The organism is Pseudomonas sp. o96-267, assembly GCF_003935465.1.
GTDB lineage: Bacteria > Pseudomonadota > Gammaproteobacteria > Pseudomonadales > Pseudomonadaceae > Aquipseudomonas > Aquipseudomonas sediminis.
Genome location: NZ_RHQP01000004.1, coordinates 1 through 57,671 on the forward strand (window position 1 = coordinate 1; position 57,671 = coordinate 57,671).

Below are 57,671 nucleotides of genomic sequence, written 5' to 3' on the forward strand. Positions count from 1 at the left end.
CGCTGAGTTCGGTATAAGACATAGGGGCAGCACCGTACCGGAAAGGTCAGGTGTTGCACTCAGTTTTTGCCGCCGCCCTGTATCTCTAGGGCCGAAAAACAGTTCAATGGTGCGGCTCTTGAATTGAATATTTCATCCATCAAAGTTGTGGCTGCGCGGTTCGAAGAAATACAATTCAGCGAAAATTTCGACTCAATCATCTTGGCTTGAAATCAGTGAATGGTCTAAAGCGTTTCCAATCGTTTGTTGAAGAGCGACGTCTCTTGGGAGACTGGGCTGATTTCGTTTCAGCAGATATGACTAGGCTTTCAAGAGTAAAGCTGGTTGAAGCGTGTGGGATTCAGCGAAGCATAATTTATCAAAACTCACAGGTAGTAACTCTGCTTCGTGATCTTGAGTCCGAATTAAGAGCACATGGTGTTCTTTATGGGCGCAGTGCGGATACCAATTGTGCTCACCAAAATTGTTTAACTCATGATGAAGAATTAGAGCAGCGGTTAGGCGATTTGTCTGCTTCGCTTTGTAAGTTTAATGACTATTTAAATGAAGTATCTAATTCGCTTGTGGTGTACCCCTTATCGAGGCCAAAATAGTTATGTGTATCCTTCATTTTGGAAACGGTTTGGCCAGCCACTCTGGCTATATGCGAGAGCGCGTAGGGATTTATTTTGATGATAATCATAACGTTCTTGAAGCACCGACCATGTGGGCGATGGCTGTCTCGAAGATACGTTCAAGGAGTGATGAAACGACAAGAAACTATGCGAATATCCTGAGAAGGTTTTTGCAGTGGTTGGACGATAGCCCAATCGAAGGGGCTGAAGTTGTATTTGGCGCGCAGAACTGGCAGTTGGTGGATGAGGATGTTTTTGATGCCTTCCTTGTTCATATAGCATCTCCAACGGATGCGCTTCCTGATGGTCCGTCTCACAAAACCATGTATCACATTGCGGCAAGGGTCTGGAGCTTCTATCAGTGGGCCGAAAGGCAGGGCTATAAACACTATTTGGATATCAGTAGGACTGATATCCGATACATGCTGAAAGACCAGAAACTCCTGGCCCATATCAACCCAGGGGTTAAAGTTACTACCCTGGGATTTAATCTGCCCAGTGGTAGACCAGCAATGCATCAACGAGAAATGCAGAAATTTGTAAGGCAAACTGATTATGAAATAGCTCTCAGTGTGATGAATGATCCTGTTTATCAAATTATCGCAGCGATCATACGTATTACCGGGCTTAGACCGATTGATCTTTTTCAATTGCCTTACCGAGGGAGAAATGAAAATCATGGATTCATTCCTTATGATGAGGGTGAGTACCCAGAAGGGTTAGATAATGGCGCTATCTATTATTATTTTAGGTCCAAGGGAAAATGGCGCTCCATAGACTTTCCAGGGAAGCTGTGGAGAGTTATTTGCGAGTATTATTTACCCTTAAGGCGGCAACGAGCGAAGCTATATGAGGCTAAGCATGGCATTCCACCAAGGAATAGCGACTTGTTTCTTTCCGCTCGTGGTGATGTTGTTACTCATGGAATGCTTGGTTATAACTTTAGCAAGGTGGTTTCTGCAGCGAAGAACTCCGAGAGCGCTACTGATTTTAAAGCCATACGATTCAATGCACGAATGCTCAGGCACACCTGTGCGACATATTTTGTTTATGAGGCGTTGAAAGCCCAGAATAGACTTGGAAGGAGTTTTGTTTACGATGCAGCGCTCGACGAAGATCTCAGGAAAATGCTGGGCCACACTGATGTTAGAACTACACTTGAATACTATGTTCATTTAGTCAACCGATATGTGCACGACAATCTTCTGACTGATCTTCATCGTTCGCGCGTTGATGCTGGTTTGTCCGCTATTTTAGACCGACATAATTACTCTGAGATTGTCGTATAGAACAGGCACTAGAGATGCTGCCTTCTTGGTGAGCAGCTCTGGACACGTCGATATGGGAGTGCATACGGTCAGGACAAATCGGGAAGGTGCCGCCGGCTGACTTGCCTCTGTAGATAGGTCTGGACGCATCAGCGCTTTAAACGCCAACGGCTTTGGGTTCGAAGTGATTTCGCCTGCCCCTCTTCAGTTACACTCGGCGCTTTGCACGCCTTTCAAGGAGCAGTTGCGTGAACACGGAAAACCACTCCCAGACTGCCGCCTTTCTCTGGTCGATTGCCGACCTGCTGCGCGGTGACTTCAAGCAGTCGCAGTACGGCCGCATCATCCTGCCGTTCACCCTGCTGCGGCGGATGGAGTGTGTACTGGAGCCGACCAAGGAGGCAGTGATCCGTGAGTCCTACGCGCAGGAAGGTCGGCCGGATCTGGTGCGTGAGCGGTTGTTGCTGCGCGCGGCCGGGCAGCAGTTCTTCAATGCCTCCAAGCTGACCCTCGGCACGCTGTCCGATACCCAGACCGCTGCCGACCTGATGAGCTATGTGCAGTCCTTCAGCAAGGACGCCCGCGAGATCTTCGAGCACTTCCACTTTGAAGACTTCGTGCAGCAGCTCTCTGCCGCCAATCTGCTGTATCAGGTGGTGCAGCGCTTTGCCGCCACCGACCTGAGCCCCGAGCGCATCAGTAACTTCGGCATGGGCATCATCTTCGAAGAGCTGATCCGCAAGTTCGCGGAAAGCTCCAACGAAACCGCCGGGGAGCACTTCACCCCGCGCGATATCGTGCACCTGACCACATCCTTGGTGATCACCGGGCAGGACGACAAGCTCAAGCCCAACAGCATTGTCACCATTTACGACCCGACTGCCGGCACCGGCGGCTTCCTCTCCGAAGGCGACGAGTACATCCAGTCCATCAGCCAGCAGGTCACCGTGTCGCTGCACGGCCAGGAGCTGAACCCCGAGTCCTACGCCATCTGCAAGGCGGACATGCTGATCAAGGGCCAGGACGTCACCAGCATCAAGCTGGGCAACACCCTGTCCGACGACCAACTGGCCGAAAGCCGCTTCGACTTCATGCTCAGTAACCCGCCGTTCGGCGTGGAATGGAAGAAGGTGCAGAAGCAGATCACCGACGAGCACACCGACAAGGGCTTCAACGGCCGCTTCGGCCCGGGCCTGCCGCGTGTGTCCGATGGCTCGCTGCTGTTCCTGCTGCACCTGGTCAGCAAGATGCGTGACCCGCGTGAAGGTGGCTCGCGTATCGGCATCATCCTCAACGGCTCGCCGCTGTTTACCGGCGGCGCCGGTTCGGGCGAGTCGGAGATTCGCCGCTACCTGCTGCAGAACGATCTGGTCGAAGCCATCGTCGCCCTGCCCACCGACATGTTCTACAACACCGGCATCGCCACCTATGTGTGGGTGCTGAGCAACCACAAGGCCGCCGCGCGCCAGGGCAAGGTGCAGTTGATCGATGGCAGCCAGCACTTTGCCAAGATGCGCAAATCGCTGGGCAGCAAGCGCCAGTACCTCACCGAGGAGCAGATCGACGAGCTGGTGCGCCTGTATGGTCGCTTCGAGGAAACCGCGCAGAGCAAGATCTTCCCCGTCGAAGCCTTCGGCTACCGGCGCATCACCGTCGAGCGTCCGCTGCGTCTGAACTTCCAGGTAAGCCCGGAGCGCATCGACAAAGTGCTGGAAGAAAAAGCCATCGAGAAGATGGATGCCCCAGCCCGCCAGCGCCTGATCGAAGCCCTGCAGGCGATGGACGAAAGCCAGCTGCACCGCAACCGCGAGCAGTTCAGCAAGCTGCTGAAGAAGGCACTCAGTGCCCACGATGTATCCCCCAGTACGCCTGAGCTGAAGGCCATCCTCAATGCCCTGAGCGAGCGTGACCCCGAGGCGGATATCTGCATGGTCAAAGGCCAGCCGGAAGCCGATGCCGGCCTGCGCGACAACGAGAACGTACCGTTGGGTGAGTCGGTGTATGACTACTTCGAGCGCGAAGTAAAACCCCATGTGCCGGATGCCTGGATCGACGAGAGCAAGACGGATGCGCAGGATGGTGAAGTCGGCGTGGTTGGCTTCGAGATTCCCTTCAACCGCAACTTCTACGTGTTCCAACCGCCGCGTCCGCTGGAAGAAATCGACCGCGACCTGAAAGCCTGCACCGACCGTATCAAGCAGATGATCGAGGGGCTGTCGGCATGACAAATATGTCGGGAGCAAATTTGCACAACGGCACAGCCGTTGGCCCGCAGGGCGAGGGCAGTGACAGCCCGAGTAGGTTTTCGACGTATCCGGCGTACAAGGATTCTGGGGTGGAGTGGTTGGGGAGTGTGCCGGCGCATTGGGTTCTTACTCCCATAAAGCACCTCGCATTACTCAATCCAAGGAAGTCAGGCTTCGCTGGTGATGTGGAGCAGCTATGTAGCTTCGTACCTATGGAAAAGCTAAAAACTGGCGTCGTGCAGTTGGATGAAGAGCGCCCAATCGATGAGGTTATTGGTGGATACACCTACTTCGAAGACGGTGATGTGCTGCAAGCTAAGGTCACGCCCTGCTTCGAAAATAAGAACGTTGCGATTGCCAAGGGGCTGACCAATAGAATTGGCTTCGGCTCCAGCGAAATAAACGTGCTCAGAGCCTATCAAGGCGTTAATGCTGATTACCTTTATTACCGCGTGCAGGAAGACAGTTATATGAGCGTCTGCACGTCCAGCATGATCGGTGCTGGCGGACTGAAGCGGGTGCCCACTGATGTGATCAATAACTTCAAGATCGCAGCGCCAACACTATGCGAGCAAACCCAAATCGCCCGCTTCCTCGACCAAGAAACCGCCCGCATCGACGCGCTGATCGAAGAGCAGCAGCGCCTGATCGATCTGCTCAAGGAAAAGCGCCAGGCCGTAATCTCCCAAGCCGTCACCAAAGGCCTCGACCCGACGGTGCCGATGAAAGACTCCGGTGTGGAGTGGCTGGGCGAGGTGCCGGCACACTGGGGTATTACCAACATCAAACGGGTTGGGTCTATACGCTATGGAATTGGTGAGCCTCCGCAATATTATCCGGAGGGGATGCCTCTCATTAGAGCTACAAATGTCCATGCCGGAAAGCTGTTTTCTGAAGGCTTGGTTTTTGTTGATCCAGCTGAGATACCTGCAAGGCGAATTGTCTGGTTAGAGCCCGGTGACATAGTTGTCGTACGAAGCGGGGCGTACACGGGCGACTCGGCGATTATTCCATATGACTATGGGCAGTGCATTGCAGGTTTCGATATGGTTTTGAGATGCCATTCAGCTCAGCCTGAATTCGTTCAATTTGCGTTGCTCAGTAAATATTTAAAGGAAGGCCAACTTGATCTTGAAAAAATGAGAGCTGCTCAACCTCATTTGAATGCTGAGGAACTTGGGGCTTGTATTTTGGTGCTCCCACCCAAGGAAGAGCAAATTAAGATCGTTGAGCTCTTACAGATACGTTGCAGCGAATTCGACATTCTTACGACGGAGGCGGAGCGAGCTAGAAGCCTCCTTCAAGAACGCCGCTCCGCCCTGATCTCCGCCGCTGTCACCGGCAAGATCGATGTACGTGGCTGGCAGCCACCGGCCAGCACTCCAGCCCCCGAATTAGCCGTAGCAGAGGCCCACTAAATGGCGGACAGCAAGGAAGCCCAGTTCCAGCAGGACATCATCACTGCCATGGTCGCCCATGGCTGGCTCACCGGCCCCGCCAGCGGCTATGACCGGCGCACGGCGCTGTATACCGAGGACTTTCTCGGTTACTTCAAGGACGCCTGGCCGGAGCGCTGGGACAAGTTCGCCAAGGCCAACCCGAACAACCCGGAAGCGGTGCTGGTGCAGAAGCTGGTGCGCGAGCTGGAGCAGGACTGCACCCTGGATGTGCTGCGTCATGGCTTCAAGCTGCCGGGCGTGAAGATCGAGACGTGCAGCTTCAAGCCCGACCACGGCATGAACCCTGATACCCTCAAGCGTTACCAGTGCAATCGCCTGCGCGTGGTGCCGGAGGTGTCTTATTCCCCTCATTTCCGAGAAGGGGAATACAACCCGCGTCTGGATCTGGTGCTGTTCGTCAACGGCATCCCGGTCGCTACGCTGGAGCTTAAAAGCGAGTTCAAGCAGAGCGTGGAAAACGCCAAGCGGCAGTACCGCTACGACCGCCCGGTAAAAGACCCGCTGACGAGAAAGCCCGAGCCGCTGCTGACCTTCAAGCGTGGCGCACTGGTGCATTTTGCCGTGAGTCAGGATGAGGTGGCGATGACCACCAAGCTCGCCGGCAAGGACACCTTCTTCCTGCCGTTCAACCTCGGCAGCCTTGACGGCGGCGCCGGTAACCCGCCCGCGCCGGATGACAGCCAGTACGCCACTGGCTACCTGTGGCAGCGCCTGTTCCAGCCCGATGCCTGGCTCAAGGTGCTGGGCCGCTTCCTGCACCTGCAGAAGAGCGTGAAGGAAGATGCAGATGGCAAGCGCGTCACCAAGGAAACCCTGATCTTCCCCCGCTACCACCAGTGGGAAGTGGTCAATACTCTGATCGAGACCACCCGTGCTGAAGGGCCGGGCAAGCGTTACCTGATCCAGCACAGTGCAGGGTCCGGCAAGTCCAACTCGATTGCCTGGTCGGCGCATCAACTGGCCTCGCTCTACGATGCCGAGGGCGAGCGCCTGTTCAATTCGGTGATCGTGATTACCGACCGCACCGTGCTGGACAAGCAGCTGCAGGACACCATCTACCAGTTCGAGCACGCCCAGGGTGTGGTCAAGTGCATCACCCGCGATATCGGCAGCCAGAGCAAGTCCGAGCAGCTGGCCGAGGCGCTGGCCGAGCAGACGCGCATCATCATCGTCACCATCCAGACCTTCCCGGCGCTGTTCGATGCCCTGGACAAGTACCCCAAGCTAGCCAGCGGGCGCTATGCGGTGATCGCCGACGAGGCGCATTCCTCGCAGACAGGCTCATCGGCCAGCAAGCTGAAGCAGATTTTGGGCAGCGATATCCCTGATGGGGAAGAGGCCAGTTCCGAAGACTTACAGAATGCCGCTGTTGCCGCCCGTCCGCCCAACGAGCGCATCAGCTACTACGCCTTTACCGCCACGCCCAAGGCAAAGACCCTGGAGCTGTTCGGTCGCCCGGCCAATCCGGCGTTGCCGGCAAGCGGCGACAACAAGCCCGAAGCGTTCCACCTGTATTCCATGCGCCAGGCCATCGAGGAAGGTTTCATTCTCGATGTGCTGCAGAACTACACCACCTACAGCACCGCCTGGAAGATCGCCCACCCGGACGGCGACGACGAGGAGGTGGACTCGAAGAAGGCGCGCATGAAGCTGGCGCGCTGGGTGCGCCTGCATCCTTACAACATCAGCCAGAAGGTGGAGGTGATCGTCGAGCACTTCCGCGCCAACATCCGCCACCTGCTGGGCGGCCAGGCCAAGGCCATGGTGGTCACCAGCAGCCGGCAGGAGGCGGTGCGCTACCAGTTGGCGGTGCAGGCTTATGTGAAGCAGATGGGCTACAGCGATGTGCATCCGCTGGTGGCCTTCTCCGGCAGTGTGCTGCCGGATGGGGTGATCCCCGAAGAGGTGACGGAAAGCAGCAGCCTGCTCAACCCCGGCCTGAACGGGCGCGACCTGGCGGAAGCCTTCGACACCCAGGACTTCAACGTGATGATCGCCGCCAACAAGTACCAGACCGGCTTCGATCAGCCCAAGCTGTGCGCGATGTACGTGGACAAGAAGCTGCAGGGGGTGGACTGCGTGCAAACCCTGTCGCGCCTCAACCGCACCTTCGGCGACAGCAAGCCGACCTTCATCCTCGACTTCTTCAATGATCCTCAGGACATCCTCGACGCCTTCCTGCCGTACTACACCAAGGCCGAGCTGACCGACGTGACCGACCCGCAGCTCATCTATGACCTGCAGAAGAAGCTGGACGCCGAGGGTATTTACCACTGGGAGGAAGTGGCGGCGTTCGCGCTGGCTTTCTTCGACCCCAAGGCCGCCGCCAGCAAGCTCAGCTACTACTGCGCACCGGCCAAGGAACGCTTTGCCAAGCGCTACAAACTGGCCCAGGAGTCACGCCAGCACGCGCTGGAGTTCAGGCGTACCGCCGAGCAGAACGGCGACAGCGCCGGCCTGAAAAAGGCCGAGGCGGCACTCAAGGAAGCCGGCGAGCAGGTGGATCAGCTCGACCTGTTCAAGAAGAACCTGCAGAGCTTTGTGCGCCTGTACGAGTTCCTCTCGCAGATCATTCCCTATGAGGATCGCGAGCTGGAGCAGCTGTGCGTGTACGCCAAGCACCTGCACCCGCTGCTGCGTGTGGATCGCCTCGATCAGGAAGACGTGGACGTGGGCGAACTGCAACTGACCCACTACCGCCTGACCAAGCGCGCCGAGCACCAGCTGCGCTTGAGCGAGGAACAAGGCGACTACGGCCTCAAACCGCCTACAGGACTGGGCAGCGGCAAGCCCCACGACCCGGAGAAGAAGCGGCTATCGGAAATCATCGAAGCGCTGAACGATATCTTCGGCGCCGAGGTGAGCGATGAGGATCAGCTGCAGTTCCTCACCGGCATCGCCAATCGCATCAGCCGGCAGGAGGATGTGATGGCCCAGGTCAACAACCATTCGGTCGAACAGGTGATGCACGGGCTATTCCCGAAACGCGTGGTGGATACCGTGCTGGATGCCATGACCGATAACGAAAAAATGTCGCTGGAAGTGCTGGATAACGAGACCAAGAGCCGGGCGTTTGCGTTGGTGATTTTGAAGATGCTGACGGCAGCTGGCGGCTTGGGACAAAGTAACAACGGCGCTCCTGTCTGACCTTTTTGCGCGCTGGTATTACGTGCTCGGGTTAGATTTCAGACGGCTGTGGCAGAAGGCTTGAAGGGTCGCAGGCGAGTTCGCCTGCGATGCGGTAGAGCTTCTCGACGGTGATGTTGACCTCGCCACGCTCGATCCGGCCTACATAGCTGCGGTCGAGACTGCACGCCAGCGCCAGTGCGTCCTGGGAAATCCGGCAGGCCTTCCTCTGCATTCGGATGCGTTCCCCTAACGCCTTCGCCAGCTTATCCATGACCGTCTCAATTCAACTTGAGGCGGCAATATCGTGCGTTTGCGGACGTATAGGCCACGGATTATAATCCGCATTTTCGCGCTATTTCTTCTGGTGCCCTCAATGAAATCGGCCTCGTTTATCTTCGACAGGCGTCTGTATGAGCTGCTTCAGGAGCCAGGGCGTACTTCGTTTACGACCCGCGAACTGCGCGATGCCTATGCCGCTCGCTTGAGTGGCACACAATTCCGTATCGCCGATGTACGCCGCTATGTGTATGAGCAGATTCGCCGATTAGTGCGAACGGGTTGGGTTTTACCGGACGAGGATCGTCGTGTTCGAGGACAGGTCTACCACCTGCAGCCGATTCCGGTACATCTGCAACTGGAACTTATCGACAACGGTTTTGAGAACAGCCTTATGGCTGCCGGAGTGCCCGAACCAGACACGGCAGTGCGCGACGTGGAAGCTTTGCCGCTTAAGTCATCAGCCAATACGGATTTGCAGTTGGAGGCGCTCCACAAGGAAATCCGCTTGGACTTTCTCACTTCAATGGGCGAGGCGGAGCGATTCAAGCTGCTTCTGGACGAGATGCCACATTTGCGGGACAAGGTTGAAGGCGATTACCTGGAGGCTAGGGATCGCAGTTCTCGCCTTCTGGGCCATCTACGCGCCATCGAAAAGACCCTCAAAACGCTCGCCTCCGCACGATGACCATATCGCTGCGAGACTGGCAACGCCGCTGCATCGACACGGCGCTGGAGCACTTTTCTTCCACGCCGCACTTCTTCTGTCAGGCAACGCCGGGTGCCGGCAAGACGCGCATGGCGGCAGAGCTGGCCAGCAAACTGCTCGAGCAGGACAGGATCGATCTGGTGCTGTGCTTCGCGCCATCCTGCCAGGTTGTCGAGGGCTTTCGCTCGACCTTTGCTATGGTGCTTGGCAGGCGTCTGGACGGCCAAATCGGTGCAGTGGGGGCGGCGTTCACCTACCAGGCCATGGAATACCGTGATGAGGGTTTCTGGCAGCTTCTTGATGACTACCGCGTACTCGTGGTCTTCGATGAAATTCACCACTGCGCCGGCCATGATCCACTTCTAAGCAACGCCTGGGGGCAGCAGATACTGCATCGGATACAAGATCGCGCCGCCTACACCTTGGCTCTCTCCGGCACACCATGGCGTTCGGACGACAGGGCCATTGCCCTGGCCCGCTACTCGACACCCGAGGGACGCCTGATCTGCGACTACCGCTACGGCCTGAAAGAGGCCATTGCCGACGGCGTGTGCCGCTCCCCTCGTATTGTCCTGCTCGACAACCAGAAGGTAAAACTTACCGAGGAGCTAGACACTGAGAGCACTGTCAGGCTGTTTCCCAGCATCGCCAAACTATTGGGGGAATCCCCTGTCACCTACGAAGAGCTGCTGCGCCATGACGAGGTGATCGATCAACTGCTCGGTCTTGGGTGCGCTAAGCTGGATGAGCTTCGCCTGATCAAGCCTGATGCGGCTGGCTTGGTGGTTGCCACCGACATCGAGCACGCCCAGCAAGTTGCCCTGGCCCTGGAAGCCAGGGGTGAAGGTTGCCGCATCGTGACTAACAAAACCCCGGATGCGCAGCAGGTGATCAACGCGTTCAGGCACAGCGCCTGCCGTTGGATTATCGCGGTTGGAATGATTAGCGAAGGCACGGACATCCCCCGCCTCCAGGTGTGCTGCTACCTCAGCCGCATCCGCACCGAGCTGCATTACCGGCAAGTGCTGGGGCGAGTGCTTCGGCGCACAGGCGGGCCCGATGATCAGGCTTGGCTGTTCATGATGGCAGAGTCGACGTTGCAGCGCTTGGCAGAGCGAATTGCAGATGATCTGCCAGATGACCTGGCTGTGCTGAACGAGGTAGAGATGCCAGCCTCAACCTCAGGTTCAGTATCTGGCTGGATTGGGGCTGCCGGCAATATAGATAGCGTGGATGACAGTATTGGGAGTGGCATCGAGCAGGTTATTGGGGCAGGCGCAACATCCACCATATCCTTGGGGGGCTCTGCCGCCGAGCCAAGCCATCAGGTCAGCTTTTCCAAGCACTACCGGCAACAGTTGCTAGCTTGCTTTTGATGCTTGTATGGAGGTCAAAATTCAAGCGTCGGCAGACGTGGTTGACTGAATCAGGAGATAACCGCATTGACCCTTCCCTGCGAAAGAACCCGCAGCGTCATCAAGGCCGAAGAATTCCTGCGAGAGCTCTCTCGCGACACTGAACTGCCCCAGGATATCCGCAGCTATGCGAAAAGCCTGCTTAGGCACTATCCGTCGGCCGACCAAATCCTTTCGTTGGGGCGCCTTGAAGAGTGCCTGGTGAGCGATGCACCAGATGATGAATATCGACGGCGGGTGATCGCTTTCCATCAGCCGCTGTTCAGCTCGTCATTGGACTTCACGCGATAGAAATGAGAGCCGCAATGTCCAGCACTGATTTTGCTCTGCCGGTATCCACCCGCATTGCGCAACGGGTCAAACGCTTACCCAAAGGGCAACCCTTCTGCATCAGCCGCTTTGCGGAGCTTGGAGCGCGTGGCGCCATATCCAAGGCAGTAGCTCGGCTGGTCAGCCAAGGCGAACTTGAACGGGTGCATCGAGGAATTTACATGCGCCCGAAATCCAGTCGATACGTTGCACGGGTTCGCCCAAATGTATGGGAAGTAGTGAGCTTGATCGCTAGGCAGAACCGCCATGTTCTACAGATTCATGGCGCTCATGCGGTCAGGTTGTTTGGACTGAGCACCCAGATGCCGCTCATTCCGATCTATTACACCAGCGGACCCAGCCGATCATTTTTTATGGGGAAGGCTGAGGTCCGGTTGGTACATGCGGCACCAATGGTCATGCAGCGTGCCGGGACCGAGGTAGGGACGGCTATCAGCGCACTATTTTATCTCGGTAAAGACGGCTCGACCCCGGAGTGCATTGCCGCGATCAAAAAAGCGCTCAGAGCTGAAGATCTAAATATATTGATGGCCTGCAAAATGCCGAAATGGATGCGTAAAGCGTTGGAGCTGACATGACCTGTTGCCGCCGGTGCATTTCCACCCACATGCCGGAATTTCATTGACCCAGTTTCTAGCACCAAACGAGTTGTAGAATTTCGCTTTCAGACTGCTGGGTTGGGTCAGAATAGCGTCGGCATCTGGGTCAAAAATGCATTGGCGGTAACATTTGATGTTTGCGGCAGTACTGCCTCCCGTTCCGGATTGGCACAGCAAAAGACTTGATTCGAATTCGGAGGAAACATGGGTATTTCGTATTACCTTGCATGTTTGGAGACCCGGCAATATGTCTGGGTTGGCAGGCTTGACCCACAGGGGGAGGTGCCGGTGGCGGATGTCGAAGGCTCCATCGCCATGTTCGCGCTGGTGAATCGGAACAAACCGTTGATCGTCGTGAGCGAAAGCCATCCGATCCTCGAAGAGGGAATGGAGTGGTCGCCGCCGGCAACGCAAGAAACGTGCAGCGGACAACCATGACGAACCAACGCCAACCGCATCTCCGGACACTCGTCGCGTTACGAGTCATGGCACAGGTCGTCGTTGGACAGCTTTAAGTGTTGGCGCTGATGGAAAATTGTCCCAGTCGGATTGCGGATTTCTGCATCAGCAGCTGTTGATAAGCATATCAGCGCAGCTGCTTTTGAATCCTCCTTTGGATAGCCCAGTTCAGTTGTCGAAGACCTGCCATATCCACCGCTGGCATGGCGCACCAGACCATGCTTGAGCTAACGCAGCGGGGCTGGAGAATTGGCAAAAGGCGCTCCGTTGCGCAGTGCCCTCGGTTACCCTCTTTAATACGAACACGAGGACTGCCCGGTGACAGAGACCGATAAAGACACCATTTGCGATGTATGCGCTACCAGTACGAGGGTGCCGGGATACGGCGAGCAGTTCGGGACGCTCCAGGCGCTCTGGGGCTATGGCGCAGGGCATGATGGCGAACGCTATCGAGTCAATCTATGCGAGAGGTGTTTTTTCGCGGCACTAGCGTTTTTGAAGCAGGAGCGCCGCACGCAGAATCTGTTCAGCGATGAGCAGCCCTGCGAGGAATGCCCATTCGGACTAGTCGCCCGTGATGACTACTTTGGCGATTCGTAGCCATATCGCAGAGATGAGGTTGTTGGCTCGCCAGCATCGAACTCAGGCCATGTCAGCACGACTCCTCGCTACAATGGCGTCACCCGCAATCGTCTAGGGAACTAGCTTGACTGACACAAAACTCACTGAAGTTGAGATGCGGCGCGCACTCGGTCTTGACCCCGCTCCTTCGAAATCGAAGCAGCCAATACCCAAACAGCACTCCACCTTCACACTCGTTGAATTGAGCGTGCGCAAGAACGGTGGCTCGCCGTTCCGCTTCGAGCACCGCTCCCGCTCCATCAGTACACTCACTGCCCAACTTGAGGCCGAGAAAGCGGCTCGGGAGAAAGGGTATGAGGTCTGGGTCGTGTTGGATATCAGGCAGGTTTCATCATAGAGCCGCAACCGCCTCCATTCAGTCCAGCCTCGCTGATTGCTCTGGGGCAACGAACGCCTGAACCAACTAGAGCGAATCAGTTCGCACTCAGGCTGCCTTTGGAGGGCAAGTGTCTCTTCCAGGGTAGGCCGCCTCAGCGTCTTAGGTTACCCGCCATAACTGATCAAGCCGCGTCGTATAGCTCGGGCTCATCATCTCCCGACGCATGTCCCAGTCCGGATTCGCCGGCACTCCTGCAGGCCGCATGGTTCCACGCCCCCATCGTGCATTGATCGCATCCATCGCCCCCATCACCCGCTCGGCAGCCACCGGCGGTGTCGCGACGAACAAGTCATCGGTGAACTCGCCACGCTGGCGCGGATCGAGCAACAGGATCTCCGCCTTACTGAATGCAAAACCGGCCCGGAAGATCAGTTCCAGCCCCGCGGAGGCGGTCTTGGTAACAGGAGCTGTTCAATGTGCCTCAACACACCCTGAATCTACTGCACCAGCTACGCCTGGACGGCATGGCTAGCGCCCTGGAGGAGCAATGGACGCTGCCGGCCAGCCACAGCCTGAGCTTCGATGAGCGCCTCGGCCTGTTGCTCGACCGTGAACTGGCCTGGCGTGACAACCAGCGCCTGGTGCGGCTGCGCAAGAAAGCCAAGCTCAAGTACAGCAACGCCTGCCTCGAAGATCTCGACCGCAGCCCCGACCGCGCCCTGGACGAGCGCCTGATCGCCGGCCTGGCCAGCGGCGACTGGATCCGCCAGCAGCACAACCTGCTGCTGACCGGCCCGACCGGTGCCGGCAAAACCTGGCAGGCCTGCGCCCTGGGCAACCAGGCCTGCCGCCAGGGCTAAAGCACCCTGTATCTGCGCACCCCGCGCCTGCTGGCGCAACTGCGCATCGCCCACGGCGACGGCAGCTTCGGTCGCACCCTGCAACAGCTGGCCAAAGTCGATGTCCTGCTGCTGGACGACAGGGCGCTGGCCCCGCTGGAGGAAGGGGCTCGGCATGACCTGCAGGAGGTGATCGACGACCGCGCCGGCAACCGCTCCACCATCCTGACCAGCCAACTGCCCCTCGAACACTGGCATAGCTGGATCAACGACCCGACCCTGGCCGACGCCATCCTCGACCGCCTGGTGCACAACGCTTACCGACTGACGATGAAGGGCGAGCCACTGCGCCGGGAAAAAGCCGAGGAACAAACTGCATCGTGACCGATGCGATTACAATCCAGAACCCGCGCAACCGGGGTGGAAGCACCGGTCACGTATTAGTGAAACGCTCGGTCACGTTCACCGAAATTCGCAGGTGGGCGGTCATCTGCCGACCGATGCCCCAGACCTCGCTGACATCAATTACCTGCAGTAGCCTGTCGCGCTTTTCGGGCTGACGGATGCCCACGACCCCACCGGTCTGCCGCTGCCATAGCTTCGCCGCACGATTGGCCAGCTTGGCCAAGGTCTTTGTCTGGGCAATGCCCACCCCCACCGGGATGCCAGTGCAGCGCAGCACCCGTGCACGCATCTCCCGCCCCAGCCTCTCCAAGCTGCCATGCATACCGGTCAGGTCGGCGAACGCTTCATCAATGTAAAGGAAAGAAGAAAAGGTATGGACATGGCCCAACGCCTTATAGGCTGGTTAGGTTATCAACTTCACCCATGTCCATAGGGAAACCCTATTTCAAGCAATATGGGCCACAGCATGTCCATAGCACACCGATGTTGGTTCTAATTACAAGAATCATAAGCCGCCTTGAGCCTAAGCAGGCCACTCCAGTTCCTGTATCTTGTTAAACAGATCGACAAGATGCTCAATTGACATATCAATCAATGGCTCATACATAAATGAGTTTAAATGAATGTTTTCTGGCGTCATTAACGTAACTTGACCAAGTGTTTTGCGTAATGGATCAAACTCAGCCCGCCCCAACTGCTCCCGCACAACCCTATCGTACAGCTTTCCTGTTTGGCATCCATTAATACGAGTTTTATCTGCCACATGCGCCCACATAAATTCCTCAGCCTTCAGGCGTATAGCAATGGATAATGCAACTTTCCTTTCGAGAGAAATGGAATCTTCTAATCCATCACCTCCATCACCTCCAGCGAGGTCAGTTGCAGTTCTGTAAATTAGATCTATGACCAACTCTTTCTTATTAAAACTTTCACTTAAGTCTTTACGGGGCACAACGCTAGAGATGATATTCTCTAAGTCCTCCAGCGTCTGATTTCGAGTTTTATAATCCGACTCAATATGATCTTCCTTAATATGAAGCATTGAGGTCAGCTTTTTATAACTTTCTGATGCTGTGCCGTCTCGATACTCTATTAAGTTTCTAACGAAAGGTATCATTGAGATTAGAATTTCTGGACTTTTATTGTATTGGCCTTTCCAAAGTTCAAACGGACTGGAGACATCCTTATTTCCACCCTTCATAAGCCTTATCTGTCCATCGCTCTTCTGAGCAATAAAAGAATTCTCCCACTTGGCCTTATCCAAAATACGACTCTGAACCGTCCTGTAGAAATCAAAGTTATGCGTAAGGATTATCAGACGAAATAGATCTTCGTCTGCCAGCTCCTTTAGATACTCGACAATAGCGTATTTGTTTCTATAGTCAAAGGAGTCTGCAATGTCATCAATTATTATCACAGAGCGCTGCCCGGAATTCAGCCGAGCCTTGAACTCAAATATGACATAAAGAAGATACATTGCCCGTCTTTCACCGACTGACAGACAGTCAAGAGAGTCCAACTGCCCTCGATTCAATGAAATGAGCTTCCCGTCCTCATTTGGAAATGTAAATACCATGTTTGGGGCAACTGTGCCTAGAATAGCGTTTCTATGATCTTCAATATTTACGCTAAATGGGACGTAAAATCGCCTTTTAAAAACATCCTGTGCATCGTGCCACAAAGTGTTTTCTATATTCGCCTGCTGTTCTATAGAGGTCAGCTCATCTCTTTTGCTGTGAAATAATTCTAGCAAGTGGTCTAGGGCGCCTTGATCAGTAAGATAATAAGAATGCCAAAGCATCTTCTTGAGGTTAGCTATATCACTCAAGTAGGCTGAAACAATCGGGGAGGCCTCGAGCACCTCTTGAAATGTCTTAATGGGCGCAACCCCGGAAATTATCTTTTTTGAGATTTCCTGCAGCTGACCATCGCCAAGAATGGACTCGCTTTCCTTCTGAAGGAGCTCGTCAAGCGAGTCATCATCGCAAATCGGGGCGTCCTGACCTTTCATCAATAATCTATGCTCTGCCTCAAAGAACTTTTCTTTCTTTAAGGTTTTGGATACCGATGCCGCGTTAACAGGATTAAATTTGCCTTTTGAGAAGAGCGGCGACTGACTGATTAAGTCGTTATATCGATTGCTGTAGTCGTGAATATTATCCTTTATTGCCGGATCTGCTAGCAGCTCAATAACTTTTGGATCTAGTACTTTTGCATAGGGGACCTTATAGAGCTCTGGGTCACCACCGTCAAAAGTTTTAATTTTTTCGATCGCCTCAAAAATATTGTCGACCTCAAAATCCTCTACTATCTGGCCTTCTACCTTCTCGGCAAGAATTTTGGATAGCTTGTTTAGCTTTTTCGAGATCTGGGTTCTGGTCTCAAGTATTTCCTTATATATCGAATCATAAATATTTTTTTGACTGCTATTAACCAGCAGGGCAGAGAGATTTTTGGATTCGAAATCCGCATCAAACGGTTTGACAACAAGTATTTCTTCCGGCTTTATGTCCTGCCCGTCAATCTTTATGCTGTATTCTGCTGGACGATTGTAGAGAACATCTCTTGGCTCTTCTCTACTCTGCTGAATACATTGGAAGGTTTTTGCAAGGGAGGTTTTCATCACTCCGTTGGGGGCATAGATAAGCTGCACCTTTGATTTTTCAAATGAGAATTCTTCGGAGAAGGCTTGGATTCCAAAGCAGTTTTTTAGATTGAGCGATAACTTTTCCATGTATTCCTCAACTGGCCTATCTGGCTTGCTACGCAGTTGGACGTTGCTCGAACGATAAGCTCGCCGAGCAAATTAAATTCTAAGCTTTTTGTGACCTCGCGGATCAATTGTTAGAGCATTTTTTGCTGGCAGTTGCCGCTCCAATTCGGCAACGCGATCATATAGTTCAAGAATGGTGGCGTCGGCTTCACTTAGCAGGTTAGCAAGGTGATCCCGCTGTTGGGTGATTTCATCGATCCGCTCACGAAGGCCACGATTTTCTCGGCGGGCTAATAGGCTGACTTGGCGCACAGACGGTGGACGTTGCTCATCATGGCTTCCACATATTCTTGGATGTCGGCGATGAGGAGGGGAAAGCGCGCTTTTTCAACGCAGAGGGATCGCTGCCGGCCTCTTTGGCAACATTATTCTGGCTCACCGGCGTGCCTTTCGGCAGTCGTTCTGGTTTGTTGTTCTTCAGGCGCTCGAACGCTGCGCGGTACAAATCGCCTGCGCTCATACGCTTGGCTGGATCAGCGGATTGGCCAAAAGCAGTCAGTCATAAGAACGTTCGCGACAGAAAATTTTCTGGCTAACAAACAGGTACCCAGCACTCAAGCCACCCTGAGACTGGCGCACGGCCTAGTGGGCTGCTATAACCTTGAACCAACATCTAGGCGGGTTGCGACTCAACGGCGTCCAGGTATTTGGCGACTCTGCGACAGCCCCATTTTAGGCACAGACCGTGCGGGTATTCCTGGAGCGATGATCAGGATGATGGGGACAGGTTCATGTGTGAGCCGCTGCACGGTAGGCCATGTGTTTTCCCCAGCCGAAGGGGTATCATCACGCCACCATTGCTTTTACACCATGGACGAATCGGACAGAATGGCGTTGAAATTGGCGTTTGAGACGGAGGAACTCCGGGACCTTTGCACCAGCGAAGTGATTGCCCTCCGGGAATTGCCGCCAGTACTAGCACAAAACCTCTTCAGAAGGCTCGCGGACATTCGTGCAGCGTCGAACATCCTATACCTACCCGTCGGAAAACCTGCCGAACTTGATGCCGCCCCCCCAGGACTGGTGGTAGTGAAGCTCTATCAAAATCATCACCTTCTGTTCAGTGCCGCTCATCAACAAGTCCCTATCTTATCCTCGGGCAATGTAAACTGGGGCTCTGTAACGTCTGTAAAATTGTTAAAGATTGGACAGGATAATGATGAGTAACCCTCTGTTTCAACCAACCTGGGTCTCACCACCGGGCGAAACAATCTTGGATATTCTTTCTGATCGTGAGATCAGTCCGGAATGTTTGGCAAGGGACATAGGTTACGATTTGAATGGAATCAACGCCCTCTTCAACGGCAGCCAGGAAATAAGCGAGCATTTAGCTCATAAACTAGCTGACGCCATTGGCCCCGATGCCGATTTTTGGCTGACCCGAGAACAGCAATACCGCGAAGACGTGTCTCGTGTATACAGACACACTAGCAAAAAGGAAGATAGCTGGCTTGCTGAACTGCCGATCAAAAGCATGCAAGCGTTTGGATGGATTTCAAACTCGGACAGCAAATCGAAAAAAGTTATTGATTGCCTTGATTATTTCGGAATACCTGACATTAGTGCATGGAAAGACGTCAGCGCGGAGTTTACCAAGGAGGCACGTTTCAGAACGAGCCAGACGTTTGATCAGGAAGTAGGTGCCACGGCGGCATGGGTGAGATTTGGAGAAACAAAAGTTTCAAAATTTTCATGCAAACCTTGGGATAAAAACAAACTTCTAAGCAATCTTGATACAATCAGGGCCCTCACGCACATTTCCGATCCAGCACTATTCATCCCTGAGCTTCAGGCCATCTTAAACGATTGCGGCGTTGTATTAGTTATCTCTAAAACTCCAGAGGGTTGCCCAGCGAGTGGAATGGCGAAATTTGTTTCAGAAGACAGAGCACTCATAATGTTGAGTTTTCGCTACCTGTCTGATGATCATTTTTGGTTTTCATTATTTCACGAAATTGGGCACCTAGTCCTTCACGGACGAAAGGCTACCTTTGTGGAGGGTGAAGGATTTGAGTGTACGGAAGAAGAGAAAGAAGCCAATGAGTTTTCAGCTCTCGTGCTAATCCCAGCGGTTTTTCGGAAAAACATGAGAGCTCATGCCGCCGACTACAAAAGCATAATAAAATTTGCCAAATCTATTGGTATTGCGCCCGGTATTGTGGTGGGGCAAATGCAGTATGAAAAGATACTAAAGCCAGCGCATATGAATAAGTTAAAAGTTCGATATTCATGGCCCTCCATCTGATCAGCCTCTAAATCGCACGAAGCGGCCCGGCGATTTTTGCCAGTTGCATAGGGCGTCTTCGAGGACCTGCATTCCGACACCTAGGACACTTTCCAGCTCCTGAATCTTTTGCTCCAGCACTACGGCAGACAGATTAGCTAAGGTTGTACCGCCAAAGAGTAAGCGCGCCCCTTTGATCGGGCCAGTTGCCTCCGCCATGTACGTCGAATCTGCCACGATGGGGGAAATTCCCACCTTCGCAACCATGGTGAGGTAGTCAAATTTTCCGGTTCGACCAAACCGCTTTACCGCTCCCATGGATCGATAGAGCATGCCGAACGCAGCTCTGGGGTCACCTCCAGATTGCATCAGCGCGTGAGAGAACAGACCCGTGTGGGAACCATGTTGCATCACCCAATTCACATAGCTCTCAATAATCTCCCCTGTTGAGTTGGACTTTGCCGGGTCGAGAGACTCGTATTTACGATGATTCCCAAATTTTCGGCCACCGCTCCTCAGTACTGCCTGATTACTGGCAATCCATTGGCTCATGGCCACGGGATTGGTACTGACCAAAGGCCATGTCCAGTTGTACCCCGCGCCAAGAGCACCATACACGTCTTTTGTTAAGAGCCAACCTGTCCGGCTGGCCTTGCCAAAATGTGTTGCCAAGAAGACCAGCCAACTGGACTCCTCTACGTCTCCGGCTTGCGCCTTCAAGACCGCAGCACGGATCGGATCGAAGTAGTCACTGCCTGGATCAGAACGATTAACACTGATGGGCCGGGAAGCAACCGCAGCCACATAGTCGACTCGCCGAATGCTTTCTACCAACTGATCCAGAAGTGTAGCCTTGTTCTCTACCGCAACGATCCCCGGGAGCTGCAAGCCATCGTTAACGACCCGGTCGAGCTTAGCGCTCAATGACTGCTTGAGGGCTTGTCTATGCTGTATCAAGTTAAGATCTCCTTGGCCTTTTGCGAGATCCACTCTTGAATGGACGTACGCACTGAAGAGGTCACTCCGTAACTACTCTGAATGTTATGATTATATCCTAATATGTAAACATCCCTCCCGATATCTATATCTGCCATCCGCGAAATTTTTCCTTCATAGCTAAACCCTTTAATATTTATTCCATTCTTTCTCGGCAAGCACCAAGCCTCCATGAGCGCTTTGCGGAAAGATACGTCAGTTGCTCGTTCGAAATTCTCCACCACGGCTTTTCCATTCAACACTAGCATCTTTATGGGTGAATGCTTTAAAATTTGGCCTAAGAAGCTGGCGGATATGCTCAGTAGGAACTCACGTTGGCAGGGCTTCAAAAAAGCCCATTTTATGCCTGTCGCATAAGGTATAAGATCCAAATGGCAGGCATGAAACATAGAGCTATAGAATGATTCATTGGTTCCGCTTAATAGAAGATCCAAGGGCTTGAACCACGCATCATAAGGGTTTCTGGAAAAATACTCCGTGCAGGAAGTGTGTATGGACTCCAGTTGTGCGGGCGTCAGCTCATGCCAGCTAGTTAACTCAAGGGATGTCAGTGTGTGGAACCGCCTCACTGAGCCTGTGAGCTCTGCTCCCGCTGCCGATACGAACTCCCTATCACTGGGATTCAAACCGACGGTGGCGATAGTTGCTTTGCAGGGGTCTCCAAAATACGGAATTGGAGCGGCCCAGTTAATGACATCCAATGTATGCAGCAATTGATCAGAAATGAGATTGATCATTTTCTGTAATATGATCAATTGAGCATCGGAAGTCGAGTCAATATGGCTGGACGTTCGCAACTTACACTCCATTGCCTTGAGATAATTTTAATTTTCTCGCGGCTAAATTTCTTAGCTCGATGTCATTTATCGACTGTTCGATTTGGTTCAGTCGTGCGAAATCCTTGGATTTCACAATATTAAACACCTCAAGAAGAATGGATAAATCTCTCCAGTAGACATCGACATGCACATTAGACACTCTTTTATTCAGTAGTCTCAGCTCTCTTTCATGCTTAAGTAGCCGGAGAACATTGTTAGTCTGATCACCATCAGGCATTGAGGGCATGTATACCTTTTCCTGCCAACCCTCATTCTGAAAACCCCCAATTTTATCTAGGTCATCCATGTAGATATGCAAGCTAGTGACATAATGCCCATATTCTCCCATCGGAATTCCTAGTTTGCGGGCAGTCAATTCTTGGAGCATTGTGAACGCAAAAATGTCGTGGGGGAGCCCCTTGAAAGCATCGTTGGAGCGCATGGCCGTGTAGAGACTGAGCTTGCCTTCTCTGACTAAAAACTGAAGCGTACAGGTGCAAGGGATGTCTTTATGAGGTGCTTTGATGTCCGAACTGGAAAACAGCTGGACGACTGCTTTCCTGGTTGAGCCTCGCTCCTGTAAAGCCCGGATGACTGATGGAATTTGACCATCGGCACCGAATAGCTTTGGTCCGTACGCACCGAAGATCGTTTTGCCATCATCCGAATATTGATGGTAATGCTGAATGTAATATTGGATTTGATCCAGCTGATTCGAGCCAGACAGGTACCAGAGGAGTTCGCCTAAGCAACTGAAGATTGTCCCTTTACCTTCGGTGCGGCTTAATCTTCCCAGTGGATTAGTTAACTTAAGCAGCACACCTGATAGCTCTTTGGTTTTCCCTTTGGTGGGTTCAACCTCTGTGCCATTGTCAAGGATCTCTTTAAAAACCTTCTTTAAAAGATCATCAACAGTATCGCCCTTGATAAACACTGGCCGCTCCGGATGGAAGTTCGTGCTTAAAACAGAAGGTTCAGCTGCGGCGCTGCGTCAGTCGTGAGCATCTGATATTCCAGCTTTAATTTTTTGGCGCACTCTATTATCTGCCTTCTTGTGCCTGGCACCGCTCCGAGCTGAATCGCTCTCGTACGAACTGCTAATTTAATATCGTAGTGCGGATAGGACGCGGAGCTTTGGAACCACTGGCGCCGAAGACCTATTTGTGAAGCGAAGCTATGCAATTCGTCCAATGTATCTGCGACCAAATGGCACCACTCGCTGCCCGCCCATTTCACTTTTACGTTATCAACATAGATAGTCATGAACCGGGCATCCAGAAAGAGAGCACGACAGAGTTTTGTGGCAGTGAGTGGCGCATATTGCTGTCCGTGGTGAGAGGCTCTGGCATGACTGTAGCATGGACGAGTAGTGGGCGGAACAGTCGAAAGGGTTTATGCCGAGATGGTCAACCGAGCTCCATACCAACGACAAAAAGAGCGGGAACAAAAGGCGGCGCTCAGATACAAAACTACTCTAGGCACGCGCGCTATAGGGAAGGTATATCAGCGCCAACAAATTTGGCCTTATCTCCGAGGTGGCTACCCGATATGGTATGGACATAGATGAACCATACCGGATGAAAATGACTTCTTTCTATGGACAACTAGACGCGGGATTGAATAACGATGTGGCAAAGCTGAGGTCTTGGGGAGCCACGAAACCGATACAGCATGGCTCCCATGCCCCAGCGGTGCTCTTGTTTGGCGCTAGGCCGATTGATGGGTGAATCGCTAAGTAAAGTGTATCCCTAGGTCACGCCGCGAATGCGATTCCGTTAGAGCCGGTATTTCTACCTCCCCCCCTGGTGATACCTTCACACATCGGTGTCTAGGGGTTGACTTAATGGATAAGCACGGGCTGCATTTATTGTTTCGCCCGCCCAACCCATGCCTACTGGGACATGTCGCCGGGCATCGACTTCGAAACCCGCCTGATCGCCAAGACCAACCTGGCCGAGCGCCTCGAAGAGCAGCTGCAGAAGCCCGGCTACGTGCCGCAGCCCATCGCCCTTGGCATCAACACCGACGCCTACCAACCCATCGAACGCGAACAGCGCCTGACCCGCCAGGCCCTGGAAATCCTGCTGCGCTACAAGCACCCGCTGCACATCATCACCAAGGGCTCGCTGATCCTGCGTGACCTCGACCTGCTCAGCGAGTTGGCCAGGCACAACCTGGTCAGCGTGGCCTTCAGCCTGACCACCCTGGATGACGAACTCAAACGCATCATGGAGCCGCGTACCGCCGCCCCAGCGGCGCGCCTGCGCGCCATGCGAACCTTGCACGAAGCGGGTGTCCCGGTCAGCGCCATCTGCGCGCCGATGATTCCGCAGATCAACGACATGGAGCTGGAAGCACTGCTCGAAGCCGCCCGTGATGCCGGCGCTCGCTCGGCCGGCTACGTGCTGCTGCGCCTGCCGCTGGAGATCGCCGGGTTGTTCGAGGAATGGCTGCAGGTGCACTTTCCGGATCGCGCCACCCACGTGATGAGCCTGATTCGCCAGAGCCGTGGCGGCAAGAATTACGACAGCCGCTTCGGTAGCCGCATGCGTGGTGAGGGCCAGTTTGCCGATCTGCTGGAGCAGCGTTTTCGCCTGGCACGGCGCAAGCTCGGCCTGGATCGGCGCGGCAGCGTGGTGCTGGACTGTTCGCAGTTCTGCCCGCCGGGTGCGCAATTGAGCCTGCTCTGACTTGGCAGCCCGCCTCGATATGTTAAAACGTGGCGACTCGAGGTATTGACCGACGACGACCATGACCCGCACATCCCGCGTAGCCGACCCGTCCTACGAACTGATGGACGACCATGAAGGCCATTCGCTGATCTACCGCCAGCACGGCTTTCCCTCGCCACTGGTGCGCTGGCACTTCCACAAGGAATACGAGCTACACCTGATCATCGCCAGCTCTGGCAAGGTGTTCATCGGCGACTACATCGGCAATTTCTCCCCCTATACCCTGTTCCTCACCGGCCCCGGCCTGCCGCACAACTGGATCAGCCAGGTCGAGGAAGGCGAGGTGGTGGAAACCCGCGACATGCTGGTCAACTTCACCGATGAAGTGCTGGAGAGCGGTACTGCGGTGTTCGCCGAGTTGAAGACCCTGCAACCCTTGCTGGCCCGTGCGCAGTTCGGTATCGAGTTCCGCGACCCGCAGTTGATACGCGAAGCCGGCGTACTGATGGGCAAGATCGCCAACAGCCGCGGCATTACCCGCCTGGGGTACTTCTTCATCCTCATGGAGCTGCTCGCCGGCAGCGAGGATTACCAGTTGCTCTCGGCCGTGACCTCTTCGGAGCTGGGCGACGAGCAGCATGTCGAGCGCATCAACCGGGCGGTGGATTACATCTTCCAGCACTACGCCCAGGGCATCAGCCAGGAGGAAGTCGCCGAGCACCTGGGCATGACCACCACCTACTTTTCGCGCTTCTTCAAGCAGGCCACCGGGCGTGGCTTCGTCGAATTCGTCAATCGCCTGCGAGTGAGCAAATCCTGCGAACTGCTGAGCAAGAGCGACAAACCAGTGACCGACGTGTGCTTCGAGTCCGGCTTCAGCAACATTTCCAACTTCAACCGCCGTTTCCAGCAACTCAAGGGCATGACCCCCTCCGGTTATCGCAAGCTGGCGGTGCAGCGCCTGACCGAGCAAAACCTGTACTGAATCGGTAGTCCTCTCCTGCTACGACCTCCTCTACACCCCTCATGCCAGGCAGTTACACCCCTTACCGTGGCGGTTTCTCACTGCCCCAGCAGTGCAAAAAAGTATCGATCACTGTGCACTCAAGGATTTGTTCGTGCAGGCCTGCGGGGGTGTAATCCGGGCCGAGCCAAACAAAAACAATAACGTTCTTCCGTAGCCGCACCGGCGCGGGAGAGGAGTTCACAAGCATGAACAACTCGATCAAAGCCCTCCTTGCAGCCTCTTGCCTGTCCCTCACTCTGGTCGCCCAGGGCGCCGAGACCCTGACCATCGCCACGGTCAACAACAGCGACATGATCCGCATGCAGCGGCTGGCCAAGACCTTCGAAGAACAGAACCCCGACATCCGCCTGAAGTGGGTGGTGCTCGAGGAGAACGTGCTGCGCCAGCGCCTGACCACCGACATCGCCACCCAGGGTGGCCAGTTCGACGTGCTCACCATCGGCATGTACGAAGCGGCGTTGTGGGGCGAGAAAGGCTGGCTGGAGCCGATGACCGAGCTACCGGCCGACTACGACCTCGACGACGTCTTCCCCTCGGTGCGCGAAGGCCTGTCCGTCAAGGGCGAGCTGTACGCCCTGCCGTTCTATGCCGAAGCCTCGATCACCTATTACCGCAAGGATCTGTTCGAGCAGGCCGGCCTGGAAATGCCCGAGCAACCGACCTGGGAGCAGATGGCCGAATTCGCCGGCAAGCTGCATCAGCCAGACAAGGGCGTCTACGGTCTGTGCCTGCGCGGCAAGGCCGGCTGGGGCGAGAACATGGCGCTGATCACCACCCTGGCCAACGCCTATGGTGCGCGCTGGTTCGACGAGCAGTGGCAACCGGAATTCACCGGCAGCGAGTGGAAGAACGCGCTGAACTTCTACGTCGACAACATGAAGAAGTACGGCCCGCCCGGCGCGTCCAGCAATGGCTTCAACGAGAACCTGGCGCTGTTCAACAGCGGCAAGTGCGCACAGTGGGTCGATGCCAGCGTCGCCGGTTCCTTCGTCACCGACACCTCGCAGAGCAAGGTTGCCGACTCGGTCGGTTTCACCTTCGCGCCGACCCAGGTCACCGACAAGGGCGCCTCCTGGCTTTATTCCTGGGCGCTGGCGATTCCTACCAGTTCCAAGTCCAAGGACGCCGCCAAGACCTTCAGCGCCTGGGCCACTTCCAAGGCCTATGCCGAGCTGGTCGCCGAGAAGGATGGCGTGGCCAACGTGCCGCCAGGCACCCGCGCCTCGACCTACAGCGCTGCCTACATGCAGGCTGCGCCGTTCGCCAAGGTCACTCTGGACTCGCTGAAGAAGGCCGACCCGGCCAACCCCAGCGCCAAGCCGGTGCCTTACGTGGGCATCCAGCTGGTGACCATTCCCGAGTTCCAGGCCATCGGCACCAGTGTCGGCAAGCTGTTCGCCGCCGCGCTGACCGGGCAGATGCAGCCTGAGCAGGCGCTGCAGGCCGCCCAGCAGAGCACTGCCCGGGAAATGAAACGCGCCGGGTATCCGAAGTAAGCAACCCGCAGTCCCGCGGTTCCGTAGGGTGGGCCGGGCGGCGTTCCGCTTTAGCCCACCACGAACTCAAGATGAAACGGTGGGCTGAAGCCCACCCTACGGGTGGAACGCCGCCCGGCCACCGCGAGTCCGCTCTAGATACGCCACCTCCCCCATTCCGCCTTCGGAGGCATGATGAATTCTCCGGCCATCGATACCCCCGCCGCGCAGGCCAGCACGCCGGTGGCGCAAAAGCCTCGGCGCCTGGCGCCCGGCTGGTTTCTGGTCAGCCCTTCGGTCGCTTTGCTGCTGATCTGGATGATCGTGCCACTGGGCATGACCGTCTATTTCTCGCTGATCCGCTACAACCTGCTCTACCCCGGCGAGAACGATTTCGTCGGCCTGGAGAACTTCGAATACTTCGTCACCGACGCCGCCTTCCTGTCCGGCGCCGGCAATACCCTGCTGCTGGTCGGCAGCGTGCTGTTGATCAGCGTGGTGCTCGGCGTGCTGATCTCCGCGCTGCTGGAGGCCAGCGAGTTCTTCGGCCGCGGCATCGTGCGGGTGCTGCTGATTTCGCCCTTCTTCATCATGCCCACGGTCAGCGCGCTGCTGTGGAAGAACCTGATCTTTCATCCGGTATCGGGGATTCTAGCCGCCATCTGGCAGTTCTTCGGCGCCCAGCCGGTGGACTGGCTGGCACACCATCCGCTGTTCTCGATCATCATGATCGTGTCCTGGCAGTGGCTGCCGTTCGCCATCCTGATCCTGATGACCGCCATGCAGTCACTGGATCAGGAACAGAAGGAAGCCGCGCGCCTCGACGGCGCCGGGCCCATCGCCATCTTCTGGCACCTGACCCTGCCGCACCTGGCGCGGCCGATTGCCGTGGTGGTGATGATCGAGACCATCTTCCTGCTCTCGGTATTCGCCGAGATCTACACCACCACCAGCGGTGGCCCCGGCTACGAGTCGACCAACCTCGCCTACCTGATCTACACCCAGGCGCTGCTGCAGTTCGACGTCGGCATGGCTTCGGCCGGCGGGCTGATCGCGGTGGTGATCGCCAACATCGCTGCCATCGTGCTGATCCGCATGATCGGCAAAAACCTGACCGACAAGCAGTGAGGGCACTGAGATGCTGACGCTGAAACAATCCCGTCGCCTGCAGAGCCTGATCATCGGAGCCCTGGCCTGGGCGATCGCCGCGGTGATCTTCTTCCCGATCTTCTGGATGGTGCTGACCAGCCTGAAGACCGAGATCGACGCCTTCGCCACGCCACCGCAGTTCATCTTCACCCCGACGCTGGAGAACTACCTGCACATCAACGAGCGCAGCGACTACTTCGCCTTCGCCTGGAACTCGGTATTGATCTCAGTCTCGGCGACGCTGCTGTGCATGTGCCTGGCCGTACCGGCGGCCTATTCCATGGCCTTCTTCGAAACCCGCCACACCAAGCGCACGCTGCTGTGGATGCTGTCGACCAAGATGCTGCCGCCGGTGGGCGTGCTGGTGCCGATCTACCTGCTGGCCAAGCAGTTCGGCCTGCTCGATTCGCGCCTGGCGCTGATCATCATCTACACCCTGATCAACCTGCCGATCGTGGTGTGGATGGTTTACACCTACTTCAAGGACATCCCCGTGGACATCCTCGAAGCGGCGCGTCTGGATGGCGCCACCACCTGGCAGGAGATCGTCCGCGTGCTGCTGCCGATCGCTCGCGGCGGCCTGGCATCGACCATGTTGCTGTCGCTGATCCTGTGCTGGAACGAGGCGTTCTGGTCGCTCAACCTGACCAGCTCCGCCGCTGCCCCGCTGACCGCCCTGGTGGCCTCCTACTCCAGCCCCGAGGGCCTGTTCTGGGCCAAGCTTTCCGCCGTTTCGACCCTGGCCTGTGCGCCCATCCTGATCTTCGGCTGGATCAGCCAAAAACAACTTGTACGCGGCCTGTCCTTCGGCGCGGTGAAATAACGGGAGATTTTCCACATGGCTGATCTGAAGATCCGCAATCTGCAAAAAGGCTTCGACGGCACGGCGATCATCAAGGGCGTCGACCTGGACATCCGCGACCGTGAGTTCGTGGTTTTCGTCGGCCCCTCGGGCTGCGGCAAATCCACCCTGCTGCGCCTGATCGCCGGACTCGAAGAAGTCAGCAGCGGCCACATCGAACTCGATGGCCAGGACATCACCGACATGGCCCCGGCGCGCCGCGACCTGGCCATGGTGTTCCAGACCTACGCGCTGTATCCGCACATGACCGTGCGCAAGAACCTGTCCTTCGCCCTCGACCTGGCCCGCGTGGGCAAGCAGGAGATCGAGGCCAAGGTCGCCAACGCCGCGCGCATCCTGCAGCTCGACGCCCTGCTCGAACGCAAGCCCAAACAGCTCTCCGGTGGCCAGCGCCAGCGCGTGGCCATAGGCCGCGCCATCGTGCGCAACCCGAAGATCTTCCTGTTCGACGAGCCGCTGTCCAACCTCGACGCCGCCCTGCGCGTGCAGACCCGCCTGGAACTGGCACGGCTGCACAAGGACCTGCAGGCGACCATGATCTACGTGACCCACGATCAGGTCGAAGCCATGACCCTGGCCGACAAGGTGGTGGTGCTCAATGGCGGGCGTGTCGAGCAGGTCGGCTCGCCGCTGGAGCTGTATCACCACCCGGCCAACCTGTTCGTCGCCGGCTTTCTCGGCACACCGAAGATGGGCTTTCTGCGCGGCACCCTGAACAGGGTCGAGGCCGACAACTGCGACGTGCAACTGGAGTGCGGCACGCACCTGACGCTGCCGCTGTCCACCGCCGGCCTCAGCGTCGGCAGCACGGTGACCCTAGGCGTACGTCCGGAGCACCTCAACGTGGTCAGCACCGGCAACGGCCGCATGCAGGTGACGGCCGACGTCAGCGAGCGCCTGGGCAGCGATACCTTCTGCCACGTGTCGTGCGCCTCCGGCGAGATGCTCACGGTGCGCGTGCGTGGCGACTTCGCGCCGCGCTACGGCGACACCCTGACACTGGATTTCGATACGGCGCACTGCCACCTCTTCGACGCCGATGGCCAAGCCGTCACCAAACCACTGCAGCAGGCCGCCTGACGCCGCTCCATCACGGGATTTTTCAGATGAAACTCAATCGCCAGCAGCTTTCCCGGCTTGGCGGCGCCGTCGCGCTGCCCAGCTACACCGCCGACATGATCCGCACCGGCATCGCCCATTTTGGCGTCGGTGGTTTTCACCGCGCCCACCAGGCGGTCTACACCGACGCCCTGATGAACCAGGGCCTGGCGCTCGACTGGGGTATCTGCGGGGTCGGCGTGCGCAGTGAAGACCGCGCCATGCGCGATGCCCTGGCCAGCCAGGATTACCTCTACACCCTGGTCGAACTGGGCGACGAGCCGAACCTGCCGGTGCGGGTGATCGGCGCGATCAACGACATGCTGCTGGCCGAAGAGTCGCCGCAGGCGCTGATCGAAAAACTGGCCGACCCGGCGATTCGCATCGTCTCGCTGACCATTACCGAAGGTGGTTACTGCATCGACGACAGCACCGGCGAATTTCTCGCCGAGCTGCCAGCCATTCAGCACGACCTGCAACATCCCGAATCACCAAAGAGCGTGTTCGGCTTTCTCTGCGCCGCCCTGGCCAAACGCCGCGCCGCCGGCATCCCGGCCTTCACCCTGATGTCCTGCGATAACCTGCCGCACAACGGCGATGTCACGCGCAAGGCGCTGCTGGCCTTCGCCCACCTGGCCGACCATGAGCTGGCCACCTGGATCGACCACCACGTGAGCTTTCCCAACGCCATGGTCGACCGCATCACGCCAATGACCAGCGCCGCCCATCGCCAGCAACTGGCCGAGCAACACGGCGTCGACGACGCCTGGCCGGTGGTCTGCGAGCCCTTCGTGCAATGGGTGCTGGAGGACAAGTTCGTCAGCGGCCGTCCGGCCTGGGAGACGGTCGGCGTGCAGTTCACCGACGACGTCACGCCCTACGAGGAAATGAAGATCAAGCTGCTCAACGGCAGCCACCTGGCGCTGACCTACCTGGGCTTTCTCAAGGGCTATCGCTTCGTCCACGAAACCATGAACGACCCGCTGATGCGCCAGTACGTCCGCACCTTCATGGACCTCGACGTGACACCGCAGCTGGCGCCGGTGCCGGGCATCGACCTGAGCACCTACAAGGACACGCTGATCGAGCGCTTTTCCAACCAGGCCATCGCCGACCAGCTGGAGCGGGTCTGCTCCGATGGCTCATCGAAGTTTCCCAAGTTCATCGTGCCCACCCTGCATCGCCTGATTGAGGACGGCAAACCGCTGGACCGCGTAGCCCTGGTGGTGGCAGCCTGGGCGTTGTACCTCAAGGGCGTGGACGAAACCGGCGCCAGCTACCGCATACCCGACCCGCGCGCCGAACACTGCCAGGCACTGGTGGCCGACGATGCGCAACTCACCGCACGGGTGCTCGGCGAGGAAGCGATCTTCGGCAGCGCACCAGGGCGTTCGGCCGAGTTCGTCGCCGCCTTCGAACGCAGCCTGGCCAGCCTGCGCGAGCAGGGCGTGAGCCAGACCCTGCACAACCTGTTGCACGCCTGAGGCCCTGGAGACGCATATGCCTAGCCTGCTCGCGCAACTCAAGCAGCACAGCGTGGTGGTCGCCGATACCGGCGACCTGGCCGCCATCGATCGTTTCCAGCCCGAGGACGCCACGACCAACCCATCGATCATCCTCAAGGCGTTGCAAGCCGGGCAGTACCAGCAGCAAGTGGACCACGCGCTGCGCCAGGCAATGGCCAGCGGCATCTCGGTCCCGGCGATCATTGCCGATGCCTGCGACCGGCTGGTGGTGAGCATGGGTGTGGAAATCCTCGCGGCGATCAGCGGCAAGGTCTCCACCGAAGTGCCGGCGGCGCTGTCCTTCGACACCGCTGCCACGCTGGCGCGAGCACGCTCGCTGCATCAGCGCTACCTGCAGTTGGGCATTCCCGGCGAGCGCGTGCTGGTGAAGATCGCTGCCACCTGGGAAGGCATTCAGGCGGCGCGGCAACTGGAGCACGAAGGTATTCACTGCAACCTCACGCTGATCTTCAACCTGGCCCAGGCACGCGCCTGCGCCGAGGCCGGCATCTATCTGGTGTCGCCTTTCGTCGGGCGCATTCTCGACTGGCACAAGCGGCAGAATCCGGGCACCAGCTTCGATGCCGAGAACGATCCCGGCGTGCTGTCGGTGCGCCAGGTCTATCGCTTCTTCAAGCAGCATGACTACGCCACGGTGGTGATGGCAGCGAGCTTTCGCAACATCGGCGAGGTGCTCGCCCTGGCCGGTTGTGACCGCCTGACCATCAGCCCTGCCCTGCTCGCCGAACTGGAGCAAGGCAGCGGCGAGCTGCAACCGGCATTGGCAGATGACGGCCGCCGAGTACTCGCGCCGACCTGCCTCGACGAAGCGCAATTTCGCTGGCAGATGAACGAAGACCCCATGGCCACGGAGAAACTCGCCGAAGGTATTCGCCAGTTCCATGCCGATCAGCTCGCCCTGGAAGCGCTGCTGCTCGAACGCATGCGGGAGCTCTGAGCATGTACCTCGGTATCGACTGCGGTACTCAAGGCACCAAGGCCCTGGTGCTGGATGCCGACAGCGGTCAGGTGCTCGGCGCCGGCAGCGCCAGCCATACGCTGCAGAGCGGCGCCAATGGCCGCCGCGAGCAGCAGCCGCAGCAGTGGCTGGAGGCTTTCGAGCAGGCCACTCGACAGACGCTGGCGGCCGCCGGCATCAGCGGCGAACGGATTCTCGGTATCAGTGTTTCCGGCCAGCAGCACGGCCTGGTGCTGCTCGATGAACAGGGTGCGGTGCTGCGCCCGGCCAAGCTCTGGTGCGACACCGAATCGACCCCGGAGAACCAGCGCCTGCTCGATCACCTGGGTGGCGAGGACGGTTCGCTGCAACGCCTGGGCGTGGCCATCGCGCCCGGTTACACGGTGTCCAAACTGCTCTGGACGAAAGAACAGCACCCTGACCTGTTCGCCCGCATCGCGCATATCCTGCTGCCGCACGACTACCTCAATTACTGGCTCACCGGCCGGGCCTGCAGCGACTACGGCGACGCCTCCGGTACGGGCTATTTCGACGTGCGCACGCGCAGTTGGGACCGCGAGCTGCTGAACGTCATCGACCCCAGCGGGCGCCTTTGCAACGCGCTGCCAGAGCTGATCGAGCCGGATCAGCCAGTGGGCCAGATCCTCCCGCAGATCGCCCGGCAACTGGGCCTGAACCCGGATGCCGTGGTAGCCAGCGGCGGCGGCGACAACATGATGGGCGCCATCGGCACCGGCAACATCCGCCCGGGTGCAATCACCATGAGCCTGGGCACCTCCGGCACCCTCTACGCCTACAGCGACCACGCGATGATCAGCCCGCACGCACAGGTGGCGACCTTCTGCTCGTCATCCGGCGGCTGGCTACCATTGATCTGCACCATGAACCTGACCAGCGCCACCGGGCTGATCCAGCAACTGCTGGAGCTGGACATCCAGGCCTTCGGCGAGCTGGTCGAGCAATCGCCCATCGGCGCCGAAGGCCTGCTCATGCTGCCGTTCTTCAACGGCGAACGAGTGCCGGCATTGCCCAGCTCGCGCGCCAGCCTGCTGGGTATGGACAGTGACAACCTGACCCGCGCCAATCTGTGCCGGGCGGTGGTCGAGGGCACCAGTTTCGGTCTGCGCTACGGCCTCGACCTGCTGCGCGCCAGCGGCCTGCAGAGCCAGACCATCCGCCTGATCGGCGGCGCGGCGAAGAGCCCGGTGTGGCGCCAGGTGATCGCCGACATCATGGGCACGCCACTGGTCTGCCCGCAGCACACCGAAGCCGCCGCGCTGGGCGCCGCCATCCAGGCCGCCTGGTGCCTGACGCCCAGCGCGGATCGTCAGGCGCAACTGGACGCGCTGTGCGAGCGTTGCGTGCATCTGGATACCAGCACCCAGACGCAGCCAGACCCAGCACGCACGGCGCAGTACGAAATGGTCTATCAACGCTACCGCGAGCAAGTCAGCCTGCTTGCCGATAACAAACCGGCGTGAGAGCGCCACGACTCTAGACGGAGACGCACATGTACCTGGTCTGTGGCGAAGCGCTGTTCGATGTGTTCATCCAGAGTGACGGCGCACGTGGCAATGAGCTGGCCTTCAAGGCCATCGCCGGTGGCTCACCGTTCAACGTGGCGCTGGGCTTGCGCCGGATGGGCGCCGACTCGGCGCTGTTCACCGGGATTTCCTCGGACAGCCTCGGCCAACGTCTGCGCCAGGTACTGCGCGACGAGGGCGTGAGCGATACCTATCTGATCGCCAGCGATGCGCCGACCACCCTGGCGATGGTCGGCCTGGACGCCGCCGGCTCGCCGCACTATTCCTTCCGCGGCGAGGGCTGTGCCGATCGCCTGCTGCTCACCGAGCACCTGCCAACACTGGATGCCCAAGTGCGCGGCCTGCATGTCGGGTCTTTCTCACTGGTGGTGGAGCCGGTGGCCAGCACCCTGCTGCAGTTGGTACAGCGCGAACTTCAGCAACGCTTGATCAGCCTCGACCCCAACGTGCGTCTCGGCCCGGCGCCGGATATCGCCCACTGGCGCGAGCGCGTCGAGACCTTCGCCCGCTACGCGCATCTGATCAAGGTCAGCGAAGAGGATCTGCAACTGCTGTACCCCGAGCGCGACCCGCAGCAGGTCGCGGCAAGCTGGCTCAATGAACGCTGCCAGCTGGTGTTTCTCACCCACGGCAGCAAAGGTGCCAGCGTCCACAGCCGCCATGGGCACTGGTCGGCACCGGCGGTGGAGGTAAACACCCGCGACACCGTCGGCGCTGGCGATACCTTCCAGGCCGCGCTGCTCAGTTACCTCGCCCGCCACGCGCTGGACACTCCCGAGGCGCTGGCGACGCTGAGCCGCGAGCAGATCAACGACATGCTGCGCCTGGCTATCGAGGCGGCCGCGCTGACCTGCTCGCGAGTCGGCCCTGACCTGCCCTATCTGCACGAGCTGGACCGCCATCACCTGGCAGCGCGCTGAAGAGGATTGCCAATGCCTTACGCCCCCTCTTCCCAGGATGTCACCCGACTGCCCAGCTGGCAGGCACTGAACGAACATCGCCAGGCGCTGGACGGCTTCAACCTCCGCCTGGCGTTCGCTGACGACCCACAACGCTTCGAGCGCTTCTCCCTGGATGACTGCGGCCTGTTCCTCGATTACTCGAAGAACCTGATCGACGAGCGCACGCGCAGCCTGCTGGTCGACCTGGCCAGGGACGCCGGCCTGACGCAGGCCATCGCGGCGCTGTTCGAGGGCGCGCAGGTCAATGCCTCGGAGCGCCGGCCGGCCTTGCATACGGCGTTGCGCCGGCCGTTGGGCGACCGCGTGCTGGTCGATGGCGAGGACGTGATGCCCCAGGTACACCGCGCCCTGTTACGCATGAGCGAGCTGGTCGGGCGCGTGCATCACGGCCTGTGGCGCGGCTATAGCGACAAGCCCATCACCGATGTGGTCAATATCGGTATCGGCGGCTCCTTTCTCGGCCCGCAACTGGTCTCCGAGGCGCTGCTGCCCTTCGCCCAGCGCGGCGTACGCTGCCACTATCTGGCCAATATCGACGGCAGCTCGTTTCAGGAGCTGGCCGCCAAGCTGAGCGCCGAGACCACCCTGTTCATCGTCTCGTCGAAAACCTTCAGCACCCTGGAAACCCTGAAGAACGCCCAGGCCGCACGCGGCTGGTACCTGGCCCAAGGTGGCTCGGAAGAGGAGCTGCATCGACACTTCATGGCGGTGTCGAGCAACGTCGAGGCTGCCAAAGCCTTCGGTATTCGCGAAGAAAACATCCTGCCGATGTGGGACTGGGTCGGCGGGCGCTACTCGCTGTGGTCGGCCATCGGGCTGCCGATCGCCATGTCCATCGGCATCTCCAATTTCAAGGAGCTGCTCACCGGCGCCTATCGCATGGACCTGCACTTCCAGCAGGCGCCGTTCGAACGCAACATGCCGGTGCTGCTGGCCCTGCTCGGCGTCTGGTACGGCAACTTCTGGGGCGCGCAGAGCCACGCCATCCTGCCGTACGACCATTACCTGCGCAACATCACCAAGCACCTGCAGCAGCTGGACATGGAGTCCAACGGTAAACGCGTGCGCCAGGATGGCAGCGCCCTGCAGATCGCCAGCGGTCCGGTGATTTGGGGCGGCGTCGGCTGCAACGGCCAACACGCCTACCACCAGTTGCTGCACCAGGGCACGCAGCTGATCCCCGCGGACTTCATCGTTCCGGTGAGCAGCTACAACCCGGTGGCCGACCATCACCAGTGGCTGTTCGCCAACTGCCTGTCGCAAAGCCAGGCGTTGATGCTCGGCAAGAGCCACGCGGAGGCCGAAGCCGAGCTGCGCGCCCAGGGCCTGAGCGAAGACGAGGTGCAGCGCCTGGCGCCGCACAAGGTGGTACCAGGCAACCGCCCCAGCAATACCCTGGTGCTGGAGCGGGTCAGCCCCGGTCGCCTGGGCGCGCTGATCGCCCTCTACGAGCACAAGGTCTTCGTGCAGAGCGTGATATGGGGGATCAACGCCTTCGACCAGTGGGGCGTGGAGCTGGGCAAGGAATTGGGCAAGGGCGTCTACTCGCGCATGGTCGGCAGCGACCCGAGCGGTGCCGAAGACGCCTCCACCCAAGGTCTGATCGACTTCTTCCGCAGTCACCATCGCGGCTGACCACAGCAGCGGCTGGCCCGGCCGCTGGCGCCATGCATCAATTGCAAAGATCTGCCAGTTGTCGCTCGGCTTGCCGAAGGCGACACTTGCGTGTGACTCGCACCCAGCTGCCGCTGTCGTTTTAGCAGCGTATTTTCGATAACAAAGAGGTTCAGGGCATGCCTTACAAACACCAGGTGATTCCGCTTCAGACCCACGAGGGCAACGAAACCGCCGATCAGGCGCTGCACAGCATCGTTGATGGCTTCAAGCGCTTTCGCAACGAGGTCTTCCCGCAGCAGGAAGAGCTGTTCAAGAAGCTCGCCACCGCCCAGAACCCCCGCGCCATGTTCATCACCTGTGCCGACTCGCGTGTGGTGCCGGAACTGATCACGCAGAGCTCGCCCGGCGACCTGTTCGTCAACCGCAACGTCGGGAACGTGGTGCCGGCCTACGGGCAGATGATGGGCGGCGTTTCCACCGCCATCGAATACGCGGTGATGGCCCTGGGCGTGCAGCACATCGTCGTTTGCGGCCACTCCGACTGCGGCGCAATGAAGGCCGTGCTCAACCCGGCATCGCTGGAAACCATGCCCACGGTAAAAGCCTGGTTGCGCCATGCCGAGGTCGCCCGCAGCGTGGTGGCAGAGAACTGCAACTGCAGCGACGACAAGGAAACCCTGGCAGTGCTCACCGAGGAAAACGTGGTGGCGCAGCTCAACCACCTGTGCACGCACCCATCGGTGGCAGCCAAGCTGGCGCGCGGCCAACTGTTCATCCACGGCTGGGTGTACGACATCGAAACCAGCCAGATCAAGGCCTACGATGCCGAGCTGGGTAGCTTCCTGCCGCTCGATGGCGACAAGATCCCGATGGCCACACCGCGCTCGCGCTTCCCGCAGGACTGAAACGCACCGGCCGGAGTCAAGGCTCCGGCCGGCTGAAGGGAAAAGGCCATGCCCCGCGCAAGCGGTGCTGATCGCCTGCGCTGTGCTTGCGCACCTGGGGCATGACCAGAGAACTGCAGTAAAAAAAGGAGCCTTGCGGCTCCCGGGTCTCAAACCCTGTGGCGCCTCATGCGAAGCGCCTGCGAATAAAAAAGGAGCCCGGGTTACGCCCCGTCAAACTTGCCCATCCAACAGGCCGGGCTCCATAGAGGTTAACCTTCGATTTCCACCAGTACTTCGCCCGGATTGACGCGGTCGCCCTTGGCCACGTGAACGGCCTTGACGGTGCCGGCAATCGGCGCCTGTACTTCGGTTTCCATCTTCATTGCTTCGGTGATCAGCACCGCCTGACCCGCCTTGACCGTGTCACCTTCCTTGACCAGTACATCGACGATGTTGCCTGGCATGGTGGTGGAGACATCGCCCGGTGCAGCGGCCTGCTTACGCTTGCCAGCGGCGCCTGCGACGTACTCATTAAGTGCCTCGAACACCACTTCTTCCGGCATGCCGTCGATGGACAGGTAGAAGTGGCGCTTGCCGTCGCCCTTGACGCCGACACCGGTGATGTCCACGCGGTAGCTTTCGCCGTGCACGTCGACCACAAATTCGGTCGGCACACCTTCACCGCCCACCGGCGCCGCCTTGCCCTGGCCGTTCGGCATGGGCAGCAGCTCTTCCGGCTTGAGGGTGCCGGCAGCACGCTCTTCGAGGAACTTGCGCCCGATATCGGGGAACATGGCGAAGGTCAGCACGTCTTCCTCGGACTTGGCCAGGCTGCCGATCTCTTCACGCAGGCGCGACAGTTCGGGTTTGAGCAGGTCGGCCGGGCGCACGTCGATCACTTCTTCGCTGCCGATGGCCTGCTTGCGCAGTTGCTCATCGACCTTGCCCGGCGCCTTGCCGTAGCGGCCCTGCAGGTAAAGCTTCACTTCGTTGGTGATGGTCTTGTAGCGCTCGCCGGCCAGCACGTTGAAGAACGCCTGGGTGCCGACGATCTGCGAAGTCGGCGTCACCAGCGGCGGGAAGCCGAGGTCGGCGCGCACGCGCGGAATCTCTTCCAGCACTTCGTTCATGCGGTTCAGCGCACCCTGCTCCTTGAGCTGGTTGGCCAGGTTGGAAATCATCCCGCCCGGCACCTGGTTGACCTGCACGCGGGTATCCACGCCGGTGAACTCGCTCTCGAACTGGTGGTATTTCTTGCGCACGGCATGGAAGTACATGCCGATTTCCTGGATCAGCTCCAGATCCAGGCCGGTGTCGAACTCGCTGCCCTTGAGCGCGGCGACCATCGACTCGGTGCCCGGATGGCTGGTGCCCCAGGCCAGACTGGAAATGGCGGTGTCGATGTGGTCGGCACCGGCTTCGATGGCCTTGAGCTGGCACATCGAACCGAGACCGGCGGTGTCGTGACTGTGGATGAACACCGGCAGGTCGACTTCGCTCTTCAGCGCCTTGACCAGTTCGAAGGTGGCATACGGCGTGAGCAGGCCGGCCATGTCCTTGATGGCGATGGAGTCGATGCCCATCGCCTGCATGGCCTTGGCCTGGGCGACGAAGGCCTCGTTGGTGTGCACCGGGCTGGTGGTGTAGGCGATGGTGCCCTGGGCATGCTTGCCGGCAGCCTTGACCGCCTCGATGGCCACGCGCAGGTTACGCACGTCGTTCATCGCATCGAAGATGCGGAACACGTCGATGCCGTTGACCGCGGCCTTGGCCACGAACGCCTTGACCACGTCATCGCTGTAGTGGCGGTAGCCAAGCAGGTTCTGCCCGCGCAGGAGCATCTGCAGGCGGGTATTGGGCAGCGCCGCCTTGAGCTGACGCAGGCGCTCCCACGGGTCTTCCTTGAGAAAGCGCACGCACGAGTCGAAGGTGGCGCCACCCCAGACTTCCAGCGACCAGTAGCCGACGCGGTCGAGCTTGTCGCAGATCGGCAGCATGTCTTCAGTGCGCATGCGCGTGGCCAGCAGCGACTGGTGGGCATCGCGCAGGACGGTATCGGTAACGGTGATCTTCTTGCTCATGATGTCCCCTACAGGCCCGCGTGGGCAGCGATGGCGGTGGCGATGGCGATGGCCAGGTGCGACGGGTTGCGCTTGATCGAGTACTGGGTCAGTTCCGGGTGGCTTTCGACGAAGCTGGTATTGAACTGGCCGCTACGGAATTCCGGGTTACGCAGGATTTCCTGGTAATAAGGCGCGGTGGTGCGCACGCCCTGCACGCGCATGTCGTCCAGTGCGCGCAGGCCACGATCCATGGCCTCTTCCCAGGTCAGCGCCCAGACGATCAGCTTCAGGCACATCGAGTCGTAATAGGGCGGAATGGTGTAACCGGTGTAGATCGCCGTGTCGGTGCGCACGCCGGGGCCGCCGGGCGCGTAGTAACGGGTGATCTTGCCGAACGAAGGCAGGAAGTTGTTCTTCGGGTCCTCGGCGTTGATCCGGAACTGCAGGGCATAACCACGGTGGATGATGTCTTCCTGCTTGACCGACAGCGGCAGGCCGCTGGCGATGCGAATCTGCTCGCGAACGATGTCGATGCCGGTGATTTCCTCGGTGATGGTGTGTTCCACCTGCACCCGGGTGTTCATCTCCATGAAGTACACCTCGCCTTCGGCGAGCAGGAACTCCACGGTGCCGGCGTTCTCGTAGCCCACGGCCTGCGCGGCGCGCACGGCCAGGTCGCCGATATAGGCGCGCTGCTCGGGAGTGAGCTGCGGGCTGGGGGCGATTTCGATCAGTTTCTGGTTACGGCGCTGGATCGAGCAATCGCGCTCGTATAGGTGCACGGTGTTGCCAAAGCTGTCGGCGAGGATCTGCGCCTCGATGTGCTTCGGATTGACGATGCATTTTTCCAGGAAGACTTCGGCGCTGCCAAAGGCCTTGGTCGCCTCGGAAATCACCCGCGGGTAGGCCTGTTCCAGCTCCTCACGGCTGTTGCAGCGGCGGATACCACGGCCGCCGCCACCAGAGGTGGCCTTGAGCATCACCGGGTAGCCAATGCGCTCGGCTTCACGCAGGGCTTCGGCCAGGTCGGCGACGTTGCCTTCAGTGCCGGGGGTGCAGGGCACACCGGCGGCCATCATGCTGCGGCGGGCTTCGGTCTTGTCGCCCATGCGGCGAATGACTTCCGCGCTCGGGCCTATGAATTTGATCCCACGTTCGGCACAGATCTCTGCAAGTTCGGCGTTTTCAGAAAGAAAACCGTAACCAGGGTGCAGCGCATCGCAGCCGGTTTCCACGGCCAGATTGACCAGCTTGCGCGGGTTCAGATAGCCGGCCAGCGGATCTTCGCCAATGCTATGCGCTTCGTCGGCACGCTTGACGTGCAACGCATGACGGTCCGCATCGGAGTAGATCGCCACCGAGCGGATACCCATCTCGGCGCAAGCTCGCACGATGCGGACGGCAATCTCACCACGGTTGGCGATCAGTATTTTTCTTATCACGATCCAATCCTCAGCGCAGAGCTGCAAGGGCCGCTGCAACAGTTGGTTGCAAACGTGGTGAAACCCTATCCGGCTGTACGAATTAACAAAAATGAATAATTATTTGATCGTGCATAAGTAATTACTTATGAATTGATCGAACGAGGGCGAAAACGTGCGTAAAACCCTGCTGCGCATGACGCTGCGCCAGCTTCAGGTGTTCCGAGCGGTGTGCGAACACGGCTCCTACAGCCGCGCAGCCGAGGACATGTCACTGACCCAACCGGCCGTGAGCCTGCAGATTCGTCAACTGGAGGAGCTGGTCGGCCAGCCCTTGTTCGATTATGTCGGCAAGAAGCTTTACCTGACCGAGGCAGCCGAGGCACTCAAACGGGCCAGCAGCGATATCTTCGGCCGCCTGGAGAGCCTGGATATGCAGCTGTCAGACCTGCAGGGCTCACTGCAGGGGCAGCTCAATTTGTGCATCGAATCCAGCGCCAAGTACTTCATTCCCCACCTGTTCGCCGAATTTCGCCGCCAATACCCGGATGTCATTCTTAACCTGACAGTGGTCAACCACGCCCTGGTGGTGCGCCGCCTGACCCAGAGCCGCGACGACCTGATGATCATGAGCCAGGTGCCGCAGGACATGGCGCTGGACTTCATGCCCTTCCTCAACAACCCGATCATCGCCGTGGCGCCGCCCGATCACCCGCTGTGCGAGGCGGACAGCCTGCAGTTGCAGGACCTCACCATCTACCCACTGCTGATCCGCGAAAGCGGCTCGGGCACTCGCCGCGCCTGCGAGGAGTACTGTCACCAGAAACGCGCGCACTTCCCGCTTACACTGGAAATCGGCTCGCTGGAGTCACAGCGCGAAGCAGTGCTGGCCGGCCTTGGCATCGCCCTGCTACCGCGTGATGCCGTACGCCTGGAGTTGCAGCATGGCCTGCTGCGCGAGCTGCCGGTGGCCGAGTTGCCCTTACAGCGCAGCTGGTGCGTGGTGAATATCCGCGGTCGCCGTCTGTCCCCGGTGGCGCAGGCCTTCGTCGACTTCATCCGCACCGAGCGCGCGCGCATCGTCAAACTGGCCGAACGCTTTCAGGCCAGCAGCGCAGGATCGGGCAAGAATCTCGCAGGATCGGCCTAACCCTTCTTAACTGGCATACGGGACATTGGCAGCCTGGGATCGCTCCACCACAACCTGCCTGGGAGAAACCAATGCTGTCGGGAATCAGCGCCCTGCTCGGCGCCATCCACGCGCTCGAACGCGATAACGGCCAGGCCGTGCTCGCCACCGTGGTCAAGGTCGAAGGCTCGGCCTACCGCCGCCCCGGCGCGCGCATGCTGATCCCGCTCTACGGCGGCACCGTGGGCACCATCAGCGGCGGCTGCCTGGAGTCCGAGGTAGCGAAGAAGGCCTGGTGGCTGACCGATAGTGGCGACGCCGTGATCCGCCGCTACAGCACGGCCACCCAGGACGACGATGATGATCAGGACGCCGCACTGACCTTCGGCCTCGGCTGCAACGGCACCGTGCACGTATTGCTCGAACGCCACAGCGCGGAAAAGCCGCTGGTGGTTCTCGAGTTGCTGCGCCAGGTGCGCGAAAGCGGCCAGGCCGGGACGGTCGCCACGGTGATCGGCAGCTATCGCAACGCCCGTGTACGTGTGGGCGAGCGTCTGTATCTGCATCCATCACTGGGCGACGGCAGCCGCCTGCTCGACCCCGCACTCGACGCCGAGGTTCGCGCCGATCTGCAACGAACCCTGACCGATGGCCGCTCCTCGCTGCGCAGCTACCGCGACGAGCGTGGCGAGATCGAGGTGTTCTGCGAATACCTGGCACCGCAGCGACGCTTGGTGATCTTCGGTGCAGGGCATGATGCGCAGCCGCTGACGCACATGGCCAAACTGCTGGACTGGCACGTCACCGTGGTCGATGGCCGCGCCCATTTCGCCCGCGCCGAACGCTTCCCCGACGCCGACACCGTGCTGCAGGTCGATGCCCGGCCACCTTACGAGCTGCACAGGCTCACCGACGGCGCAATGGTGGCGATCATGAGCCACAGTTACAGCCAGGATCGCCATTGGCTGGGCAGCGTGCTGCAGGGCGCGCCTGCCTATATCGGCCAACTGGGGCCACGTGACCGCACCGAGCGCCTGCTGGACGAGATTCGCCAACACAGCGCGCAGTTACCAGCCCTGGATCGCCTGCACTACCCCATCGGCCTGGATATCGGCGGCGATACGCCGGAGAGCGTCGCCACGGCGATCCTGGCCGAGATGACAGCCGCCATTAACCAGCGCGCAGGGGGCATGCTCAAGCATCGCCAGGCAGCGATCCATACGCCAACGCCGCAGGGCGCAAGCGAGCTGGAAGCGACATTCCGCCTGACCGCACTCTGAGCACACCCGACACGATTCCGTAGGAGCGGCTTCAGCCGCGATCCATCGCAAAGCTCGCCGCTGAAGCGCGCCTTCACAAACCAAAACGCCCGGGCAACTGCCCGGGCGTCGTGTCTACCGCACCTGAACTCAGGCCTTGATCTGCGCCGGGAATGGCAGCTTGCGCAGACGCACGCCAGTGGCTGCGAACAGCGCGTTGGCCAGCGCCGGTGCTAGCGGCGGCACACCGGGCTCACCGACACCGGTCGGGTTCTCCGCGGACGGCACGATATGCACCTCGACCTTGGGCATCTCGTTCATGCGCAACACCTGGAAGTCGTGGAAGTTCGATTGCTCGACCCGTCCCTCCTTCAAGGTGATCGCGCTGTGCCGGGCAGCCGCCAGGGCGAAGCCGATGCCGCCTTCCATCTGCGCCTTGATCACATCCGGGTTGATCGCGATACCGCAGTCCACCGCACACACCACGCGATCCAGACGGTAGCTGCCATCGGCCTTCACCGTGACCTCGGCGACCTGCGCCACGAACGAGCCGAACGATTCATGCACGGCAATGCCACGCCCGCGCTTCTCGCCCTCGGCGCCCGCCGCCAGCGGTTTGTCCCAGCCGGCCTGCTTGGCGGCCAGCTCCAGCGCACCGCGATGACGCGGATGGCTGTCCAGCAACGCATGGCGGAAGCTGTAAGGGTCCTGCCCAGCCGCGACAGCGGCCTCATCGATCATGGTTTCGGCGACGTAACCGGTGTGGGTATGCCCCACCGAGCGCCACCACAGCACCGGCACCTTGATATTGGTCGGCGTGCTCAGCTCCACCTGCAGGTTGGGCACGGCGTAGGAGAGATTGGAGAGGCCCTCGACCGAGGTATGGTCGATGCCTTCCTTGATCATGAAGGACTCCATCGAGGTACCGGTCATGATCGACTGCCCAACGATACGGTTGTGCCAGGCCTGCAGCTTGCCGGCCTGGTCCAGGCCGATGCGCACGCGGTGCAGGTACAGCGGCCGGAAATAACCGCCACGGGTATCGTCCTCACGCGTCCAGACCATTTTCACCGGCGCATCCACGCCCTTGTCACGCGCGGCCTTGGTAATCGCCACCGCCTCCAGCAGGTAGTCCGACACCGAACCGGCGCGACGACCGAAACTGCCGCCGGCATACAGCTGGGTCAGCGAAACCTGCTCGGGCGTGAGGCCCAGGTAGCTACTGATGATGGCCTGGTCGACGGTCTGGAACTGCTCGCCGTTCCAGATTTCGCAGCGGTCGCTGGACAGCTTCACCAGGCAGTTCATCGGTTCCATCGCCGCATGCGCCAGATAAGGAAACTCGTAGTCGGCCTCGACGGTTTTCGCCGCTTGGGCCAGCGCCGCATCGGTATCGCCCTTGCTCGTGGCCGGCCGCCCTGGCTTGCCCGCATCGTCGCGGTATTGCGCGAGAATTTCCTCGCTGCCCAGAGTGAAGGCCTGGCTCTCATCCCAGTCGATTACCAACGCATCGCGCCCCTGGCGCGCCGCCCAGGTGTTCTTCGCCAACACGGCGCCGCCCGAACGACCATGGGGCAGATCGCGAAACTCCACCACTTCGACCACATCACGCACGGCCTTGGCCTTGCTGCTGTCGCCCGAGCGCGGCACGCCGCCGAAACGCGGCGGATAGGCGACCATGGCCACCAGCATGCCGGGCAGCTTAAAGTCCTGAGTGAAGATGGCGCTGCCATCGGTCTTGCCCGGGCTGTCCTTGCGGCGCAGCTCGCGTTTGCCGATCAACTTGAAGTCCTTCGGGTCCTTGAGCTGCACCTGCTCCGGCACCGGTAGCGAGGCTGCCGCCTCGACCAGCTCACCGAAGCCGGCACTGCGACCTGAACCGGCGTGATTGACCACGCCCTTGTCGACGCTGATTTCACTCACCGGCACGCTCCAACGCTGCGCGGCCGCAGCCACCAGCATGGCCTTGGCGGTCGCACCGGCGTTGCGCATCTGCTCCCAGGAATTGGCCATGGCGGTGCTGCCGCCGGTGCCCTGCATCGGGCCGAAGGCGAGGTTGTTGTAACGCTTCACATCGGCCGGCGCGCCTTCGACGCGCACCTTGTCCCAGTCGGCATCCAGTTCTTCGGCCAATAAGGTGGCCAGACCCGTGTAGCTGCCCTGGCCCATTTCCAGGTGTTTGGCCAGGACGGTCACCGTGCCATCGAGGTCGATGCGCACGAAGGCGTTCGGCTCCAGCGGGCCTCCTGCTGCGGCCAGCGCATCCATGCCGCGCAGCAGCGGCGCGAAGAAGATGCCCAGCGCCAGACCACCGCCACCCTTGAGCAGGGTGCGACGGCTGACATTGAGGATGCCGCGAGTGGCGCTATCGGGAGTTTCGATCTTGCCCATGTCTATGCGCCTCCTCAGGCCAGTTTGTCGGCAGCTTCGTGAATCGCGGCGCGAATCCGCACGTAGGTCGCGCAGCGGCAGATATTGCCGCTCATGGCCGCATCGATATCGGCATCGCTCGGCGCCTTGTTGCTACTCAGCAAGGCCGTCGCCGCCATGATCTGCCCGGACTGGCAGTAACCGCACTGCACCACGTCGAGTTGCCGCCAAGCCTGCTGGACCACCTTGCCCACGGCATCTTCGCTGACTGCTTCGATGGTGTTGATGTGCTTGCCGACCACTGCCGATACCGGGGTAACGCAGGAGCGGGTCGGCTGACCTTCGACGTTCACCGTGCAGGCGCCGCACAGCGCCATGCCACAGCCGTACTTGGTGCCGGTGAGATTGGCGACGTCGCGCAATGCCCAGAGCAGCGGCATATCGTCGGCCACGTCCAGCTCGTGGTCCTGGCCATTGAGATTCAGGGTAATCATGGTCTGCCCACCTTGTTCTGATGGTGTCTGATGGTTCCGGCTGGCTTGCCGGTGGTCACGATCAACCCCGCACACAGGGGGCCAGACCATCACTGTAGTGGGCACAAAAGCGCCTGTCGCCGCCGACCACAGAGATCGGCAGAACCGGGCAATAAGTTCGTAGAATCGGGCAAGCTCGCTGCCCTGCTCGCAGGCAGGACAGCGAGAGAGGATCAGGCCGCGCGGCGCGAGGTGCGCTCAGCCTGCTGCGAGTAGCCGGCGGACACCAGCTCGGGGAAGTCGGCAAGTTCGCGTTGCAGCTGACACTGCTCGGCATAGTGCTCGATGGCCCGGCGATAGGCCATGCGGCGCTGGTCTTGCAGTTTGCGCCGGGTCTTGGCGTCGGGTTGGTCGTGCAGGTGCGCGTCATCGAAGATACGAGGCATCTCGGTTCTCCCGGAACGAGGACTGGAGCACCCAGCTTCGCTTGGGGAGATGACGCTTTGACGGCAGCGCTATGAAGCCTCGGTGACGGCGGATATCGCAATGGTTTCAGACTTTGCCTCCGACTCATCGCGATTGAGCAGGCGCACCATGTCGACCGGTAGCAGCAGCGTATCGAGTGCAACATCCACAGGTAGAGAAACCAGAACAATCGGACAAGCCAGAAAATACCAGCACCACAGATCGCCTGTCAGCTCTAGTGCGGTGTTGGTCGCTGGATACAGATCAGAAGGCCTATCCGGCCCCAGCCTGGAAACCACGGTACTGCATCCCATAACGAGCGCGATGAGCGCAATCAGCACTCCTTGTCTCACCATGTCTTTCATCCTTGAAAGCATTCGCTAATCGCTCTATTCAGTCCTCGCTGTTACGCAGCGACTTCGGTGACAGCCGCAAGCTGCGCAGGCTGCGCTTGACGCTCTTGAGGTGGTTGACCAGGCTCGGCCCGCGCGCCATGGCCACGCCCATGGCCAGCACGTCGATCACCACCAGGTGGGCGATGCGCGAGGTCAACGGGGTGTAGATCTCGGTGTCTTCCTGCACATCGATGGCCAGGTTGACGGTCGACAGCTCCGCCAGCGGCGTCTGGCTAGGGCACAGGGTGATCAGGCTGGCACCGGATTCACGTACTAGGTTGGCACTGATCAACAAGTCCTTGGAACGACCGGACTGGGAGATGCACACCGCCACGTCGCCCGGCTGCAGGGTCACTGCGCTCATCGCCTGCATGTGCGGGTCAGAATAGGCCGCGGCATTGAGCAGTAGGCGGAAGAACTTGTGCTGGGCATCGGCGGCCACCGCGCCGGATGCACCGAAGCCGTAGAACTCCACGCGCTGCGCGTTGGAGCAGGCGGCGATGGCGCGCTGCAGTGCCTCGGGGTCGAGCTTTTCGCGCACTTCCATCAGCGTATGCAGGGTAGTGTCGAAGATCTTCAGGCTGAAGTCGGCGACCGAGTCATCCTCGTGAATCGCGAACTGACCGAAGCTGGCCCCGGCAGCCAGACTCTGCGCCAGCTTCAGCTTGAGGTCTTGGAAGCCACTGCAACCGATGGCGCGGCAGAAGCGCACGATGGTCGGCTCGCTGATGCCGACGCTGTGCGCCAGTTCGGCCATGGAGCTGTGCATCACCGATGCAGGATCGAGCAAGACGTGATCGGCCACCTTGAGCTCGGACTTGCGCAGCAGGTGGCGCGACTGGGCGATGTGTTGCAACAGATTCACTGAGATAGGCTCTATGCAGAAAAGGGTCTACCGCGGCACTCGCTGGGTCATAGCTCGGTTATGATCGGCTGGCGGCGGTTGTAGTGACCTTGTAGTTATACTACATAGCTCGCGCTCGCGCACAGCCAAGCCACTGCCAATTCGCTGAACGAACTCTCCGGCATGCCCGCATGCCGAAGAACACAGGCATACCTGAGGACGTTTTCGCGCCCCTCTCATGCGAACGCAGGCCGCGTGCAACGGCCTGCCACAACGAGTCGGAGTCTTCCCTTGAGCATCCCCTGCGACATGCTGGTCTTCGGTGGTACGGGCGACCTGGCCCTGCACAAATTGCTGCCGGCGCTCTATCACTTGCACCGCGAAGGACGTCTGCACGCCGATGTGCGCATCCTCGCCCTGGCCCGCAGCAATCATAGCCGCGAGGCCTACCAAGCTCTGGCCGAGCGTCACTGCCGCGCCCAGGTGGCGCGCGCCGATTTCGCCAACGAAACCTGGGCCAGCTTCGCCGCGCGCCTCGACTACTTCGCCATGGATGCGGCGCAAAGCGCCGATTTCGGCCGCCTGGCCAAACGCCTGGGGCGTGATGACGAGCGTGTACGGGTCTATTACCTGGCTACCGCCCCGAGCCTGTTCGAAGCCATCGCCGCGCACCTGGCCAACGCCGGTCTGGCCGGCCCCGCAGCGCGCATCGTGCTGGAAAAGCCCATCGGCCACTCGCTGGAGTCAGCCCGTGCGATCAACGCCGCCATCGGCGCCGTATTTGACGAAGCGCGGGTGTTTCGCATCGATCACTACCTAGGCAAGGAAACCGTGCAGAACCTGATGGCGCTGCGCTTCGCCAACGCCCTGTTCGAGCCGGTGTGGCGCGCTGGGCACATTGATCACGTACAGATCAGCGTGTGCGAAACCCTCGGTGTGGAGAACCGCGGCGGCTACTACGACAAAGCCGGCGCCATGCGCGACATGATCCAGAATCACCTGCTGCAACTGCTCTGCCTGGTGGCCATGGACGCGCCGGTGCGCTTCGACGCCGACGCGGTGCGCAACGAAAAGGTGAAGATCCTCGAGGCGCTGAAACCCATCTCCGGGCTCGACGTGCAGGATAAGACCGTGCGCGGCCAGTACACCGCCGGCAAAATCGGCGGCCACGACGTCCCCGCCTATTACTTCGAGAAGAACGTCGACAACGACAGCGATACCGAGACCTTCGCCGCCGTGCAGGTGGAGATCGACAACTGGCGCTGGGCCGGCGTGCCGTTCTACCTGCGCACCGGCAAACGCCTGGCAAAGAAGGCCTCGGAGATTCTGATTCAGTTCAAGCCGGTGCCGCACCGCCTGTTCAACGATGGCGAAGCCAACCAGTTGCTGATCCGTCTGCAGCCGGAAGAGCGCATCAGCCTGCAACTGATGGCCAAGAACCCCGGCAAGGGCATGCACCTGAAACCGGTGGAGCTGGACCTCAATCTGGCCAATGCCTTCAACCAGCAACGTCGTTGGGATGCTTACGAGCGCCTACTGCTCGACGTGATCGAAGGCGACTCGACGCTGTTCATGCGCCGCGACGAGGTGGAGGCGGCCTGGCAATGGGTCGACCCGATCCTGCAGGGCTGGCACCAGCACTACCAGAGCCCGCGCCCCTATCCGGCCGGCAGCGATGGACCAGAGCAACTGCAACACCTGCTGGAGCGTCACGGGCGGCACTGGGCGGAGTGATCCGCCCCGGTTACTCAGGCTAGCCTGCGGCGCCCATGCATGAGCACGACCACCAGTACCAGCATCCCCAACACCCCCGCTCCAACGAACAACCCCTCATACCCCAACGCCTTGGCCAGCACCCCGCTGCTGGCACCGACGAAGCCGGACAACAGCAACTGCGCCGAGGCCTGCAGGGTGAAGTCGGCGCCTTCGTGTTCGGGGCGGCACATGCGCATCATGGCGGCGAACAAGGCGACGGTAGACATGCCGTCGGCCACCTGTTCGAACAGGGTCACGGCATAGACCGACCCGGTATTGGCGCCCTGCCCCACCAGCAAGGCCAGGGCGGCGATGCCGATGGCTTGCAGGGCGCCGAACAGGACCAGCGCACGCAGCACGCCGATGCGCGCGTAGAGCAGGCCGCCGAGCAAGGCGCCGCCGATGCCGGCCAGGCTGCTGATCAGGGTCAGTTGGCCCAGCGCTGCAGTGCTCCAGCCTTGATCCACCAGCATCGGTTTGATCATCGGTGAGCCGAGCGAGTCGCCCAATTTGAAGGTCAGTACCACCGCCAGCCACAGCAGCATGCTGGGTTGCGCCAGCAGGCCACGGTAGTGGTCGAACAGCAGACGTGGGCCGAGGGCGTTTTCAGCCAGAGCAGGCTGGAACGGCAACACGCGGCGCTCGGGAAACAGCCAGATCGGCACAGTCATCAGCAGGATCAGGCCGGCCACCAGCCCCACAGCCAGGTTCCAGCCCAACGGGTCGATCACCAGCAACAGGCCGCTGCCGCTGGCGATCATGCCAACCTTGTAGCCACCCACTTGCAGGCTGTTGCCCAGGCCGCGCCAACGTTCGGGCAGCAGGCGTACGGTGAGGCCATCAGTGGCGATGTCCTGGGTCGAGGCCAGCAAGTTGATCAGCAGCAGCAAACCAAGCAACAACCACAGGCCGGAGCCGAACAGCGTCTGCGGTGCCAGCAGCGCCAGTGCCGCGACACAGACGATGACGCCGCTCTGCAGCGGCAGAATCCAGCCACGGTGATGGCCCAGGCGGGGCGAGGCCAGACGGTCGATCCAGGGTGCCCACAACACCTTTAGCAGCCAGGGCAGCGCCAATAGTTTGAGCAAGCCAATCAGAGCCAGGTCGACGCCATGCTGGCGCAGCAGCACCGGTAGCGAGTGGGCGATCAGCCCGGATGGCAAACCCTGAGCACAGTAGAGCGAGGCCAGCAGCACCAGCGTGGCGTTGGACGGGCGAAGTGCAGTGGGCGACATGACGGGCGCTCGCGGCAAAAGCGCAAGCCTAGTGGTTTGCGCATGCGGGCGGCAACGAGGCGGTGGTTACAGTTCGTAGCTCGACGGGGCGCGGCTGGAGCCCCTGCCACAAAAGCCTGGCCGGCCCGTGGTCTGGATGCAATCCGGGGCGCTTCAATCGCGAATGAATTCGCTCCTACACAGGGCCTGCCGCTGGACTCTCCAATGCGTGTCCTACAGGCTATTCAGGCACTCGGTCAGGCCGCCAGCCAGATTCTCCAGCAACTGCTCGTAACCGCTGGCGTTGACCGGCAAAGTGCCGCCCAAAGCATCCAGTTCCGCCAGTTTCACCGGCAAGCCTGCGGTCAGGGTTTCGGCAAGCCGCGGGCGCAGCGGCGGTTCGCTGAATACGCAGCTTGGGCCAGCCTGTTGCAGCGTCTTGCGCATGGCAGCGACATGCCGCGCACCGGGCTGTACTTCGGTCAGCACGCTGAATACACCGGCGTGCTTGAGGCCGTAGGCAGCCTCGAAATAGTCGAAGGCCTCGTGGAAAACGAAATACGGCTTGCCTTGCAAGGCGGCCAGTTGCGGGCGAATACGGCCATCGAGCGCGTCCAGGCGCGCTTTGAAGGCTTTCAGGTTGGCGGCGTAACGCGCTGCGTTGGCCGCGTCGAGCTTGGCCAGGTCTGCCGCCATGCGGGCGGCGATGACCTTGGCGTTGTCCGCAGCCAGCCATAAATGAGCATCCAGGCTGCCCGGGCGGTGGTCGTGATCGTGGCCCAGGTCGTCGCCACCATGTGCGTGCTCGTGATCATGATCGTCGTGATCGTGTTCCTCATGACTCTCGCCGAAATGGCGCAGGGTCATACCGGGCAGGTCCTGCACGGCCACCTGGGGCTTGTCACGGCTACCCAGCACGCGCGGCAGGAAGGCCTCCATGTCCGGTCCGATCCAGTACAGCAGGTCAGCATCACGCACTCGCCGTACGTCGGACGGGCGCAACGCATAGTGGTGCGGCGAAGCACCGGGCGGCAGCAACACCTCGGGTTCGCCAACGCCGTCCTGCACCGCTGCGGCGATCAGTTGCAGCGGTTTGATACTGGTCAGCACTCGCACTTCGGCTTCGGCGCTGGCGACGAAAAACAGGGTAAAGAGACAGAAAAGGCGCAACACGGGGCATACTCGAATGGAATTGAACAGGTAATATAATAACGTCTCTCACTAGCGCCGTCCTTGCCCATGACCGATACGCCCCTGGCTTCACGCCCTCATGACCATTCTCGCTGCGTCAGCCATGCCCTGGCCGAGGCCGAAACCATCTGCGCGCGCCAGGGCCTGCGCCTGACTGCCCTGCGCAAGCGCGTGCTGGAACTGGTGTGGGCCAGCCACAAGCCGCTCGGCGCCTATGACATCCTCGGCGTATTGAGCGATGAAGACGGTCGCCGCGCGGCGCCGCCCACGGTGTACCGCGCACTGGATTTCCTGTTGGAAAACGGCCTAGTGCACCGCATCGCATCACTTAACGCCTTCGTCGGTTGCAGCCACCCTGAGCACGCGCATCAGGGCCAGTTCCTGATCTGCCGTAGCTGCCACGCGGCTACCGAGCTGGAGCAACCGGCCATCAGCCAGGCCATCGTCGACGGGGCGGCCGGCGTTGGCTTCGTCGTCGAAAGCCAGACCGTGGAAGTGGTCGGCCTCTGCGCAGGCTGCAAGGGCGCGGCATGAGCGATGCGCTGATCCGCCTCGACGGCGTCGCTGTCAGCTTCAACGGCCAGCCGGTTCTGGACGATGTGCAGCTCAGCGTACAGCCCGGCGAGATCGTCACCCTGATCGGCCCCAACGGCGCCGGCAAGACCACCCTGGTACGCGTGGTGCTCGGCCTGCTCCAACCCGACAGCGGCAACGTGCGCCGAGCGCCGCGCCTGCGCATCGGCTACATGCCGCAAAAACTCCACGTCGACGCGACCCTGCCGCTCTCGGTGCTGCGTTTCCTGCGCCTGGTGCCTGGGGTGGATCGCAAGCGCGCCCTGGCAGCACTGGCCGAGGTCGGTGCCGATCAGGTGATCGACAGCCCGCTGCAGAGCATTTCCGGTGGCGAGATGCAGCGCGTACTGCTGGCCCGCGCCCTGCTGCGCGAGCCGCAACTGCTGGTGCTCGACGAGCCGGTACAAGGCGTCGACGTCGCCGGCCAGGCCGAGTTGTATCGGCTGATCTCGCGGCTGCGCGAACGCCATGGCTGCGGCGTACTGATGGTCTCGCACGACCTGCACCTGGTGATGAGCGCCACCGATCAGGTGGTCTGCCTCAACCGCCATGTGTGCTGTTCCGGTCACCCTGAGCAGGTCAGCGGTGACCCAGCCTTCATCGAACTGTTCGGCCAGGACGCCAAGAGCTTGGCCGTCTACCACCACCATCATGACCACGCTCACGACCTGCATGGCGGCGTGGTTCAGCCCGGCCTGACCATCCACGGCCCGGCTCACGTTCACGGCCCTGGTTGCAAACACTGATGCCCGATTTCCTTCTCAACGCCCTGCTCGCCGGCCTTACCCTGGCCCTGGTGGCCGGACCGCTCGGCTCCTTCGTGGTGTGGCGGCGCATGGCCTACTTCGGCGACACCCTGTCCCATGCGGCCCTGCTCGGCGTGGCGCTGGGCCTGATGCTTGACGTCAGCCCAACCCTGACCGTGACCGTCGGCTGCGTGCTGCTCGCCGTGCTGCTGGTGACCCTGCAGCAACGCCAGCCGCTGGCCTCCGACACCCTGCTGGGTATCCTCGCCCACAGCACCCTGTCGCTGGGCCTGGTGGCGCTGAGTTTCATGCATGACGTGCGCATCGACCTGATGAGCTACCTGTTCGGCGACCTGCTCGCCGTCAGCCCCACCGATCTGGCCTGGATCATCGGCGGCAGCGCACTGGTGCTGGCGCTACTGGCCTGGTTGTGGCGACCGCTGCTGGCGATCACCGTGCACGAAGAACTGGCACGGGTCGAAGGCCTGCCGGTAGCAGCGATTCGCCTGGCGCTGATGCTGCTGATCGCTGTGGTGATCGCCGTGGCGATGAAGATCGTCGGCGTGCTGCTGATCACTTCCCTGCTAATCATCCCCGCCGCCGCCGCCCAGCGCCACGCACGCACGCCGGAACAGATGGCCGTGGGCGCCAGCCTGCTCGGCCTGCTGGCGGTGTGCTGCGGTCTGGCGCTGTCCTGGTATCAGGACACACCGGCCGGACCGTCCATCGTGGTCAGCGCTGCTGCGTTGTTCCTGGCCAGTTTCGCCCTGCCCAAGCGCAGCGGTTGACGGTGGATCGCACGTAGCCCGGATGCAATCCGGGCTACAGCTCATCTTTCCAACCTCTCCCAGCCCTTTTCCATGCATGGGCAAGGGACCCCGAACAGCGTGAAATCGAGGCCGTAAAGCTGTATGATTGCGCGTTTTTTGCACAATTCGAGACGCGTAGTTATGAAGTCGTTCGCTTTTCGTGGTCTTCCGCTTTTTCTGGTTCTACTTCTGGCCGGTTGCCAGAACACCCAGCAGCACAGCGTGCCGCCGGTCGATGATCTGGTCATCGCCTTCCGCCAGCTCGACCTGAGCCTGGCCGAAGAGCGTCTCGATGATGCGCGCCGCCAACTCAACACCCTGCAGCAGCGCGCCAGCCGCGACACGCGCCTGGAGCAGTACCAGCGCCAGCTGGCCGAGGCCTATATGGAACAGGGCCGCGAAGCACTGCAGCAGGGCGATCTGGATCGCGCCGCGCAGTCCTTGGGCCAGGCCCGCAGCCTGATGCCACAGGCGCCGGCCCTGAGTCACGACCTCAACCAGGCCATCGACAGCGCACGCACGGCACGCCAGACGGCCGCCGAACAACAGGCGCGCGATGCCGCCGCCAAGCTCGATGCTGAACGTCAGGAACAACTGCGTCAGCAGCGCCAGGCCAGTGAGCGCCAGGCTGCCACCAAGGTAGCAACGCCTGCGGTGGCGGCGAGCCAGCCGGCACCCGTGGCCGAGCGCACACCCAAAGCACGCCTGATCGACCCAAGCGCCGCCACCAGCGTCGTGGCGTTGCCTATGCTGGACAGCCAGGACAACGAAAACCTGCGCCGACTGCTCGACGGCGTAGCCGCCGATGTCGTGACCTTTCGCTGTGCGGTGCGCATCGAAGTGCGCGAGGCCAAGGATTACCCCTGGGTCGCGGCGCTGCTCTCGGCGCGGATCAAGAAGCTTGACCCGAGCTTCCGTCCGCAGTTGAGCCAGAAGATCGCGCCACAACAGGTACCGCGCCTGCTGTTGAGCCCACAACGCAACTGAGGAAGGGCGCTCGCACTACCGCTGATCGGTAATTCCATTTTGTAATAAACATAGGCCTACAAAGATTTTCTCGGCCTAAACACTGCCGGGTAAACTAGCGCCCTTTTGCGCCCTACCCGGCGCCCGATGGCCGGCTCGACAACCCCCTGGAGCCAGCCACTGAACACACCCAAAAGGTCGTTCGCGTGATCCAGTTTCAATCCGTCCACAAGGCCTACCGCGTCGCAGGCCGTGAGATTCCGGCACTGCAGCCCACCACGCTGCAGGTCGGCAGCGGCCAGGTGTTCGGTATCATCGGCCATTCCGGCGCCGGCAAGAGCACCCTGCTGCGCCTGATCAACCGCCTGGAAGAACCCTCCGGCGGGCGCATTGAGATCGACGGCGTCGACGTCACCGCCCTCGATGCCAATGGCCTGCGCCGCTTCCGCCAGCAGGTCGGGATGATCTTCCAACACTTCAACCTGCTGTCGTCGAAGACCGTCGCCGACAACATCGCCATGCCGCTGCGTCTGGCCGGCGAGCTGAGCCGTGCCGAAATCGACGCCCGCGTCGCCGAGTTGCTGGCGCGCGTCGGCCTGCAGGATCACGCCAACAAATACCCCGCGCAGCTGTCCGGTGGGCAGAAACAGCGTGTCGGCATCGCCCGTGCGCTGAGCACGCGACCGAAGATCCTGCTGTGCGATGAGGCCACCAGCGCCCTCGACCCGCAGACCACCACCGCCGTGCTGCACCTGCTGGCCGAGATCAACCGCGAACTGGGCCTGACCATCGTGCTGATCACCCACGAGATGGACGTGATCCGCCGCGTCTGCGACCGCGTGGCGGTGATGGACGCCGGCGTCATCGTCGAGGAAGGCCCGGTGGCCGAGGTGTTCCTGCACCCGCAACACCCGACCACACGACGTTTCGTGCAGGAGTCCGAGCACGTCGACGAAGCCGAACAGCGCGACGACTTCGCCCATGTCGAAGGCCGCATCCTGCGCCTGACCTTCCAGGGCGACGCCACCTATGCGCCGCTGCTGGGCACCGTGGCCCGTGAAACCGGAGTGGACTACAGCATCCTCGCCGGGCGCATCGACCGCATCAAGGACACGCCCTACGGCCAACTCACCCTGGCCCTGACCGGTGGCGACATCGACGCTGCGCTGGCGCGCTTCGGCGCCGCCGACGTGCACCTGGAGGTACTGCGCTGATGCTCGAACAACTGCTGCCCAACGTGTTCTGGCCGGAAATCTGGCAGGCCAGCCTCGACACCCTGAACATGCTGCTCGGCTCGATGCTGTTCACCGTGCTGCTCGGCCTGCCGCTAGGCGTGCTGCTGTTCCTCACCGGCCCGCGCCAGCTGTTCGAGCAGAAGGCCCTGTATGGCGCGCTGTCGCTGGTGGTGAACATCCTGCGCTCGGTGCCTTTCGTCATCCTGCTCATCCTGATGATTCCCTTCACCGAGCTGCTGGTCGGCACCTCGCTGGGCGTCGCCGGCGCCATCCCGCCACTGGTGGTCGGTGCTACGCCGTTCTTCGCGCGCCTGGTGGAAACCGCCCTGCGTGAAGTCGAACGCGGCATCATCGAGGCGACCCAGGCGATGGGCGCCACTACCTGGCAGATCATCACCCGCGCGCTGCTGCCCGAGGCGTTGCCCGGCCTGCTCGCGGCCACCACCGTCACCGCGATTACCCTGGTGTCGTACACCGCCATGAGCGGCCTGATCGGCGGCGGCGGCCTCGGCGACCTGGCCGTGCGCTACGGCTACCAGCGCTACCAGCCGGACGTGATGGCCGTGACCGTGATCCTGCTGCTGATCCTGGTGCAGGTGCTGCAGATGGTCGGGGATCGCCTGGTGGTGCATTTTTCCCGTAAATGATGAAAAGCGGCGACTCGCTAACCGCGAGACCCGCGCCAACCTTCCCAAAAGGAACCTTGAAATGAAGAAGCTGCTGACTGCCATCGCCGCCTGCGCGGCCTTCTCGGCCCAGGCCGAAACCCTCAACGTCGCCGCCACCCCGGTGCCGCACGCGGAGATCCTCGAGTTCGTCAAACCAGCTCTGGCCAAAGAAGGCGTGGAGCTGAAAGTGCGTGTATTCACCGATTACGTGCAGCCCAACCTGCAAGTGCAGCAGAAGAACCTCGACGCCAACTTCTTCCAGCACCAGCCGTACCTGGACGAGTTCAACGCCAGCCGCAAGACCGAGCTAGTCAGCGTTGCCGGTGTACACGTCGAGCCCTTCGGCGCCTACTCCAGCAAGATCAAGGATCTCAGCGAGCTGCCGCAAGGCGCCACCGTGGCCATCCCCAACGACGCCACCAACGGCGGCCGCGCCCTGTTGCTGCTGCAGAAGGCCGGTGTGATCAAACTCAAGCCGGAAGCCGGCATCCTCGCCACGCCGAAGGACATCGTAGAGAACCCGAAGGCGATCAAAGTACGTGAACTGGAAGCAGCCACCCTGCCGCGCGTGCTGAGCCAGGTCGACCTCGCCCTGATCAACACCAACTACGCCCTGGAAGCCAAGCTGAACCCGACCCAGGACGCCCTGGCCATCGAAGGCAGCGACTCGCCATACGTGAACATTCTGGTGACCCGCGCTGACAACAAGGACAGCGACGCCGTACAGAAGCTGGTCAAGGCCCTGCACAGCGCCGAAGTGAAGCAGTTCATCGAAGAGAAGTACAAAGGCGCCGTCG

General features: G+C 60.0%; 50 protein-coding genes and 4 pseudogenes (1 of these 54 running past the window's edge). 36 read left to right on the top strand and 18 right to left on the bottom strand.

Annotated elements, in window-relative coordinates; all coding sequences use genetic code 11:
- Positions 1 to 622: 622 nt before the first annotated feature.
- From EGJ86_RS03440 to EGJ86_RS03455, 4 genes are all read left to right on the top strand, one after another.
- The gene (locus EGJ86_RS03440) at positions 623 to 1,903 is read left to right on the top strand and encodes a site-specific integrase (protein WP_177432755.1); all 1,281 of its coding nucleotides are present in this window, start codon (positions 623 to 625) and stop codon (positions 1,901 to 1,903) included.
- A gap of 227 nt (positions 1,904 to 2,130) precedes the next feature.
- On the top strand, positions 2,131 to 4,107 hold the full coding sequence (locus EGJ86_RS03445; RefSeq protein WP_125834070.1) for a class I SAM-dependent DNA methyltransferase: 1,977 nt from the start codon (positions 2,131 to 2,133) through the stop codon (positions 4,105 to 4,107).
- Entirely contained in the window at positions 4,104 to 5,546 is a 1,443-nt protein-coding gene (locus tag EGJ86_RS03450) for a restriction endonuclease subunit S (RefSeq protein WP_125834071.1), read from the top strand. The genes EGJ86_RS03445 and EGJ86_RS03450 overlap by 4 nt, the downstream gene beginning before the upstream one ends.
- Complete coding sequence (locus tag EGJ86_RS03455; RefSeq protein WP_125834072.1) at positions 5,547 to 8,735, top strand: type I restriction endonuclease subunit R; 3,189 nt, start codon at positions 5,547 to 5,549, stop codon at positions 8,733 to 8,735.
- A gap of 31 nt (positions 8,736 to 8,766) precedes the next feature.
- Here the strand turns inward: EGJ86_RS03455 and EGJ86_RS03460 are convergent, their stop codons facing one another.
- Entirely contained in the window at positions 8,767 to 8,988 is a 222-nt protein-coding gene (locus EGJ86_RS03460) for a helix-turn-helix domain-containing protein (protein WP_003105872.1), read from the bottom strand.
- A 102-nt stretch (positions 8,989 to 9,090) separates the two neighbouring features.
- On the opposite strand from EGJ86_RS03460, the gene EGJ86_RS03465 reads away from it, so the two are divergent.
- The 7 genes from EGJ86_RS03465 (at position 9,091) to EGJ86_RS03495 (ending at position 13,484) form a co-directional block, all read left to right on the top strand.
- Complete coding sequence (locus EGJ86_RS03465) at positions 9,091 to 9,681, top strand: hypothetical protein (protein ID WP_125834073.1); 591 nt, start codon at positions 9,091 to 9,093, stop codon at positions 9,679 to 9,681.
- Positions 9,678 to 11,078: a DEAD/DEAH box helicase gene (locus tag EGJ86_RS03470; RefSeq protein WP_125834074.1), complete on the top strand. Its 1,401-nt coding sequence runs from the start codon at positions 9,678 to 9,680 to the stop codon at positions 11,076 to 11,078. The genes EGJ86_RS03465 and EGJ86_RS03470 overlap by 4 nt, the downstream gene beginning before the upstream one ends.
- Positions 11,079 to 11,144: 66 nt before the next feature.
- Entirely contained in the window at positions 11,145 to 11,408 is a 264-nt protein-coding gene (locus tag EGJ86_RS03475; RefSeq protein WP_125834075.1) for a BPSL0761 family protein, read from the top strand.
- Between the two features lie 14 nt (positions 11,409 to 11,422).
- Complete coding sequence (locus EGJ86_RS03480; protein ID WP_125834076.1) at positions 11,423 to 12,025, top strand: AbiEi antitoxin N-terminal domain-containing protein; 603 nt, start codon at positions 11,423 to 11,425, stop codon at positions 12,023 to 12,025.
- Between the two features lie 225 nt (positions 12,026 to 12,250).
- Complete coding sequence (locus EGJ86_RS03485) at positions 12,251 to 12,484, top strand: hypothetical protein (RefSeq protein WP_121369338.1); 234 nt, start codon at positions 12,251 to 12,253, stop codon at positions 12,482 to 12,484.
- A 339-nt stretch (positions 12,485 to 12,823) separates the two neighbouring features.
- Positions 12,824 to 13,105, top strand: coding sequence for a hypothetical protein (locus EGJ86_RS25265; protein WP_125834077.1), 282 nt, complete (start codon positions 12,824 to 12,826; stop codon positions 13,103 to 13,105).
- Positions 13,106 to 13,211: 106 nt separating this feature from the next.
- Positions 13,212 to 13,484 (top strand): hypothetical protein, encoded by a 273-nt coding sequence (locus tag EGJ86_RS03495; protein WP_235598564.1) that lies wholly within the window; start codon positions 13,212 to 13,214, stop codon positions 13,482 to 13,484.
- A gap of 141 nt (positions 13,485 to 13,625) precedes the next feature.
- On the opposite strand, the pseudogene EGJ86_RS03500 reads toward EGJ86_RS03495, so the two are convergent.
- Positions 13,626 to 13,916: pseudogene (locus tag EGJ86_RS03500) on the bottom strand (DUF4113 domain-containing protein); the annotation flags it as partial.
- Positions 13,917 to 13,990: 74 nt separating this feature from the next.
- On the opposite strand from EGJ86_RS03500, the pseudogene istB reads away from it, so the two are divergent.
- Positions 13,991 to 14,689, top strand: a pseudogene (gene istB / locus EGJ86_RS03505) (IS21-like element helper ATPase IstB).
- Positions 14,690 to 14,780: 91 nt separating this feature from the next.
- On the opposite strand, the pseudogene EGJ86_RS03510 reads toward istB, so the two are convergent.
- The 3 genes and pseudogenes from EGJ86_RS03510 to EGJ86_RS25270 form a co-directional block, all read right to left on the bottom strand.
- A pseudogene (locus tag EGJ86_RS03510) lies at positions 14,781 to 15,062 on the bottom strand (DNA polymerase V subunit UmuC); the annotation flags it as partial.
- Between the two features lie 171 nt (positions 15,063 to 15,233).
- A complete protein-coding gene (locus tag EGJ86_RS03515) occupies positions 15,234 to 17,444 on the bottom strand; it encodes an AAA family ATPase (protein WP_125834078.1) in 2,211 nt (736 codons plus the stop codon).
- A 310-nt stretch (positions 17,445 to 17,754) separates the two neighbouring features.
- Positions 17,755 to 17,943, bottom strand: coding sequence for a hypothetical protein (locus EGJ86_RS25270; protein WP_256672301.1), 189 nt, complete (start codon positions 17,941 to 17,943; stop codon positions 17,755 to 17,757).
- 350 nt (positions 17,944 to 18,293) lie between these two features.
- Here EGJ86_RS25270 and EGJ86_RS03525 point away from each other — a divergent pair, with 350 nt between their 5' ends.
- Both EGJ86_RS03525 and EGJ86_RS03530 read left to right on the top strand, forming a co-directional pair.
- On the top strand, positions 18,294 to 18,650 hold the full coding sequence (locus tag EGJ86_RS03525; RefSeq protein WP_125834079.1) for a hypothetical protein: 357 nt from the start codon (positions 18,294 to 18,296) through the stop codon (positions 18,648 to 18,650).
- The gene (locus tag EGJ86_RS03530) at positions 18,643 to 19,728 is read left to right on the top strand and encodes an ImmA/IrrE family metallo-endopeptidase (protein ID WP_158620893.1); all 1,086 of its coding nucleotides are present in this window, start codon (positions 18,643 to 18,645) and stop codon (positions 19,726 to 19,728) included. The genes EGJ86_RS03525 and EGJ86_RS03530 overlap by 8 nt, the downstream gene beginning before the upstream one ends.
- Here the strand turns inward: EGJ86_RS03530 and EGJ86_RS03535 are convergent, their stop codons facing one another.
- The 4 genes from EGJ86_RS03535 to EGJ86_RS03550 are packed head-to-tail and all read right to left on the bottom strand — an operon-like array spanning position 19,729 to position 22,784.
- Positions 19,729 to 20,631, bottom strand: coding sequence for a hypothetical protein (locus EGJ86_RS03535; protein ID WP_148100087.1), 903 nt, complete (start codon positions 20,629 to 20,631; stop codon positions 19,729 to 19,731). It abuts the gene before it with no gap.
- A 29-nt stretch (positions 20,632 to 20,660) separates the two neighbouring features.
- Complete coding sequence (locus EGJ86_RS03540; RefSeq protein WP_125834082.1) at positions 20,661 to 21,500, bottom strand: hypothetical protein; 840 nt, start codon at positions 21,498 to 21,500, stop codon at positions 20,661 to 20,663.
- A gap of 1 nt (position 21,501) precedes the next feature.
- Positions 21,502 to 22,455, bottom strand: a complete 954-nt coding sequence (locus EGJ86_RS03545) for a thymidylate synthase (RefSeq protein WP_125834083.1) — start codon at positions 22,453 to 22,455, stop codon at positions 21,502 to 21,504.
- A gap of 26 nt (positions 22,456 to 22,481) precedes the next feature.
- Positions 22,482 to 22,784, bottom strand: coding sequence for a DUF4031 domain-containing protein (locus EGJ86_RS03550; protein ID WP_125834084.1), 303 nt, complete (start codon positions 22,782 to 22,784; stop codon positions 22,482 to 22,484).
- Positions 22,785 to 23,377: 593 nt separating this feature from the next.
- On the opposite strand from EGJ86_RS03550, the pseudogene EGJ86_RS03555 reads away from it, so the two are divergent.
- The 12 genes and pseudogenes from EGJ86_RS03555 to EGJ86_RS03610 form a co-directional block, all read left to right on the top strand.
- A pseudogene (locus EGJ86_RS03555) lies at positions 23,378 to 24,211 on the top strand (PA0069 family radical SAM protein); the annotation flags it as partial.
- A gap of 61 nt (positions 24,212 to 24,272) precedes the next feature.
- On the top strand, positions 24,273 to 25,178 hold the full coding sequence (locus EGJ86_RS03560; RefSeq protein WP_072425267.1) for an AraC family transcriptional regulator: 906 nt from the start codon (positions 24,273 to 24,275) through the stop codon (positions 25,176 to 25,178).
- Between the two features lie 227 nt (positions 25,179 to 25,405).
- Complete coding sequence (locus tag EGJ86_RS03565) at positions 25,406 to 26,716, top strand: sugar ABC transporter substrate-binding protein (RefSeq protein ID WP_125834085.1); 1,311 nt, start codon at positions 25,406 to 25,408, stop codon at positions 26,714 to 26,716.
- Between the two features lie 174 nt (positions 26,717 to 26,890).
- Complete coding sequence (locus tag EGJ86_RS03570) at positions 26,891 to 27,823, top strand: carbohydrate ABC transporter permease (RefSeq protein ID WP_106734171.1); 933 nt, start codon at positions 26,891 to 26,893, stop codon at positions 27,821 to 27,823.
- Positions 27,824 to 27,833: 10 nt separating this feature from the next.
- A complete protein-coding gene (locus EGJ86_RS03575; protein ID WP_106734170.1) occupies positions 27,834 to 28,667 on the top strand; it encodes a carbohydrate ABC transporter permease in 834 nt (277 codons plus the stop codon).
- A 15-nt stretch (positions 28,668 to 28,682) separates the two neighbouring features.
- Positions 28,683 to 29,786 carry an ABC transporter ATP-binding protein gene (locus EGJ86_RS03580; protein WP_125834086.1) on the top strand — a complete coding sequence of 368 codons (1,104 nt, stop codon included), beginning with the start codon at positions 28,683 to 28,685 and terminating at the stop codon, positions 29,784 to 29,786.
- A gap of 26 nt (positions 29,787 to 29,812) precedes the next feature.
- Positions 29,813 to 31,288 carry a mannitol dehydrogenase family protein gene (locus EGJ86_RS03585; protein ID WP_125834087.1) on the top strand — a complete coding sequence of 492 codons (1,476 nt, stop codon included), beginning with the start codon at positions 29,813 to 29,815 and terminating at the stop codon, positions 31,286 to 31,288.
- A 16-nt stretch (positions 31,289 to 31,304) separates the two neighbouring features.
- Positions 31,305 to 32,267, top strand: coding sequence for a transaldolase (gene tal, locus EGJ86_RS03590; RefSeq protein ID WP_125834088.1), 963 nt, complete (start codon positions 31,305 to 31,307; stop codon positions 32,265 to 32,267).
- Between the two features lie 2 nt (positions 32,268 to 32,269).
- Positions 32,270 to 33,769 (top strand): xylulokinase, encoded by a 1,500-nt coding sequence (xylB, locus tag EGJ86_RS03595; RefSeq protein ID WP_125834089.1) that lies wholly within the window; start codon positions 32,270 to 32,272, stop codon positions 33,767 to 33,769.
- A 29-nt stretch (positions 33,770 to 33,798) separates the two neighbouring features.
- Positions 33,799 to 34,752, top strand: a complete 954-nt coding sequence (locus EGJ86_RS03600; RefSeq protein ID WP_125834090.1) for a carbohydrate kinase — start codon at positions 33,799 to 33,801, stop codon at positions 34,750 to 34,752.
- A gap of 12 nt (positions 34,753 to 34,764) precedes the next feature.
- Positions 34,765 to 36,429: a glucose-6-phosphate isomerase gene (gene pgi, locus EGJ86_RS03605; RefSeq protein WP_125834091.1), complete on the top strand. Its 1,665-nt coding sequence runs from the start codon at positions 34,765 to 34,767 to the stop codon at positions 36,427 to 36,429.
- A gap of 158 nt (positions 36,430 to 36,587) precedes the next feature.
- A complete protein-coding gene (locus EGJ86_RS03610; RefSeq protein WP_099526789.1) occupies positions 36,588 to 37,316 on the top strand; it encodes a carbonic anhydrase in 729 nt (242 codons plus the stop codon).
- A gap of 251 nt (positions 37,317 to 37,567) precedes the next feature.
- On the opposite strand, the gene oadA is transcribed toward EGJ86_RS03610, so the two are convergent.
- Both oadA and EGJ86_RS03620 read right to left on the bottom strand, forming a co-directional pair.
- A complete protein-coding gene (gene oadA / locus EGJ86_RS03615; protein ID WP_125834092.1) occupies positions 37,568 to 39,379 on the bottom strand; it encodes a sodium-extruding oxaloacetate decarboxylase subunit alpha in 1,812 nt (603 codons plus the stop codon).
- Positions 39,380 to 39,387: 8 nt separating this feature from the next.
- Positions 39,388 to 40,803, bottom strand: a complete 1,416-nt coding sequence (locus EGJ86_RS03620) for an acetyl-CoA carboxylase biotin carboxylase subunit (RefSeq protein WP_106734162.1) — start codon at positions 40,801 to 40,803, stop codon at positions 39,388 to 39,390.
- Positions 40,804 to 40,957: 154 nt separating this feature from the next.
- Here EGJ86_RS03620 and EGJ86_RS03625 point away from each other — a divergent pair, with 154 nt between their 5' ends.
- Together EGJ86_RS03625 and EGJ86_RS03630 are read left to right on the top strand one after the other, a co-directional pair.
- Complete coding sequence (locus EGJ86_RS03625; protein ID WP_099526792.1) at positions 40,958 to 41,932, top strand: LysR family transcriptional regulator; 975 nt, start codon at positions 40,958 to 40,960, stop codon at positions 41,930 to 41,932.
- Positions 41,933 to 42,003: 71 nt separating this feature from the next.
- A complete protein-coding gene (locus EGJ86_RS03630) occupies positions 42,004 to 43,191 on the top strand; it encodes an XdhC family protein (protein ID WP_125834093.1) in 1,188 nt (395 codons plus the stop codon).
- 129 nt (positions 43,192 to 43,320) lie between these two features.
- Here the strand turns inward: EGJ86_RS03630 and EGJ86_RS03635 are convergent, their stop codons facing one another.
- From EGJ86_RS03635 to hexR, 5 genes are all read right to left on the bottom strand, one after another.
- Positions 43,321 to 45,561, bottom strand: a complete 2,241-nt coding sequence (locus tag EGJ86_RS03635; RefSeq protein WP_125834094.1) for a xanthine dehydrogenase family protein molybdopterin-binding subunit — start codon at positions 45,559 to 45,561, stop codon at positions 43,321 to 43,323.
- A gap of 14 nt (positions 45,562 to 45,575) precedes the next feature.
- On the bottom strand, positions 45,576 to 46,034 hold the full coding sequence (locus EGJ86_RS03640; protein ID WP_125834095.1) for a (2Fe-2S)-binding protein: 459 nt from the start codon (positions 46,032 to 46,034) through the stop codon (positions 45,576 to 45,578).
- Between the two features lie 212 nt (positions 46,035 to 46,246).
- Entirely contained in the window at positions 46,247 to 46,459 is a 213-nt protein-coding gene (locus EGJ86_RS03645; RefSeq protein WP_106734157.1) for a PA3496 family putative envelope integrity protein, read from the bottom strand.
- 69 nt (positions 46,460 to 46,528) lie between these two features.
- Positions 46,529 to 46,834, bottom strand: coding sequence for a YceK/YidQ family lipoprotein (locus EGJ86_RS03650; RefSeq protein ID WP_099526797.1), 306 nt, complete (start codon positions 46,832 to 46,834; stop codon positions 46,529 to 46,531).
- A gap of 37 nt (positions 46,835 to 46,871) precedes the next feature.
- Positions 46,872 to 47,738, bottom strand: a complete 867-nt coding sequence (gene hexR, locus EGJ86_RS03655; protein ID WP_017363449.1) for a transcriptional regulator HexR — start codon at positions 47,736 to 47,738, stop codon at positions 46,872 to 46,874.
- Positions 47,739 to 48,026: 288 nt separating this feature from the next.
- Here hexR and zwf point away from each other — a divergent pair, with 288 nt between their 5' ends.
- Positions 48,027 to 49,451, top strand: coding sequence for a glucose-6-phosphate dehydrogenase (gene zwf, locus EGJ86_RS03660; RefSeq protein ID WP_218565870.1), 1,425 nt, complete (start codon positions 48,027 to 48,029; stop codon positions 49,449 to 49,451).
- 14 nt (positions 49,452 to 49,465) lie between these two features.
- Here the strand turns inward: zwf and EGJ86_RS03665 are convergent, their stop codons facing one another.
- Together EGJ86_RS03665 and znuA are read right to left on the bottom strand one after the other, a co-directional pair.
- Positions 49,466 to 50,707: an MFS transporter gene (locus EGJ86_RS03665; RefSeq protein WP_125834097.1), complete on the bottom strand. Its 1,242-nt coding sequence runs from the start codon at positions 50,705 to 50,707 to the stop codon at positions 49,466 to 49,468.
- Between the two features lie 213 nt (positions 50,708 to 50,920).
- Entirely contained in the window at positions 50,921 to 51,859 is a 939-nt protein-coding gene (znuA, locus tag EGJ86_RS03670) for a zinc ABC transporter substrate-binding protein ZnuA (RefSeq protein ID WP_125834098.1), read from the bottom strand.
- Positions 51,860 to 51,925: 66 nt separating this feature from the next.
- Between znuA and zur the strand changes: the two genes are divergently transcribed.
- The 7 genes from zur to EGJ86_RS03705 all read left to right on the top strand — a co-directional run.
- Entirely contained in the window at positions 51,926 to 52,411 is a 486-nt protein-coding gene (gene zur, locus EGJ86_RS03675; protein ID WP_099525160.1) for a zinc uptake transcriptional repressor Zur, read from the top strand.
- A complete protein-coding gene (znuC, locus tag EGJ86_RS03680; RefSeq protein ID WP_125834099.1) occupies positions 52,408 to 53,196 on the top strand; it encodes a zinc ABC transporter ATP-binding protein ZnuC in 789 nt (262 codons plus the stop codon). The genes zur and znuC overlap by 4 nt, the downstream gene beginning before the upstream one ends.
- On the top strand, positions 53,196 to 53,984 hold the full coding sequence (gene znuB / locus EGJ86_RS03685; protein ID WP_021487357.1) for a zinc ABC transporter permease subunit ZnuB: 789 nt from the start codon (positions 53,196 to 53,198) through the stop codon (positions 53,982 to 53,984). The genes znuC and znuB overlap by 1 nt, the downstream gene beginning before the upstream one ends.
- 162 nt (positions 53,985 to 54,146) lie before the next feature.
- Positions 54,147 to 54,992: a PA5502 family lipoprotein gene (locus EGJ86_RS03690; RefSeq protein WP_125834100.1), complete on the top strand. Its 846-nt coding sequence runs from the start codon at positions 54,147 to 54,149 to the stop codon at positions 54,990 to 54,992.
- Between the two features lie 185 nt (positions 54,993 to 55,177).
- A complete protein-coding gene (locus tag EGJ86_RS03695; RefSeq protein WP_125834101.1) occupies positions 55,178 to 56,185 on the top strand; it encodes a methionine ABC transporter ATP-binding protein in 1,008 nt (335 codons plus the stop codon).
- Positions 56,185 to 56,853: a methionine ABC transporter permease gene (locus EGJ86_RS03700; RefSeq protein WP_012020239.1), complete on the top strand. Its 669-nt coding sequence runs from the start codon at positions 56,185 to 56,187 to the stop codon at positions 56,851 to 56,853. Before EGJ86_RS03695 ends, EGJ86_RS03700 begins: the two co-directional genes overlap by 1 nt.
- Positions 56,854 to 56,914: 61 nt before the next feature.
- Positions 56,915 to 57,671 carry the 5' portion of a MetQ/NlpA family ABC transporter substrate-binding protein gene (locus EGJ86_RS03705; protein ID WP_100546623.1) on the top strand. The gene runs 14 nt beyond the window's last position, so the window shows 757 of its 771 coding nt (coding positions 1-757); its start codon is at positions 56,915 to 56,917; the stop codon falls past the right edge of the window.

Excerpts from the sequence above, each read along its gene's own strand:
- EGJ86_RS03525 (WP_125834079.1), top strand. The coding sequence starts at position 18,294 with ATGGACGAATCGGACAGAATGGCGTTGAAATTGGCGTTTGAGACGGAG.
- EGJ86_RS03585 (WP_125834087.1), top strand. The coding sequence starts at position 29,813 with ATGAAACTCAATCGCCAGCAGCTTTCCCGGCTTGGCGGCGCCGTCGCG.
- EGJ86_RS03665 (WP_125834097.1), bottom strand. The coding sequence starts at position 50,707 with ATGTCGCCCACTGCACTTCGCCCGTCCAACGCCACGCTGGTGCTGCTG.
- znuB (WP_021487357.1), top strand. The coding sequence starts at position 53,196 with ATGCCCGATTTCCTTCTCAACGCCCTGCTCGCCGGCCTTACCCTGGCC.
- xylB (WP_125834089.1), top strand. The coding sequence starts at position 32,270 with ATGTACCTCGGTATCGACTGCGGTACTCAAGGCACCAAGGCCCTGGTG.
- EGJ86_RS03650 (WP_099526797.1), bottom strand. The coding sequence starts at position 46,834 with ATGGTGAGACAAGGAGTGCTGATTGCGCTCATCGCGCTCGTTATGGGA.
- oadA (WP_125834092.1), bottom strand. The coding sequence starts at position 39,379 with ATGAGCAAGAAGATCACCGTTACCGATACCGTCCTGCGCGATGCCCAC.
- EGJ86_RS25270 (WP_256672301.1), bottom strand. The coding sequence starts at position 17,943 with ATGAGCGCAGGCGATTTGTACCGCGCAGCGTTCGAGCGCCTGAAGAAC.
- EGJ86_RS03560 (WP_072425267.1), top strand. The coding sequence starts at position 24,273 with ATGACCCGCACATCCCGCGTAGCCGACCCGTCCTACGAACTGATGGAC.
- EGJ86_RS03465 (WP_125834073.1), top strand. The coding sequence starts at position 9,091 with ATGAAATCGGCCTCGTTTATCTTCGACAGGCGTCTGTATGAGCTGCTT.
- EGJ86_RS03690 (WP_125834100.1), top strand. The coding sequence starts at position 54,147 with ATGAAGTCGTTCGCTTTTCGTGGTCTTCCGCTTTTTCTGGTTCTACTT.
- EGJ86_RS03470 (WP_125834074.1), top strand. The coding sequence starts at position 9,678 with ATGACCATATCGCTGCGAGACTGGCAACGCCGCTGCATCGACACGGCG.
- zur (WP_099525160.1), top strand. The coding sequence starts at position 51,926 with ATGACCGATACGCCCCTGGCTTCACGCCCTCATGACCATTCTCGCTGC.
- EGJ86_RS03485 (WP_121369338.1), top strand. The coding sequence starts at position 12,251 with ATGGGTATTTCGTATTACCTTGCATGTTTGGAGACCCGGCAATATGTC.
- EGJ86_RS03480 (WP_125834076.1), top strand. The coding sequence starts at position 11,423 with ATGTCCAGCACTGATTTTGCTCTGCCGGTATCCACCCGCATTGCGCAA.
- EGJ86_RS03700 (WP_012020239.1), top strand. The coding sequence starts at position 56,185 with ATGCTCGAACAACTGCTGCCCAACGTGTTCTGGCCGGAAATCTGGCAG.
- EGJ86_RS03460 (WP_003105872.1), bottom strand. The coding sequence starts at position 8,988 with ATGGATAAGCTGGCGAAGGCGTTAGGGGAACGCATCCGAATGCAGAGG.
- EGJ86_RS03640 (WP_125834095.1), bottom strand. The coding sequence starts at position 46,034 with ATGATTACCCTGAATCTCAATGGCCAGGACCACGAGCTGGACGTGGCC.
- EGJ86_RS03580 (WP_125834086.1), top strand. The coding sequence starts at position 28,683 with ATGGCTGATCTGAAGATCCGCAATCTGCAAAAAGGCTTCGACGGCACG.
- EGJ86_RS03550 (WP_125834084.1), bottom strand. The coding sequence starts at position 22,784 with ATGACTATCTATGTTGATAACGTAAAAGTGAAATGGGCGGGCAGCGAG.
- EGJ86_RS03565 (WP_125834085.1), top strand. The coding sequence starts at position 25,406 with ATGAACAACTCGATCAAAGCCCTCCTTGCAGCCTCTTGCCTGTCCCTC.
- EGJ86_RS03530 (WP_158620893.1), top strand. The coding sequence starts at position 18,643 with ATGAGTAACCCTCTGTTTCAACCAACCTGGGTCTCACCACCGGGCGAA.
- EGJ86_RS03455 (WP_125834072.1), top strand. The coding sequence starts at position 5,547 with ATGGCGGACAGCAAGGAAGCCCAGTTCCAGCAGGACATCATCACTGCC.
- pgi (WP_125834091.1), top strand. The coding sequence starts at position 34,765 with ATGCCTTACGCCCCCTCTTCCCAGGATGTCACCCGACTGCCCAGCTGG.
- EGJ86_RS03450 (WP_125834071.1), top strand. The coding sequence starts at position 4,104 with ATGACAAATATGTCGGGAGCAAATTTGCACAACGGCACAGCCGTTGGC.
- EGJ86_RS03575 (WP_106734170.1), top strand. The coding sequence starts at position 27,834 with ATGCTGACGCTGAAACAATCCCGTCGCCTGCAGAGCCTGATCATCGGA.
- EGJ86_RS03600 (WP_125834090.1), top strand. The coding sequence starts at position 33,799 with ATGTACCTGGTCTGTGGCGAAGCGCTGTTCGATGTGTTCATCCAGAGT.
- EGJ86_RS03570 (WP_106734171.1), top strand. The coding sequence starts at position 26,891 with ATGAATTCTCCGGCCATCGATACCCCCGCCGCGCAGGCCAGCACGCCG.
- EGJ86_RS03610 (WP_099526789.1), top strand. The coding sequence starts at position 36,588 with ATGCCTTACAAACACCAGGTGATTCCGCTTCAGACCCACGAGGGCAAC.
- EGJ86_RS03515 (WP_125834078.1), bottom strand. The coding sequence starts at position 17,444 with ATGGAAAAGTTATCGCTCAATCTAAAAAACTGCTTTGGAATCCAAGCC.
- znuC (WP_125834099.1), top strand. The coding sequence starts at position 52,408 with ATGAGCGATGCGCTGATCCGCCTCGACGGCGTCGCTGTCAGCTTCAAC.
- EGJ86_RS03635 (WP_125834094.1), bottom strand. The coding sequence starts at position 45,561 with ATGGGCAAGATCGAAACTCCCGATAGCGCCACTCGCGGCATCCTCAAT.
- EGJ86_RS03645 (WP_106734157.1), bottom strand. The coding sequence starts at position 46,459 with ATGCCTCGTATCTTCGATGACGCGCACCTGCACGACCAACCCGACGCC.
- zwf (WP_218565870.1), top strand. The coding sequence starts at position 48,027 with ATGCTGGTCTTCGGTGGTACGGGCGACCTGGCCCTGCACAAATTGCTG.
- EGJ86_RS03630 (WP_125834093.1), top strand. The coding sequence starts at position 42,004 with ATGCTGTCGGGAATCAGCGCCCTGCTCGGCGCCATCCACGCGCTCGAA.
- tal (WP_125834088.1), top strand. The coding sequence starts at position 31,305 with ATGCCTAGCCTGCTCGCGCAACTCAAGCAGCACAGCGTGGTGGTCGCC.